Annotated in this window: 53 protein-coding genes and 3 tRNA genes (2 of these 56 cut by a window edge); 23 read left to right on the top strand and 33 right to left on the bottom strand. The window is 64.6% G+C overall.

What is annotated here, in order from left to right:
• Positions 1 to 360, top strand: the end of a protein-coding gene (asd, locus tag NMQ14_RS04165; protein WP_257093732.1) for an archaetidylserine decarboxylase. It extends 510 nt beyond the left edge of the window; only the last 360 of its 870 coding nucleotides appear in the window; its start codon lies off the left edge, out of view; the stop codon is at positions 358 to 360.
• On the opposite strand, the gene parC is transcribed toward asd, so the two are convergent.
• Together parC and NMQ14_RS04155 are read right to left on the bottom strand one after the other, a co-directional pair.
• Positions 361 to 2,610 carry a DNA topoisomerase IV subunit A gene (gene parC / locus NMQ14_RS04160; protein WP_257093730.1) on the bottom strand — a complete coding sequence of 750 codons (2,250 nt, stop codon included), beginning with the start codon at positions 2,608 to 2,610 and terminating at the stop codon, positions 361 to 363.
• Positions 2,611 to 2,880: 270 nt separating this feature from the next.
• Positions 2,881 to 4,842 carry a DNA topoisomerase IV subunit B gene (locus NMQ14_RS04155; RefSeq protein WP_257093728.1) on the bottom strand — a complete coding sequence of 654 codons (1,962 nt, stop codon included), beginning with the start codon at positions 4,840 to 4,842 and terminating at the stop codon, positions 2,881 to 2,883.
• Positions 4,843 to 5,035: 193 nt separating this feature from the next.
• On the opposite strand from NMQ14_RS04155, the gene NMQ14_RS04150 reads away from it, so the two are divergent.
• Complete coding sequence (locus tag NMQ14_RS04150; protein WP_257093726.1) at positions 5,036 to 5,932, top strand: recombination-associated protein RdgC; 897 nt, start codon at positions 5,036 to 5,038, stop codon at positions 5,930 to 5,932.
• An 18-nt stretch (positions 5,933 to 5,950) separates the two neighbouring features.
• Here the strand turns inward: NMQ14_RS04150 and NMQ14_RS04145 are convergent, their stop codons facing one another.
• The 19 genes from NMQ14_RS04145 to NMQ14_RS04055 all read right to left on the bottom strand — a co-directional run bounded on the left by NMQ14_RS04145 (position 5,951) and on the right by NMQ14_RS04055 (position 24,368).
• Complete coding sequence (locus tag NMQ14_RS04145) at positions 5,951 to 8,665, bottom strand: bifunctional diguanylate cyclase/phosphodiesterase (protein WP_257093724.1); 2,715 nt, start codon at positions 8,663 to 8,665, stop codon at positions 5,951 to 5,953.
• Complete coding sequence (locus tag NMQ14_RS04140) at positions 8,665 to 9,189, bottom strand: prepilin-type N-terminal cleavage/methylation domain-containing protein (protein ID WP_257093722.1); 525 nt, start codon at positions 9,187 to 9,189, stop codon at positions 8,665 to 8,667. Before NMQ14_RS04140 ends, NMQ14_RS04145 begins: the two co-directional genes overlap by 1 nt.
• Positions 9,190 to 9,323: 134 nt before the next feature.
• Positions 9,324 to 9,399: transfer RNA gene (locus NMQ14_RS04135), tRNA-His, on the bottom strand.
• 56 nt (positions 9,400 to 9,455) lie between these two features.
• A tRNA-Arg gene (locus NMQ14_RS04130) sits at positions 9,456 to 9,532 on the bottom strand.
• Positions 9,533 to 9,564: 32 nt separating this feature from the next.
• Positions 9,565 to 9,641: transfer RNA gene (locus NMQ14_RS04125), tRNA-Pro, on the bottom strand.
• An 88-nt stretch (positions 9,642 to 9,729) separates the two neighbouring features.
• Positions 9,730 to 11,817: a polyribonucleotide nucleotidyltransferase gene (pnp, locus tag NMQ14_RS04120; protein WP_257093893.1), complete on the bottom strand. Its 2,088-nt coding sequence runs from the start codon at positions 11,815 to 11,817 to the stop codon at positions 9,730 to 9,732.
• A gap of 158 nt (positions 11,818 to 11,975) precedes the next feature.
• Entirely contained in the window at positions 11,976 to 12,245 is a 270-nt protein-coding gene (gene rpsO, locus NMQ14_RS04115; RefSeq protein ID WP_069040295.1) for a 30S ribosomal protein S15, read from the bottom strand.
• Between the two features lie 56 nt (positions 12,246 to 12,301).
• Positions 12,302 to 13,231: a tRNA pseudouridine(55) synthase TruB gene (gene truB, locus NMQ14_RS04110; protein ID WP_257093719.1), complete on the bottom strand. Its 930-nt coding sequence runs from the start codon at positions 13,229 to 13,231 to the stop codon at positions 12,302 to 12,304.
• A 1-nt stretch (position 13,232) separates the two neighbouring features.
• The gene (gene rbfA / locus NMQ14_RS04105) at positions 13,233 to 13,607 is read right to left on the bottom strand and encodes a 30S ribosome-binding factor RbfA (protein ID WP_257078543.1); all 375 of its coding nucleotides are present in this window, start codon (positions 13,605 to 13,607) and stop codon (positions 13,233 to 13,235) included.
• Positions 13,608 to 13,625: 18 nt separating this feature from the next.
• Complete coding sequence (gene infB / locus NMQ14_RS04100; RefSeq protein WP_257093717.1) at positions 13,626 to 16,370, bottom strand: translation initiation factor IF-2; 2,745 nt, start codon at positions 16,368 to 16,370, stop codon at positions 13,626 to 13,628.
• Positions 16,371 to 16,382: 12 nt separating this feature from the next.
• Positions 16,383 to 17,855 (bottom strand): transcription termination factor NusA, encoded by a 1,473-nt coding sequence (gene nusA, locus NMQ14_RS04095; RefSeq protein ID WP_257078540.1) that lies wholly within the window; start codon positions 17,853 to 17,855, stop codon positions 16,383 to 16,385.
• Positions 17,852 to 18,304, bottom strand: coding sequence for a ribosome maturation factor RimP (gene rimP / locus NMQ14_RS04090; RefSeq protein WP_257078908.1), 453 nt, complete (start codon positions 18,302 to 18,304; stop codon positions 17,852 to 17,854). The genes nusA and rimP overlap by 4 nt, the downstream gene beginning before the upstream one ends.
• A gap of 161 nt (positions 18,305 to 18,465) precedes the next feature.
• The gene (gene rluB, locus NMQ14_RS04085) at positions 18,466 to 19,527 is read right to left on the bottom strand and encodes a 23S rRNA pseudouridine(2605) synthase RluB (protein WP_373457175.1); all 1,062 of its coding nucleotides are present in this window, start codon (positions 19,525 to 19,527) and stop codon (positions 18,466 to 18,468) included.
• Positions 19,514 to 20,083, bottom strand: a complete 570-nt coding sequence (gene scpB / locus NMQ14_RS04080; RefSeq protein WP_257093715.1) for an SMC-Scp complex subunit ScpB — start codon at positions 20,081 to 20,083, stop codon at positions 19,514 to 19,516. The genes rluB and scpB overlap by 14 nt, the downstream gene beginning before the upstream one ends.
• Complete coding sequence (locus NMQ14_RS04075; protein WP_257093713.1) at positions 20,043 to 20,867, bottom strand: ScpA family protein; 825 nt, start codon at positions 20,865 to 20,867, stop codon at positions 20,043 to 20,045. Before NMQ14_RS04075 ends, scpB begins: the two co-directional genes overlap by 41 nt.
• A complete protein-coding gene (locus NMQ14_RS04070) occupies positions 20,867 to 22,069 on the bottom strand; it encodes a tryptophan--tRNA ligase (RefSeq protein ID WP_257078536.1) in 1,203 nt (400 codons plus the stop codon). Before NMQ14_RS04070 ends, NMQ14_RS04075 begins: the two co-directional genes overlap by 1 nt.
• A gap of 18 nt (positions 22,070 to 22,087) precedes the next feature.
• Positions 22,088 to 22,744, bottom strand: a complete 657-nt coding sequence (locus tag NMQ14_RS04065; RefSeq protein ID WP_257093711.1) for a site-2 protease family protein — start codon at positions 22,742 to 22,744, stop codon at positions 22,088 to 22,090.
• A 25-nt stretch (positions 22,745 to 22,769) separates the two neighbouring features.
• On the bottom strand, positions 22,770 to 23,402 hold the full coding sequence (locus tag NMQ14_RS04060; RefSeq protein WP_257078534.1) for an L-threonylcarbamoyladenylate synthase: 633 nt from the start codon (positions 23,400 to 23,402) through the stop codon (positions 22,770 to 22,772).
• 108 nt (positions 23,403 to 23,510) lie between these two features.
• On the bottom strand, positions 23,511 to 24,368 hold the full coding sequence (locus tag NMQ14_RS04055) for a PHP domain-containing protein (RefSeq protein ID WP_257093709.1): 858 nt from the start codon (positions 24,366 to 24,368) through the stop codon (positions 23,511 to 23,513).
• Positions 24,369 to 24,448: 80 nt separating this feature from the next.
• Here NMQ14_RS04055 and gcvH point away from each other — a divergent pair, with 80 nt between their 5' ends.
• Entirely contained in the window at positions 24,449 to 24,826 is a 378-nt protein-coding gene (gcvH, locus tag NMQ14_RS04050) for a glycine cleavage system protein GcvH (RefSeq protein WP_257093707.1), read from the top strand.
• 19 nt (positions 24,827 to 24,845) lie between these two features.
• On the opposite strand, the gene NMQ14_RS04045 is transcribed toward gcvH, so the two are convergent.
• From NMQ14_RS04045 to ppx, 6 genes are read right to left on the bottom strand one after another with little or no spacing between them, the layout of a single operon-like run.
• On the bottom strand, positions 24,846 to 25,583 hold the full coding sequence (locus NMQ14_RS04045) for a GAF domain-containing protein (protein WP_257093705.1): 738 nt from the start codon (positions 25,581 to 25,583) through the stop codon (positions 24,846 to 24,848).
• A complete protein-coding gene (locus NMQ14_RS04040) occupies positions 25,573 to 26,184 on the bottom strand; it encodes a PqiC family protein (protein ID WP_257093703.1) in 612 nt (203 codons plus the stop codon). The genes NMQ14_RS04045 and NMQ14_RS04040 overlap by 11 nt, the downstream gene beginning before the upstream one ends.
• Entirely contained in the window at positions 26,181 to 27,158 is a 978-nt protein-coding gene (locus NMQ14_RS04035; protein ID WP_257093700.1) for an MlaD family protein, read from the bottom strand. Before NMQ14_RS04035 ends, NMQ14_RS04040 begins: the two co-directional genes overlap by 4 nt.
• Before the next feature lie 2 nt (positions 27,159 to 27,160).
• On the bottom strand, positions 27,161 to 27,931 hold the full coding sequence (locus NMQ14_RS04030) for an ABC transporter ATP-binding protein (protein WP_257093698.1): 771 nt from the start codon (positions 27,929 to 27,931) through the stop codon (positions 27,161 to 27,163).
• The gene (locus NMQ14_RS04025; RefSeq protein ID WP_257093696.1) at positions 27,928 to 29,052 is read right to left on the bottom strand and encodes an ABC transporter permease; all 1,125 of its coding nucleotides are present in this window, start codon (positions 29,050 to 29,052) and stop codon (positions 27,928 to 27,930) included. The genes NMQ14_RS04030 and NMQ14_RS04025 overlap by 4 nt, the downstream gene beginning before the upstream one ends.
• 7 nt (positions 29,053 to 29,059) lie before the next feature.
• Positions 29,060 to 30,574 (bottom strand): exopolyphosphatase, encoded by a 1,515-nt coding sequence (ppx, locus tag NMQ14_RS04020; protein WP_257093694.1) that lies wholly within the window; start codon positions 30,572 to 30,574, stop codon positions 29,060 to 29,062.
• A 153-nt stretch (positions 30,575 to 30,727) separates the two neighbouring features.
• On the opposite strand from ppx, the gene ppk1 reads away from it, so the two are divergent.
• Together ppk1 and NMQ14_RS04010 are read left to right on the top strand one after the other, a co-directional pair.
• Complete coding sequence (ppk1, locus tag NMQ14_RS04015; protein WP_257093691.1) at positions 30,728 to 32,824, top strand: polyphosphate kinase 1; 2,097 nt, start codon at positions 30,728 to 30,730, stop codon at positions 32,822 to 32,824.
• 113 nt (positions 32,825 to 32,937) lie between these two features.
• Positions 32,938 to 33,357, top strand: a complete 420-nt coding sequence (locus tag NMQ14_RS04010) for a hypothetical protein (protein ID WP_257093689.1) — start codon at positions 32,938 to 32,940, stop codon at positions 33,355 to 33,357.
• A gap of 37 nt (positions 33,358 to 33,394) precedes the next feature.
• Here the strand turns inward: NMQ14_RS04010 and NMQ14_RS04005 are convergent, their stop codons facing one another.
• Positions 33,395 to 33,979 (bottom strand): hypothetical protein, encoded by a 585-nt coding sequence (locus tag NMQ14_RS04005; RefSeq protein WP_257093687.1) that lies wholly within the window; start codon positions 33,977 to 33,979, stop codon positions 33,395 to 33,397.
• An 80-nt stretch (positions 33,980 to 34,059) separates the two neighbouring features.
• On the opposite strand from NMQ14_RS04005, the gene NMQ14_RS04000 reads away from it, so the two are divergent.
• The 6 genes from NMQ14_RS04000 (at position 34,060) to NMQ14_RS03975 (ending at position 38,018) form a co-directional block, all read left to right on the top strand.
• Complete coding sequence (locus tag NMQ14_RS04000) at positions 34,060 to 34,419, top strand: Spx/MgsR family RNA polymerase-binding regulatory protein (RefSeq protein WP_257093685.1); 360 nt, start codon at positions 34,060 to 34,062, stop codon at positions 34,417 to 34,419.
• Positions 34,412 to 35,284 carry an Hsp33 family molecular chaperone HslO gene (locus NMQ14_RS03995; protein ID WP_257093683.1) on the top strand — a complete coding sequence of 291 codons (873 nt, stop codon included), beginning with the start codon at positions 34,412 to 34,414 and terminating at the stop codon, positions 35,282 to 35,284. The genes NMQ14_RS04000 and NMQ14_RS03995 overlap by 8 nt, the downstream gene beginning before the upstream one ends.
• Before the next feature lie 82 nt (positions 35,285 to 35,366).
• Positions 35,367 to 36,146 (top strand): septum site-determining protein MinC, encoded by a 780-nt coding sequence (minC, locus tag NMQ14_RS03990; protein ID WP_257093681.1) that lies wholly within the window; start codon positions 35,367 to 35,369, stop codon positions 36,144 to 36,146.
• A gap of 21 nt (positions 36,147 to 36,167) precedes the next feature.
• On the top strand, positions 36,168 to 36,983 hold the full coding sequence (gene minD, locus NMQ14_RS03985) for a septum site-determining protein MinD (protein ID WP_257093679.1): 816 nt from the start codon (positions 36,168 to 36,170) through the stop codon (positions 36,981 to 36,983).
• A gap of 1 nt (position 36,984) precedes the next feature.
• A complete protein-coding gene (gene minE / locus NMQ14_RS03980) occupies positions 36,985 to 37,242 on the top strand; it encodes a cell division topological specificity factor MinE (protein WP_069040319.1) in 258 nt (85 codons plus the stop codon).
• Complete coding sequence (locus NMQ14_RS03975; protein ID WP_257093677.1) at positions 37,239 to 38,018, top strand: fused MFS/spermidine synthase; 780 nt, start codon at positions 37,239 to 37,241, stop codon at positions 38,016 to 38,018. Before minE ends, NMQ14_RS03975 begins: the two co-directional genes overlap by 4 nt.
• 79 nt (positions 38,019 to 38,097) lie before the next feature.
• Here NMQ14_RS03975 and NMQ14_RS03970 read toward each other — a convergent pair whose 3' ends face one another.
• The 3 genes from NMQ14_RS03970 to NMQ14_RS03960 all read right to left on the bottom strand — a co-directional run bounded on the left by NMQ14_RS03970 (position 38,098) and on the right by NMQ14_RS03960 (position 39,846).
• Complete coding sequence (locus NMQ14_RS03970) at positions 38,098 to 38,421, bottom strand: cytochrome c (RefSeq protein WP_257078518.1); 324 nt, start codon at positions 38,419 to 38,421, stop codon at positions 38,098 to 38,100.
• Positions 38,422 to 38,432: 11 nt separating this feature from the next.
• Entirely contained in the window at positions 38,433 to 38,750 is a 318-nt protein-coding gene (locus NMQ14_RS03965) for a cytochrome c (protein ID WP_257093675.1), read from the bottom strand.
• A 106-nt stretch (positions 38,751 to 38,856) separates the two neighbouring features.
• Positions 38,857 to 39,846 (bottom strand): MDR family oxidoreductase, encoded by a 990-nt coding sequence (locus NMQ14_RS03960; protein WP_257093673.1) that lies wholly within the window; start codon positions 39,844 to 39,846, stop codon positions 38,857 to 38,859.
• A 134-nt stretch (positions 39,847 to 39,980) separates the two neighbouring features.
• Here NMQ14_RS03960 and arsS point away from each other — a divergent pair, with 134 nt between their 5' ends.
• Genes arsS through NMQ14_RS03920 form a run of 8 tightly spaced genes read left to right on the top strand, consistent with a single transcriptional unit; the run spans position 39,981 to position 48,581 of the window.
• A complete protein-coding gene (gene arsS, locus NMQ14_RS03955; protein WP_257093671.1) occupies positions 39,981 to 40,943 on the top strand; it encodes an arsenosugar biosynthesis radical SAM (seleno)protein ArsS in 963 nt (320 codons plus the stop codon).
• Between the two features lie 10 nt (positions 40,944 to 40,953).
• Complete coding sequence (locus NMQ14_RS03950; protein WP_257093670.1) at positions 40,954 to 42,348, top strand: sodium:solute symporter; 1,395 nt, start codon at positions 40,954 to 40,956, stop codon at positions 42,346 to 42,348.
• Entirely contained in the window at positions 42,345 to 43,307 is a 963-nt protein-coding gene (locus NMQ14_RS03945; protein WP_257093668.1) for a metallophosphoesterase, read from the top strand. The genes NMQ14_RS03950 and NMQ14_RS03945 overlap by 4 nt, the downstream gene beginning before the upstream one ends.
• Complete coding sequence (locus NMQ14_RS03940) at positions 43,304 to 45,454, top strand: FAD-dependent oxidoreductase (RefSeq protein WP_257093666.1); 2,151 nt, start codon at positions 43,304 to 43,306, stop codon at positions 45,452 to 45,454. Before NMQ14_RS03945 ends, NMQ14_RS03940 begins: the two co-directional genes overlap by 4 nt.
• Positions 45,451 to 46,137: a TIGR04283 family arsenosugar biosynthesis glycosyltransferase gene (locus tag NMQ14_RS03935; RefSeq protein ID WP_257093664.1), complete on the top strand. Its 687-nt coding sequence runs from the start codon at positions 45,451 to 45,453 to the stop codon at positions 46,135 to 46,137. Before NMQ14_RS03940 ends, NMQ14_RS03935 begins: the two co-directional genes overlap by 4 nt.
• Positions 46,130 to 46,762 (top strand): TIGR04282 family arsenosugar biosynthesis glycosyltransferase, encoded by a 633-nt coding sequence (locus tag NMQ14_RS03930; protein WP_257093662.1) that lies wholly within the window; start codon positions 46,130 to 46,132, stop codon positions 46,760 to 46,762. The genes NMQ14_RS03935 and NMQ14_RS03930 overlap by 8 nt, the downstream gene beginning before the upstream one ends.
• Complete coding sequence (locus NMQ14_RS03925; RefSeq protein WP_257093660.1) at positions 46,756 to 47,511, top strand: DUF3047 domain-containing protein; 756 nt, start codon at positions 46,756 to 46,758, stop codon at positions 47,509 to 47,511. Before NMQ14_RS03930 ends, NMQ14_RS03925 begins: the two co-directional genes overlap by 7 nt.
• On the top strand, positions 47,508 to 48,581 hold the full coding sequence (locus tag NMQ14_RS03920) for an FAD-dependent oxidoreductase (RefSeq protein WP_257093658.1): 1,074 nt from the start codon (positions 47,508 to 47,510) through the stop codon (positions 48,579 to 48,581). The genes NMQ14_RS03925 and NMQ14_RS03920 overlap by 4 nt, the downstream gene beginning before the upstream one ends.
• A 73-nt stretch (positions 48,582 to 48,654) precedes the next feature.
• Here NMQ14_RS03920 and NMQ14_RS03915 read toward each other — a convergent pair whose 3' ends face one another.
• Positions 48,655 to 49,344, bottom strand: a complete 690-nt coding sequence (locus NMQ14_RS03915; RefSeq protein ID WP_257093656.1) for an ABC transporter ATP-binding protein — start codon at positions 49,342 to 49,344, stop codon at positions 48,655 to 48,657.
• Between NMQ14_RS03915 and NMQ14_RS03910 the strand changes: the two genes are divergently transcribed.
• Together NMQ14_RS03910 and mnmH are read left to right on the top strand one after the other, a co-directional pair.
• Positions 49,343 to 49,984, top strand: a complete 642-nt coding sequence (locus NMQ14_RS03910) for an arylesterase (protein ID WP_257093654.1) — start codon at positions 49,343 to 49,345, stop codon at positions 49,982 to 49,984. The two genes, NMQ14_RS03915 and NMQ14_RS03910, sit on opposite strands and share 2 nt — an antisense overlap.
• Before the next feature lie 147 nt (positions 49,985 to 50,131).
• Positions 50,132 to 51,250, top strand: coding sequence for a tRNA 2-selenouridine(34) synthase MnmH (gene mnmH / locus NMQ14_RS03905; protein WP_257093652.1), 1,119 nt, complete (start codon positions 50,132 to 50,134; stop codon positions 51,248 to 51,250).
• On the opposite strand, the gene NMQ14_RS03900 is transcribed toward mnmH, so the two are convergent.
• Complete coding sequence (locus NMQ14_RS03900) at positions 51,202 to 51,753, bottom strand: bifunctional 2-polyprenyl-6-hydroxyphenol methylase/3-demethylubiquinol 3-O-methyltransferase UbiG (RefSeq protein WP_257093650.1); 552 nt, start codon at positions 51,751 to 51,753, stop codon at positions 51,202 to 51,204. The genes mnmH and NMQ14_RS03900 overlap by 49 nt on opposite strands.
• A 103-nt stretch (positions 51,754 to 51,856) precedes the next feature.
• Here NMQ14_RS03900 and NMQ14_RS03895 point away from each other — a divergent pair, with 103 nt between their 5' ends.
• Together NMQ14_RS03895 and NMQ14_RS03890 are read left to right on the top strand one after the other, a co-directional pair.
• Positions 51,857 to 53,530: an ATP-binding protein gene (locus tag NMQ14_RS03895; protein WP_257093649.1), complete on the top strand. Its 1,674-nt coding sequence runs from the start codon at positions 51,857 to 51,859 to the stop codon at positions 53,528 to 53,530.
• Positions 53,531 to 53,785: 255 nt separating this feature from the next.
• Positions 53,786 to 56,100: the 5' portion of a GNAT family N-acetyltransferase gene (locus NMQ14_RS03890; RefSeq protein ID WP_257093647.1), read on the top strand. The gene runs 379 nt beyond the window's last position; 2,315 of the gene's 2,694 nt are visible here — the first part of the coding sequence; it begins with the start codon at positions 53,786 to 53,788; its stop codon lies beyond the right edge, outside the window.

Raw genomic sequence — 56,100 nt, 5'->3', positions numbered from 1 at the left:
ATCTGGAACGTCAATCCGCCGGCACTGGCGCGGGTGGACAAGCTGTACTGCCGCAACGAGCGGGCGGCGATCACGACTGCGCTGGCCGATGGCACGCCGGTGCTGCTGGTGCCGGTCGCGGCCATTCTGGTGGCCAGCCTGCGTCTGCACTGCCTCGACCTGCTGCTGCACGCCGGCTATCGCGGCCCGCACCGGCTGGCCTGCGACGCCATGCTGCGCAAGGGCGAGGAAATGGGCTGGTTCCAGCACGGTTCGACCATCATCGTGCTGGCGCCGTCGTCGATGGCGCTGCACCCGCTTACGGTCATCGGCCGGCGCATCCGGGCCGGCGAGGCGCTGATGCGCCTGCCCGGGGGGTGATCAGCCCAGCTTCTTTCCCTTGGTGGCGCGCACACCGCGCCACGCCATCAGCGCAGCTTCGTCCAGTGTGAGCGCCTTCGGGCGCCCGCGCGAGCCGGGCACGTTCAGCACGAGCCGGCCGCGGAACAGATCGAGCATGGCCAGCGATTCGCCATCCGGCAGCGTCATGATCTTCACGCCCTTGCCGCCGGACAGCGTCTTCATTTCGTCGAGCGGGAACACCAGCAGGCGGTCACCGGCCATCGCCACGACCCAGGCGTCGTCCGGCTGCAGCCGCAGCGGCGGCAATGCCAGCGTGCCGTCGGTATTCAGGAAGGCCTTGCCGGCGCGGTTGCGGCTCACCATGTCTTCGATGGTGCAGACGAATCCGTAGCCGCCATCCGACGCGACGAGGTAGCGGCTGCCGGGCTCGCCGGTCAGCACCGCGACCAGCTTCTTGCCGGCCAGATCCGCCAGCGACGACACCGGCACCCCGTCGCCCTTGCCACTGGGCAGATCGGTCGGCTTGATCGTGTAGCTGCGGCCGTCAGCATCGAGCAGGATGACTGGCCAGACGGTGCGGCACTTCAGCACCGCCAGCGGGCCGTCGCCCGCCTTCCAGGTTAGCGCCGCCTCATCAACGTCGTGACCGGAACGCAGGCGGCCAAAACCGCCGCGCGAGACGATGACGGTCACCGCCTCGTCGATCTGCGGCACTTCGCGCGCGCGCGTCGCCTGCACGTCCGCATTCACCCGGGTGCGCCGCTCGTCGCCGAAGCGCTCGACATCAGCTTTCACCTCGTCGCGCACGAAACGGCGCAGTGCGGTGTCGCTGCCCAGAATGCCCAGCAGGCCGGTGCGTTCGGCATCGAGTGCGTCGCGCTCCGCCTGCAGCTTGATCGCTTCGAGCTTTGCCAGCTGGCGCAGGCGGATTTCCAGTACGTCCTCGGCCTGTCGCTCGGTAATGCCGAAACCCGCCATCAGGTCGGCCTTCGGATCGTCGGCGGCGCGGATGATGGCGATCGCGCGGTCGATGTCGAGCAGGATGGCCAGACGACCATCGAGAATGTGCATGCGCTCGTCGATGTCGGCGATGCGCCGGGTCAGCCGGCGCGACACCGCGGCGAGCCGGTAGTCGCACCACTGGCGCAGCACCGCCGGCAGGCCGATCTGGCCCGGCCGGCGACGCGTGTCGAGCAGCGTCAGGTTCAGGCTGGTGTTGCATTCGAGGTCGGTATAGGCGAACAGGAAGGCCAGCAGGTCTTCCTGACTCACCGCGCGCGACTTCGGTTCGATCACCAGGCGCACCGGATGGCGCGCGTCGGATTCGTCGCGCACCGAGTCGATCAGCGAGGTGGCGAGTGTTTTCGTGCGTGCCTGATCATCGCTGATCTTCTTTTTGTCGCCCTTGGGCCTGGGATTCGCCAGATCGTCGATACGGGTCAGGATGGCCCCGGTGCTCACGCCTGGCGGCAGTGCCGTGACGACGATCTGCCACTGGCCGCGCGCCAGGGCCTCGACTTCGAAGTTGGCGCGCATGCGAAATGAGCCGCGCCCTTCCTTGTAGGCAGCGACCACGCTTTCGCGCGACGAAATGAGCGTCGCGCCATTCGGAAAGTCCGGCCCCTGAAAGCAGTCGATGAGGTCGTCGTCCGGCATGCGCGGATCGACCAGCAGACGGCAGGTCGCCTCGCCGATTTCGCGCAGGTTGTGCGGCGGAATCTCGCACGCCATGCCGACCGCAATGCCGGAGGCCCCATTGGCCAGCACCACCGGCAGGCGCGCCGGAAGCAGCGCCGGTTCCTGCTGCGTGCCGTCGTAATTCGGCTGGAAGTCGATGACGCCCGCGTTCAGTTCCGACAGCAGCACGTGGCGCGCAAAGGCGGTCAGCCGGCACTCGGTGTAACGCATCGCGGCGGCGTTGTCGCCGTCCATCGAACCGAAGTTGCCCTGACCATCGATCAGCGGATAGCGCAGCGTGAACGGCTGCGCCAGACGCACCATGGCCTCGTACACCGACGAGTCGCCGTGCGGGTGGTACTTGCCGATGACGTCGCCCACCACGCGCGCCGACTTCTTGTGCGCCGCATCGGGCCGCGCGAAGCCATCCATCGCGAACAGGATGCGCCGCTGCACCGGCTTCATGCCGTCTTCCAGCCCCGGCAGCGCGCGCGAGGTGACGACCGACATGGCATAGGTCAGATAGGCCTGCGACGCATGCGCGTCGATCGGCACGTCATCGATGTCGGGTTCGAACAGGGTATCGCTCAATTCAGGAACTCCAGTGACGGGTAACGCACTTCGTAGGTTGGGGTGAGCGAAGCGATGCCCAACATGCCAGCGTGGCCGTCGCGCGGAAACAGCTTGCCACCAGGCTGTCGCTCGATGCCCGAACTCCGGTGACGCGTAACGCACTTCGTAGGTTGGGGTGAGCGAAGCGATGCCCAACATGCCAGCGTGGCAGTCGAGCCAGTGAAGGTGAGTTGGCGTTGGCGGTGACGTTGGGCATCGCTGCGCTCACCCCAACCTACAGGGGTCCGATTACGCATCGGGCACCACGCTGTCGCCTTCCTGTTCCATCCAGCGGCGGCGACGCTCGGCTTCCTTCTTGCCCATGAGCATGGTGAAGGTGTTCATCACCACGTCGGCATCGGCGCCCGGCGTGATGCGGATCAGCCGTCGGGTTTCCGGATTCATCGCTGTTTCCTTCAATTCGTCCGGATTCATCTCACCCAGACCCTTGAAGCGGCTGACCGTCAGCGCGCTTTCGGCGATGCCGTCATTGATCAGGCCGTCCAGCATGCTGTCGCGCTCTGCTTCGTCGAGCGCGTACAGCCGGCGCGCCGGGCGCGCCCTCGTCGGGGCGATCTTGATGCAGTACAGCGGCGGTTGGCCGATGAACACATGGCCGCGCGCAATGAGGCGCGGGAAGTGGCGCAGGAACAGCGTGAGCTGCAGCGTCTGGATGTGCGCGCCATCGACGTCGGCGTCCGACAGGATGATCACCTTGTGGTATCGCAGGCCGTCGAGCACGGTGTCGGGTGCGTCCGGCTTGTGGGCGTCGATGCCCAGCGCCACCGCGATGTCGTGCACTTCGTTGTTGGCGAAGATTTCCGACGCGTCTATTTCGAAGGTATTCAGCACCTTGCCGCGCAGCGGCAGCACCGCCTGGAAGGTGCGGTCGCGCGCCTGCTTTGCGCTGCCGCCGGCCGAATCGCCCTCGACCAGGAAGATTTCGTTCTGCTCCGGCACCGTGCCGGTGGCGTCGGTCAGCTTGCCCGGCAGCAGGGTGACGCCGGAGCCGGTGCGCTTCTCCACCACCTTGCCGGCGCGCGCGCGCGACTGCGCGCTGCGGATGGCCAACCCGGCAATGCGCTGTGCTTCGGTCGCGTGATCATTGAGCCAGCGGTCGAGCGCATCCTTGATCGATTCATACACCAGCTTCACTGCCTCGCGGTTGTTCAGCTTGTCCTTGGTCTGACCCTGGAAGCGGGGTTCCAGCACGCGCGCGCTCAGCACATAGCTGGCGTGATGCGACACGTCTTCCGACTGCAGCGCCAGCTTGGCCGGCATCAGACCATGGTGCGTCGCGTAGTCCTTCACCGATTCGAACAGCGCCTGGCGCATGCCGGACTCGTGCATGCCGCCACCCGGCGTCGGAATCAGATTGACGAAGGATTCGCGCACCGAGGCGCCTTCGACGAAGCCGATCGCCCACTCGGCGCCCTCGCCCGCGTCGTAGCCCGGCAATGCGCTGCGCGCACCGGCGAACACTTCCGGACGCGGTGCGCCGGGAGCCGTGTCGCCGATCGCCTCGAACAGCTGTTCGCGCAGATAGTCTTCCAGCCCGTTCGCGTAGTGCCACTCGCGCGTGTCGCCGCTTTCCTCGTCCTGGAACACGATGCGCACACCCGGCAGCATGGCGCTGCGTGCGCGCAGCAGGTGTTCGACATCGGCGCGCTTGATCTTCGCCGTGGCGAAGTAGCGTGGGTCGGGCCAGGCACGCACCCGCGTGCCGTTGTGCGCTTTCGGGCAGCTGCCGACTTCGGTCAGCCCCTGCGATACACCGTGGTCGAAGGCAATCGCGTACTCGCGGCCGGCGCGCTTCACGGTGGCTTCAAGCCGCTTCGACAGCGCGTTGGTGACCGTGACGCCGACCCCGTGCAGGCCGCCCGCGATGCGGTAGGCCTTGCCTTCGAACTTGCCGCCCGAGTGCGGAATGGTGAAGATCACCTCGATCGCCGGCACGCCCTTGGTCGGATGGATATCGACCGGAATGCCGCGGCCGTTGTCCTCCACCGTCACCGATCCGTCGGTGTGCATGATCACGCCCAGCCGGTCGGCAAAACCGCCCTGCGCCTCGTCGCAGGCGTTGTCGATCATTTCCTGCACGATGTGGTTCGGACTTTCGGTCCGCGTGTACATGTCCGGCCGCTTCTGGATCGGCGCGATGCCTTCGAGGACCTGGATTTCGGCGGCGTTGTAACTGCTGGGTTTGTTCATGTCGCAGCGGGCTGAGGTCGGTGGAACAGAGATATTCGGTACAGCGCGCGCCGACGGGGCCGCGCGAAAAGTGCGCTAGTTTGCATGCAATGGCGCCCTGCCGTCGATACCGTCGTTGCGTGGCAGCCGATTGTCCGGCGAGGCGCGCCCTGGCGGATCGCTCGTGTAGACTGCGTCCCTTTTTGCCGACGCCATGTGGTTCAAGAACCTCCAGATCTACCGCCTCTCCACGCCGTTTACCGCCACCCCCGACCAGCTGGCTGAAAAACTCGCTGCGCAGGCCTTCCAGCCCGGCACCAGCATCGAAATGCAGCGCATGGGCTGGGTGTCGCCGCGCAACGATGAGTCGCTGGTGCATGCCGTTGCCGGACAGATGATGATTGCGCTGCGGGTTGAAAAGAAGCTGCTGCCGGCGTCGGTCATCAATCAGTTCGCCAAGGCGCGTGCGCAGGAAATCGAAGAACAGCAGGGTTTCAAACCCGGGCGCAGGGAAATGCGCGAAATCAAGGATGCGGTGACCAACGAACTGCTGCCGCGTGCGTTCGCCATTGCGCGCGACACCCGGGTGTGGATCGACCCGGTGCGCAATCAGATCGTCGTCGATGCCGCCGCCAGCGCAAAGAGCGACGAAGTGATGCAACTGCTGAACGAAAGCATCGAGAACCTCGGCGCTCGGCCCCTGCAGACCGCGTTGTCACCGGTGTCGGCGATGACCTCGTGGCTGGCGTCCGACGAGGCGCCAGCCGGCTTCACCGTCGATCAGGACACCGAGCTGCGGTCCAGCACCCAGTCCAAGGCCACGGTACGCTATACCCGCCATGCACTGGAAGCCGAAGACCTGCGCCGCCATATCGAAGCGGGCAAGCAATGCACGCGACTGGCGATGACCTGGGCCGAACGGGTGTCCTTCACGCTGACCGAAACCCTGACCCTGAAGCGCATCGCGCCACTCGACGTGCTGACCGAAAAAGAGGATGGCAGCGGCGACGAAGCCGAGCGCTTCGATACCGACTTTGCGCTGATGACGGGCGAACTGGGCAGATTGATCGATCAGCTGATCGAGACGCTGGGCGGCACGGACGCGCGTTGATGCGCAACGTGCGCGGGTTTACGCCGCGATGGGCAGCTTCCCGAGCAGTTTTGCCGCGAACTCCTCAGGCGGCAGCGGACGGGAATACAGGAAGCCCTGTATCAGATCGCACTCCATGTCGACCAGCAGGTCTCGCTGGTCGGCCTTTTCGACGCCCTCGGCGACGATGCTGAATCCAAGCGATCGGGCAAGCGAAATGACCTGCCGGACGATGGCCTGTTGACGCAGGTCGCCGACGAGGTTGCGGATGAAGGCGCGATCGAGTTTGAGGGTGTCGGCCGGCATTTCAGTCAAATAAACCAGTGAGGAATAACCGGTTCCGAAGTCGTCCAGCGCAATCTTCACGCCGACGTCGCGCAGGCGCTGCAAGGTCGTGCGAACCGTGCCGCCTGCCCCGACCTCCGAAGTTTCGAGAATCTCCAGTTCGAGCCGGGTGGACGAAAGGCTGTGCCGTTGCAGTGCCGCAGTAATCTTGTCGAAAAAGTCCGCAGTCCCCAGATCGGCGGGGCTCACGTTGATGGAGACTGGAATCGGGGGCAGCCCCGCCTTGTCCCACGCCGCCATCTGCGCGCACGCCGTGTCGAGCACGAAGTCGGTCAGCCAGCCATTCAGACCGATATCTTCGATCAATGGAAGAAAAGCGCCCGGCGACACCAGCCCGCGCGATGGCGATTGCCAGCGGATCAGCGCTTCGGCGCCCCTGATGGCGCCATCGCGCGCGCTCACCTTCGGCTGGAAGTGCAGCAGAAGCTCTCCGTTCTGAACGCCCCGACGCAGCGCCTGGGCGAGATCGAAGCGCTCGCTTACCGCCGCATTCATCGATTGCGAATAGAAGTTGAAGCCGCCACGGCTGGACTTCTTTGCTTCGTGAAGCGAGACTTCCGCCGTACTCATCAACGATTCGAATCCGTCTGAGTTGTCCGGGTAGAGCGAGATGCCTATGCTTGCCTGTGAAATGACATCCCGACCGTCGAGGTGTACCGGCGACGCCAGCAACTCGTGGATACGTTCAGCGATGCCATGCAGCACAAGCATGCGTTCCGCGTCATCCATACCCGTTACGAGCATCACGAATTTGTCCCCGGCGAGACGTGCGACGGTGTCCTCCGGTCGCATCAGGGATTCAAGGCGGCGCGACGCCTCGATGAGAAACATGTCGCCTGCAGTCTGTCCGAGCGCTTCGTTGATGGAATTGAAGTCGTCAAAATCGATGCACAGGGCGGCGACCGACGTCTTCTCCCGATCCGCTCGCGTGAGCGCCTGCGTCACACGATCGCGCAGCAGCGTGCGATTCGGAAGGCCGGTCAAGGCGTCGTAATGTGACTGACGGTAGAGCTTTTCCTCCCACGCGAAGCTGGATCCCGCAACCGACATCCGATCGGCAAGATTGCGTCCGGCGGTGATGATCTCCTCCTTGTCCTGCCGGCCATTGGTCGGCAGCGCGAGCACGAGCAGACCGTCGAGCCGCCCATGGCTGCGCACCGGGAACATCAGCGCACCCCGGCCCGACTGTTGCGGCTGGCCGCTCAGCAGCGACTCAACGTCGATCCGAACATCATTCCATTCGTCGACGCAGAGGCTGCAGATCTGCGTCAGGACATCGGCCGACACATCAAGGCGCGGAGAAAGCTGTCCGTCGCCGGTACGCGCACGTGCATAGGTGGCCGTTCCGTTCGCATCAATGAGTGCGATGCCTGCAGCGTCGCAGGGAATGGCGTCTAGCACGCCCGAAAGGATGGCTTCGGTCACCCGTGCCGGCTCGCCCGATCCGAGTACGGCGCGATCGAGCTCGGCAAGCAGTCGAAGCATGTCGAACTTGCGCTTCAGGCGATCGGACATCGTATTGAAGGTTGCGCCGAGCAGGGCGAATTCATCATCGCCCGGCACGTCGACACGGGTATCCATTTCGCCGCGGGCAAGACGCCTGACCCCCCGGGTCAGTGCATCAAGCGGTTGCGTCTGCCGGCCGATCTGGCTCGCCGCCATCGCCACGATCAAGCCCAGCGCGAGCGCGAAGATGGCGATGAACCCGTAACGAAGGTGGGCAAGCGGCAAGGTCAGCGATTGTGCTGGGACAGTCGTTACCACGTGAAAAACGCCGGCCCCGTAAAGACCTTCCAGGTAGGCACTCCAGTGACCCGCGAGGTGGGGCACGCCGTTGGACGATGCGGTGATCAGTGTCCGATCACTCGAAGACAGGTCGAGCACCGGGAGCTGCAGCCCCTGCGAGCACAGGATGGGACGCTGCAGCTTGTCGAGAATGCAGTAGGGTGTATCGACCGAATGTCTCTGCCACAAGGTTGCCGGGTCAAGGCGGCCGTAAAGTATGCGGTTGTCGGTGCTCCGACGGACGACAAGCAAAGGCGCATGCGCGCCGTAAAGGCGGACGGTTGCGCCGTGTGCGGCAAGCGCCCGCGCTTCGTCGTCATCGAGCGCCGGCACCTGCGGATCACGTTCGTCTCTGACCCAGACGAAACCACTTGGCCCCCCTGCGATTTCGCGTGCACCGCTCTCTTTGAGCAGGCCGACGCGCAGGCTGAGCTCGTTGATGAGTTCCATGCCAAGGCTTTTGCTGTCGTCACGCAGGCCGTGCTGGAGCTGATCCACCAGCTGCTCGCGCATTTCGCTGTAGGCGAAGGTCGCCAATACCACCATCGGCAGCAGGGCTGCGATCAGGAAGCGGCTGAATAGGCGGCGTCCGAAGCGGCTCCGCAGATGAAGACGGACAGACATCAGTGATCGACGGCTAGCCCAACAAACGCGCCATTCCCGGCGCGGACACTGTCATCGCGCGAGGCGGCCGCCGTGAGTGGCTTCTGGCTTCGGCCGTCCTTGCCCATGCTGTAGAGGTCGTAATCGCTGTTCAGCGGCACCAGATTCTTGTCCTTGCGCAGCTGGCCCCGATTCGGGCGTGGCGTGCCGGCGATGCGCAGGTATTGGAAAGCGTTGCCCCAGGGATCGAGTGCCTCGCCGAAGCCCACCTCGGCGAGCGTGGCCGGAAATTCGTTCGCCCTGATCACATGACGATCGATCGCCATCATGATGTTTGTCATGTCGCTCATCGCAGCAGTTTGCTTGCTGCGCTCGACATAGGCTTCATAGTTCGGAAGTGCGATCGCGACAAGCGCCCCGATGATCGCGACCACTGCAAGCAGTTCGACAAGCGTGAATCCCGAAGTCCGGTTTAGCCCCTGCACAGCCTGCCCCCCTCGATGAATCGAAAAAACATGGCCGGGTCTGACGACCGACCGACGCATGTCAGGGTTTAACGGCTGATCGGACTGATGGCTTGAGTACCCGGACTGCCGTTATCCGGAATTCGGCGACGCCGCACAAGGCGGATCAACCAGGAATCAAATCGCGGACACTGAGAGGGAAACGACTTGGGGAGTGGGGTGGCTGATGGGACTCGAACCCACGACAACCGGAATCACAATCCGGGACTCTACCAACTGAGCTACAGCCACCACTGGAACGCTGATCGAGCGATCAGCGCTTGAAACTCTCGGGCCACACGTACAACTGGCCTGCCCGGCAGGAATCGAACCCGCAACCTACGGCTTAGAAGGCCGTTGCTCTATCCAGTTGAGCTACGGGCAGGTACTAAGTTACCGCGTTGCGGACCGATGTTCTGGTCGGGGTGGAGGGATTCGAACCCCCGACATCTTGCTCCCAAAGCAAGCGCGCTACCGGGCTGCGCTACACCCCGAGAGCGCGCGATACTACCGGCGCAAAGCCGCGCGGTCAATGGCTGCAGGGCGGGTGGATCAAGAAAAATCCACCCTGCCCCGCAGTCATCACTCCTGCGGGTCGGCCGCTTCCGGCGCCGCGAGCAGCGCCTTCATCGACAGGCGGATGCGACCCTTCTCGTCGGTCTCCAGCACTTTCACCTTCACCTGCTGACCTTCCTTCAGGTGGTCGGCGACGTTGGCGATGCGCTCGTTCGCGATCTGGGAAATGTGCAGCAGACCGTCCTTGCCCGGCAGCACGCTGACGATGGCGCCGAAATCGAGCAGACGCAGCACCGTGCCGTCGTACACCTTGCCCACTTCGACTTCCGCCGTGATCGCCTCGATGCGGCGCTTGGCGTTTTCGGCGGCTTCGGCGCTGACCGATGCGATGGTGATCGTGCCGTCGTCGCCGATGTCGATCGTGGCGCCGGTTTCTTCGGTCAGCGCGCGGATGACGGCGCCGCCCTTGCCGATCACGTCGCGGATCTTTTCCGGATTGATCTTCATCGTCAGCAGGCGCGGTGCGTAGGTCGACACGCCTTCACGGGCGCCGCTCATCGATTCCTGCATGATGCCCAGGATGTGCTTGCGCGCCTCGTGCGCCTGCGCAAGCGCGACCTGCATGATTTCCTTGGTGATGCCCTGGATCTTGATGTCCATCTGCAGTGCGGTGATGCCGTTGTCGGTACCCGCCACCTTGAAGTCCATGTCGCCCAGATGATCTTCGTCGCCGAGGATGTCGGTCAGCACTGCGAAGCGGTTGCCGTCCTTGATCAGGCCCATGGCAATGCCGGCCACGTGCGCCTTCAGCGGTACGCCGGCGTCCATCAGGGCGAGCGAGCCGCCGCACACGGAAGCCATCGACGACGAACCATTCGATTCGGTGATTTCCGACACCACACGCATCGAGTAGCTGAATTCATCGGCCGGCGGCAGCACGGCGAGCAGCGCGCGCTTGGCCAGACGGCCGTGGCCGATTTCGCGACGCTTCGGCGTGCCGAAACGGCCGGCCTCGCCGGTGGCGAACGGCGGCATGTTGTAGTGGAGCATGAAGCGGTCGCGATATTCGCCGCCCAGCGCATCAATGATCTGCTCGTCACGACCGGTGCCCAGCGTGGCGATGACCAGCGCCTGCGTTTCGCCGCGCGTGAACAGCGCCGAACCGTGGGTACGCGGCAGCACGCTGTTGCGGATGTGGATCGGACGCACGGTGCGCGTATCGCGACCGTCGATGCGCGGCTCGCCGTTCAGGATGCGGCTGCGGACGATGCGCGCTTCGATGTCGAAGAAGTAATTCTTGATGGTGTTGACGTCCGGCGCATTGGCCGAGTCGGCGGTCAGTGCAGCCACGACTTCATTGCGGAGCTCGCTCACGCGCTGGCTGCGCGTCTGCTTCTGCGTGATGCGGTAGGCTTCCTGCAGCTTGGCTTCGGCCAGACCGACGATGCTGTTCCACAGCGCCTCGTCGCGCGCCGGCGCCTGCCAGTCCCACTCCGGCTTGCCGGCAACTTCGACCAGTTCGTTGATCGCATTGATCGCGGCCTGCATCTGTTCGTGACCGAACACGACGGCGCCGAGCATAACCTCTTCCGACAGCTGCATCGCTTCCGATTCCACCATCAGAACGGCCGCTTCGGTGCCAGCGACGACCAGATTCAGCTCGCTGGTCTTGAGCTCGGTGGCAGTCGGATTCAGGATGTACTGGCCATTGGCGTAACCCACGCGCGCAGCGCCGATCGGGCCGCTGAAAGGAATGCCGGAAATCGACAGCGCTGCCGACGTGCCGATGAGAGCGGGAATGTCGGAATCGACTTCCGGATTCAGCGACAGCACCTGCACGATGACCTGCACTTCGTTGTAGAAGCCTTCCGGGAACAGCGGACGGATCGGGCGATCGATCAGGCGCGACGTCAGCGTTTCCTTTTCGCTCGGACGACCTTCACGCTTGAAGAAGCCACCCGGAATGCGACCGGCTGCGTAGAACTTTTCAGCGTAATCGACGGTGAGCGGAAAGAAGTCCTGTCCCGGCTTGGCCGTCTTCGAGGCCACTACAGTGGCCAGCACCACGGTTTCGTCGATGCTCACCATGACGGCACCACCAGCCTGGCGGGCGACCTCACCGGTCTCCAGCACAACCTTCTGGTTGCCGAACATGAATTCCTTGCGGGTAGCGTTAAGCAAGTTGATTCCTTTCGTTTCGATTCACGGCGGACTTGCGCGCCCGCCAAAAAACAAACCGGCGGAGTCGCATGGACTCACGCCGGTGTGTTGTGTCAGGCCGATGAAGGCTTGACCGTAGTCTGCAGAAGCAATTACTTGCGCAGCCCGAGACGTCCGATCAGCGCACGATAGCTGTCTGCATCGGTGCGCTTGAGGTAATCAAGCAGCTTGCGACGCTGACTTACCATCTTGAGCAGACCACGGCGGGAGTGGTGGTCTTTCACGTGTTCCTTGAAATGGCCGGTGAGGCCATTGATGCGTGCGGTCAGCAGGGCAACCTGGACTTCGGGTGACCCCGTATCGCCGGCCACGCGCTGGAAGTCAGCCACAATGCGGGCTTTTTCGGCGGTAACGATAGCCATCTATCTAAACTCTCTCGTCTGGAAAACCCAAAATTATACGCCAGAACGGCGCAATCTCAAGCCTTTTGGCCACTTTCCTGAGGCAAAAGGCGTTTCACCTGCAATCGACCGGAACATGCACTGACCAGTCCGAGAAACACTTTGCCGTCATAGGCCCGGGTGACCTGTCCTTCGGCCATGGACCCGCCGTCCGCGAAGGCCTCAAGCGGCACGATCTGTCCCTGGATCAGCCGTCGTGCCGACTCGCCATCGAGCTGGCAGGCCGGCAGATCCTGTAAAAGACAGTCGGGCGGAAGCAGCCTATCCATGCGTTGCGCCTCGTCGAGTGCGGCGAGCGTTTCGAGCGTATGCGCGGTGTCGAGCGACAGGGGGCCGGTCAGCGTGCGCCGCAGGCCGCTCAGATGCGCACCGCAGTCAAGCATTTCGCCGATGTCTTCGGCCAGCGTGCGGATGTAGGTGCCCTTGCTGCAGCGCACCCGCATCGAAAACGCGGGCATTGCGCAGTCGAGCAATTCTATGTCGTGTATGCGTACATGGCGCACCGCGCGCTCGATGGTTTCGCCGGCACGTGCGTACTCGTATAGCGCCTTGCCCTGGTGCTTGAGTGCGGAATGCATCGGCGGGATCTGATCGATGTCGCCGCGGTGGGCTGCCAGTGCGCTCAGCAGGCGTTCGAGACTTACGTCGACCGGTCGGGTGTCGAGGATTTCGCCCTCGGCGTCGCCGGTGCTGGTGCGCACGCCCAGCCTGACCTGCGCGAGGTACTCCTTGTCGGCATCCAGCATCAGTCCGGCAAAGCGCGTTGCATCGCCGAAACAGACGGGAAGCAGCCCGCTGGCGAGTGGATCGAGGGTGCCGGTGTGACCCGCACGGGCAGCCTGGAACAGGCGGCGTGCTTTCTGCAGCGCGTCGTTCGAGCTCAGGCCGATGGGCTTGTCGAGCAGCAGCACGCCATGAACCGCTTTCCAGCGCGAACGGGGTTGCAACTCAGTCTTCGCCGCTCGAGGAAGGTCCGGAATGCAGCGCCTTGTCGATCAGGCGCGACAGGTGGTCGGCGCGTGCAAGCGTCTCGTCGTGCACGAAATGCAGCGCCGGCGTCGTGTGTATGCGCACCCGGCGTCCAAGCTCGCGGCGCAGGAAACCGGAGGCGCGTACCAAGCCTTCCTGGATGTGCTCCAGCGCCTCACCCTCCGCCATCGTGGTGTAGAAAATCTTGGCGTGCGCGTAGTCGGGCGTGATCTCGACCGCCGTCAGCGAAATCATGCCGACGCGCGGGTCCTTCAACTCGGTCGCGATCAATTGCGCAAGCTCGCGGCGGATCGCTTCCGACACCCGGTCGCTGCGTGAATAACGTTCGCTCATCTGATGGGCGGGCCGCTATCAGGCCAGCTTGCGGGCAATCTCTTCGATCTCGAACACTTCGAGCTGGTCGAGTTCTTCGATTTCGTTGTAGCCGCGCAGCGACAGGCCGCACTCGTAGCCTTCCTTCACTTCCTTCACGTCGTCCTTGAAGCGCTTGAGCGATTCGAGTTCGCCGGTCCAGACGACCACGTTGTTGCGCAGCAGTCGCGCACTGGCGCCACGCTTGACCAGACCCGAGGTGACCATGCAGCCGGCGATGGTGCCGATCTTGGTGCCGCGGAACACCTGGCGGATTTCCACGGTACCCAGGATGTTCTCGCGCTTCTCCGGCGACAGCATGCCGGACAGCGCCGCCTTCACCTCGTCGACAGCTTCGTAGATGATCGTGTAGTAGCGGATGTCGACACCGAAGTTCTCGGCCAGCTTGCGGGCGCCGACGTCGGCACGCACATTGAAGCCGATGATGACGCCCTTCGAAGCCTGTGCCAGATTGACGTCGGTTTCCGAAATGCCGCCGACCGCTGCGTGGATGACCTGCACCCGCACTTCCGGTGTCGACAGCTTGGTGAGCGACTGCACCAGCGCTTCCTGCGAACCCTGCACATCGGCCTTGATGATGAGCGGAAGGATCTTGACTTCGCCCTCGCCCATCTGCTCGAACATCGATTCCAGCTTGGCCGCCTGCTGCTTGGCCAGCTTCACGTCGCGGAACTTGCCCTGGCGGAACAGCGCGATTTCGCGCGCCTTGCGTTCGTCGCCCAGCACGAGTGCTTCGTCGCCTGCAGCCGGAACGTCGGACAGGCCCTGAATCTCGACCGGTATGGACGGGCCGGCTTCGCTGATCGACTTGCCCGCTTCGTCCAGCATGGCCCGTACGCGACCGAACACCTGCCCGCACAGAATGATGTCTCCGCGCTTGAGCGTGCCCTGCTGCACCAGCACGGACGCCACCGGGCCCTTGCCCTTGTCGAGGCGTGCTTCGATTACCAGACCGCGGGCCGGCGCGTCGCGCGGGGCGGTCAGTTCAAGCACTTCGGCCTGCAGCAGCACGTTTTCGAGAAGTTCATCGATGCCGGTACCGACCTTGGCGGATACCGAAATGAACGGCGAATCACCACCGTACTCTTCCGGCACGACGCCTTCGGCCACCAGTTCCTGCTTGACGCGATCCGGGCTGGCGCCCGGCTTGTCGATCTTGTTGATCGCCACGATCAGCGGCACATTGGCCGCCTTGGCGTGGTGGATGGCTTCGCGCGTCTGCGGCATCACGCCGTCGTCCGCAGCGACCACCAGAATCACGAGGTCGGTCGCCTTGGCACCGCGGGCACGCATGGCCGTGAAGGCCTCGTGACCCGGCGTGTCGAGGAAGGTGATCATGCCGCGCGGCGTATCGACGTGATAGGCGCCGATGTGCTGCGTGATGCCACCCGCTTCGCCTGCTGCCACCCGGGCACGCCGGATGTAGTCGAGCAGCGAGGTCTTGCCGTGGTCGACGTGACCCATGACGGTCACGACCGGTGCGCGCGGCAGCAGCTCGACGTCCTTGTGCTCTTCAGTGGATTCGCCGAGGAAGGCTTCCGGGTCGTCCAGCTTCGCCGGCTTGGCGATGTGACCCATTTCCTCGACCAGAATCATGGCCGTTTCCTGGTCAAGCACCTGATTGATCGTGACCATCTGGCCGAGCTTCATCAGCACCTTGATCAGTTCGGTGGCCTTGATCGCCATCTTGTGCGCCAGATCGGCCACCGAAATGGTTTCAGGCACCAGCACCTCACGAACCACGGCCTCGACCGGTGCCTGCTGCTGGCCTCCCTGGTCGTGGTCGCGGTGGTTGCGTCCCTTGGGACCGCCACGCCAGCCACCGGTGCCGGCGTCGCCGCGGGTCTTGATCTGGCGGCGCTTCGCTGCGTCGTCCTTCCATGCGGTTCCCGGCTTCGCCTTGGCGGCAGGCGCCGGCTTGGCCTTGGCACCCTTGTCATCGACCTTGGCCGGCTTGTGCAGCGTTCCCGGCGTCGCCTTCGGTGCAGCGGTTGCGACTTTTGCAGCCTCTACCGCAGCCTTCTCCTTGGCGGCCTCTTCTTCCTGGGCGCGAACCTGACGCGCCTCAAGGTCTATGCGCAGCTGGACCTCGCGTTCCTTCTTTGCCTTGAGCTCGCGTTCCTGGATCGCAAGCAATTCCGAGTGGCGCTTGGCTTCGCGCTCGCGGGCCGTCGGTGCGCGGAGGACAGGCGCATCGGGCACGACTTCCGCCGCCACTTCGCTCTCTGCGACCTCCGGTACCGGCTCGACAGCAATTTCTTCAACGACTGCTGCGACAGGTTCCGGCTCAGGCTCGGCAACCGGGATCACGACCGGTACTTCTACCGGCTCGGGAATCGCAACGGGCTCGGGCACGACGACTTCCTCGATGATCGGGACTTCGGCAACCGCCCTCTGTGCGGCCTCTTCAGCCAGAAGCTCGGCCGGATCCCGTTTGACCAGCACGCGCTTCTTGCGCACTTCAACCTGAACGGTTCGTGCCTGTCCGGATGAATTGGTCGCCTTGATTTCGGTCGTTTCGCGACGGGTCAGCGTGATTTTCGTCTTTCCCGCGGTGTCACCGTGCTGACGACGCAGGTAGTCGAGCAGACGGGACTTGTCCTGCTCGGTCAGCGAATCACGTTCGCTCTGCTTGTCGACACCCGCGTGCCGGAGCTGCTCGAGCAGCGCGGCAGCCGGCATTTTCAGCTCGGTCGCAAATTGGGAAACACTCATCAACGCCATACCTGTCCTCGATTATTCAAACCAGTGCGCGCGCGCAGTGGTAATCAGCGATGTCGCACGTGCGGAATCGATGCCGGCGATTTCAACCAGTTCATCGACCGCCAGATCTGCGAGATCGTCACGCGATCGCACATTGGCTCGCGCAAGCTGCGCAGCCAGCGGCTTGTCCATGCCGTCCAGCCCGAGCAGATCGTCATCGACCTGCTCCAGCTGCTCCTCGTCCACGATGGCTTCGGTCAGCAACACGTTGCGTGCGCGGTTGCGCAGTTCATTCACCGTGTCTTCGTCGAAAGCTTCGATTTCGAGCACTTCGGCAAGCGGCACATAGGCAACCTCTTCCAGCGTCGAGAAGCCTTCCTCGATCAGGATGTCGGCCACCTCTTCATCCACGTCGAGCTTCGCCATGAACAGCAGCCGGATGGCCGCGTTCTCGGCATCGGACTTGGCGGCCGACTGCTCGATGGTCATCAGGTTGATCTTCCAGCCTGTCAGCTCGGACGCGAGGCGCACGTTCTGGCCGCTGCGCCCGATGGCGATCGCCAGATTGTCCTCGCTGACGACGACATCCATGCTGTGGGCGTCCTCGTCGACGACGATACTCGCAACTTCGGCCGGCGCCAGCGCACCGATGACGAATTGGGCCGGATCGGGCGACCAGAGAATGATATCCACCCGCTCGCCGCCCAGTTCGTTGGTGACCGCCTGCACGCGCGACCCACGCATGCCGATGCAGGTGCCCTGCGGATCGACGCGCGGGTCGTTTGATTTCACTGCGATCTTGGCGCGAATGCCGGGGTCGCGAGCCGCGCCCTTGATTTCGATCAGGCCGTCTTCGATCTCCGGCACTTCGAGCTCGAACAGCTTCATGATGAACTCCGGCACCGTGCGCGACAGGATGATCTGCGGGCCGCGCGCCTGGCGATCAACACGCAGCAGAATGGCCTTGACGCGATCGCCGACACGCAGGTTTTCCCGCGCAATGATGTGTTCCCGCGGCAGCAGAGCTTCCAGACGACCGCATTCGATGATGGCGTTGCCGCGTTCGATGCGCTTGATGGTGCCGGTGACCAGATGGTCCTTGCGTTCGAGGAAATCGCTCAGGATCTGTTCGCGCTCGGCATCGCGGATGCGCTGCAGGATGACCTGCTTGGCTGCCTGTGCACCGATGCGACCGAAATCGATCGGCTCGAGGGCTTCTTCGATGTATTCATCGAGCTGGACGTCGGCAATCTGTTCCTGCGCATCGGTCAGACCGATCTGCGCCTCTTCGTTCTCGAACTCACTGTCAGGTACCACCAGCCAGCGCCGAAAGGATTCGTACTCGCCGGTTTCGCGGTCGATGGTCACGCGCACGTCGGCGTCGTCATGGGTACGCTTCTTCGTGGCCGAAGCCAGTGCAGATTCAAGTGCGCCAAACACCACTTCGCGGGCGACATTCTTTTCGCGCGCCAGCGCATCAACCAGCAACAGAATCTCGCGACTCATCGTTTCAACTCCTGCTTGCGTTCAAAGTCCGGCACCAGACGGGCGCGCTCGATCTGCGACAACTCGAACTCGTGTGCCACACCCTTGATTTCCATGGTCAGTCGGCCGTCGCTGACGCCCGCCAGGCGCCCGCTGAAACTTCTCTGGTTGTTCAACGGGATGCGTAACCGAAGCTGCGCTTCCTGCCCGGTGAAACGGATGAAGTCGGCCGCTTTCTTGAGCGGTCTGTCGAGACCCGGCGACGACACTTCGAGCCGGTCGTAATCGACGTTTTCAACGGTGAAAAGTCGCGAGAGGTGATTACTCACCGTCACGCAATCATCCACAGTGATGCCCTGTTCCGCATCGATGAAGATGCGCAGCAGGCGTCCGCGCGGGGACGTTTCCACATCGACCAGTTCGTATCCGAGCCCGCTAACAGCCTGCTCGATGAGCTCTGCAACATTCATCCTTGCAACACAATTCCGGACGCACAAATAAAAAATGGGCTGACCGCCCATCAAACAAACGCCGGCACCGCCAGCGCGACAAGTCCGTTAGTGTATCAGAGCGCGACAATCCACTTCAATATGAATGGCCAGATTGCCCGCGCACAAGGATGTTTTGGATGTCAGGATTCACCGGCCGGGGCGGCCGACGGACGACGCCGGCGTCGTGGTGCGCGCTTGCGCGGCGGTGTTTCGCCGTCGGCACGCTGTGCCTGGGCCGGCACCTGACCGGACGGTGCGCCATTGCCCGGCTCGCGCGGCTTGCGCGGGCCGCGCCGGCGGCCATTGCCCTGTCCCGGTTTGGATGCCGGAGCGGCCTCCGCAGATTTCGCACGCGGCTTGCCGGAAGCGGGTACGGCAGTCAGCAGTCGGGATACTTCTTCCGGCTTGAGTTCCTCAGCTTCGCCGCGGTGCAGGCGGCGCGGCAATTCGAACGGTCCATAGCGCACGCGCATCAGTCGGCTCACCGCCAGGCCGACGGCCTCGAACATGCGCCTGACTTCGCGATTGCGTCCTTCCGAAATGGTGACGCGATACCAGTGATTGGATCCTTCGCCGCCACCGTCGGACAGTGCATTGAACTTCGCAATGCCGTCGTCGAGCTCTATGCCGGTGGTCAGGCGGGTGGCCTGTTCGTCGGTCAGTTCGCCGATCAGGCGCACGGCGTACTCGCGTTCGAGCTCGTAGCTCGGGTGCATCATCTTGTTGGCCAGCTCGCCACTGGTCGTGAATACCAGCAGACCGGACGTGTTGAAGTCGAGCCGTCCGACCGCGATCCAGCGCCCGCCACCGACGCGCGGAAGCTTGTCGAATACCGACGGCCGACCTTCCGGGTCGTCGCGCGACACGATTTCACCTTCCGGCTTGTGGTAGATCAGAACGCGCGGCGCGCGCGGCGCGAAATGGATGTGGATGAGCTTGCCATTGACGCGAACCTTGTCTTCCGGCCCGACGCGCTGGCCGACGTGCGCCGGCAGCGCGTTCACGCTGATGCGCCCGGCCACGATCCAGTCTTCGAGCTCGCGGCGCGATCCGAGTCCCATGTCGGCCAGCATCTTGTGCAGCTTCTGCGGCTCTGAAAACACGACCGGACCGCGCTTCTTCGGTCGGCTGTCCTGCGATCTGTAGTTGGCCACGTTGCCATTGACCTGGGGCCCGCCCGGTCTGCGCTTACCTTGCATCATCGAAATTCATCACCTTCTGTAATTCGGCCAGGGGTGGCAGCTCGGCAAGCGTGCGCAGCCCCAGATCGTCGAGGAATCGTCGAGTCGTGGCGTACAGCGCCGGCCGCCCGGGGACTTCCCGGTAACCGACGCTGTCGATCCAGCCGCGACCTTCAAGTGCCTTTATGATGCCCGGAGACACCGACACCCCGCGGATGTCTTCGATGTCGCCTCGTGTCACCGGCTGGCGATACGCAATGATCGCCAGCGTTTCCAGAACCGCGCGCGAGTAGCGCGGCGGCTTTTCGTTCTTCAGTTTTTCCAGATACGGCTGCAGATCCGTACGGGTGCGAAAGCGCCACCCGGACGCGACCTGTATCAGTTCGACGCCACGCCCCGACCAGTCGTCGCGCAATTCGTCGAGCAGTCGACGGAGCACCGACGCATCCAGTTCCTCATCGAACATCCGTCTGAGTTCGGCGATCGAAAGTGCGTCCTGCGCTGCGAGCAGCGCCGCTTCGAGTATCCGCTTGATATCAGACGGATTCGGCGACAGCAGGTGTGGCGTGTCGGACATAAATCGGCGCAAAAGCTTCAATCTGAAGCAGTTCAATCAGGTTCTCGCGGGCCAGTTCAAGTACCGCAAGGAAATTCACCACCATCTGCGCTGCCGGCGCACCGGCTTCGAACAACTGGTCGAAGCGCAGCGAACCTTCGTCTGTCAGGCGTCGCAGGATGCCGGACATGAATTCACGTACCGACAGGGCCTCGCGACTGACCTTGTGATGACGGGTGACGTCTGCGTGTCGCATCAGCGCCAGCCACGCAAGCTGGAGATCCGCCGCGCTGACTGCTGGCTGGATCTCGGCAATTCGCTCGGCGACCTGCACGCCCACCCATTCATGCTCGCGCTGCGCACGCGGAATGGCGTCGAGCGCCAGCGATGCCGCCTTCATCTGTTCGTATTCGATCAGCCGCCGAACGAGTTCGGCACGCGGATCATCGCCTTCGTCCGTCGATTCTCGCGGCGGACGCGGCAGCAACATCCGGGATTTGATCTCCAGGAGCATCGCGGCCATCAGCAGATATTCGGCTGCAAGTTCAAGGCGATGTGTGCGCATGGCCTCGACATAGACCAGATACTGCGCGGTCAGCGGCGCCATCGGAATATCGAGGATGTCGACATTCGCCTTGCGGATCAGGTAGAGCAGCAGATCGAGCGGGCCCTGGAACGCATCCAGGAACACTTCGAGCGCGTCGGGCGGAATGTACAGGTCGAGCGGAAGTTTTTCCAGCGTCTCGCCATACAACCGCACCGGTGTCGGTACAGCGGCTTCAATCAGGAGCGCGTCGCCCGACATCAGGCGTAGTTCAGACCCATGGCTTCGCGCACGTCGCGCATCGTTTCCGATGCCAGCTTGCGCGCGCGTTCGCAGCCGTCGGCGACGATGTTGCGCAGCAGCATGGGGTCTTCCTCATACTGCCGCGCACGTTCATGGATCGGCGCCTGTTCCTTCAGCACGGCATCGATCACCGGCTGCTTGCAATCGAGGCAGCCGATGCCGGCCGAACGACAGCCCTCCTGCACCCACTGCTTCGTGCTGTCGTCGGAATAGATGACATGGAACTGCCAGACCGGGCAGCGATCCGGGTCACCCGGGTCGGTACGCCGCACGCGCTGCGTGTCGGTCTTCATGCCGCGGATCTTCTTGGTCACCAGATCCGGCTCTTCGCGCAGCATCAGCGTGTTGTTGTACGACTTCGACATCTTCTGCCCATCGAGACCCGGCATGCGCGCGGCTTCGGTCAGCAGCGCGCCGGGCTCGGCCAGGATCATCTTGCCGCCGCCTTCAAGATAGCCGTACAGCCGTTCGCGGTCACCCAGACTCAGGCTCTGTGCCTCGTCGAGCAGCGCATGCGCCTGTTCCAGTGCCTCGTCGCGACCTTCCTGCTGGTACAGCGTGCGCAGTTCCTCGTACAGCTTGCCGCGCTTGCCGCCGAGCTTCTTCACCGCCTCGCGCGCCTTTTCCTCGAACCCGGGCTCGCGCCCGTAAAGATGGTTGAAGCGGCGTGCGACTTCACGGGTAAGTTCGACGTGCGGCACCTGATCCTCACCCACCGGCACCAGATTGGCGCGGTAGATCAGGATATCGGCCGACTGCAGCAGCGGATAGCCGAGAAAGCCGTAGGTCGCCAGATCCCTGTCGGAGAGCTTGTCCTGCTGATCCTTGTAGGTCGGCACGCGCTCCAGCCAGCCGAGCGGGCACATCATCGACAGCAGCAGGTGCAGTTCGGCATGCTCGGGCACCCTCGACTGGATGAACAGCGTCGCCTGCGACGGATCGACGCCAGCCGCCAGCCAGTCGACCAGCATGTCCCACACGCTGCGTTCGATGACCTGCGTGTCTTCATAGTTGGTGGTCAGCGCGTGCCAGTCGGCGACGAAGAACAGACAGGGGTATTCGTGTTGCAGACGCACCCAGTTCTTCAGCACCCCGTGGTAATGGCCGAGGTGCAGGCGCCCGGTCGGGCGCATGCCGGAAAGAACACGTTCAGCGTACATGGTGTGGAATCATCCAGTTCAGAAAAGCAGCGCAATCAAGGCCAGTCTGGCCAGCGTCAGCAGCGGGCGCAGGATACTGTCCAGCACGCCGGTCAGCAAAAGTGCAAGCAGCAGGAACAGGCCGTAGGGCTCAAGCCGGGCAAAGGCCATCGACGGTCCGCGCGGCAGCAGACTCACCATGATGCGGCCGCCGTCCAGCGGTGGAACCGGCAGCAGGTTGAGCACCATCAGCAGCAGGTTGATCAGGATGCCCACCTCCGCCATGAGCGTCAGCGGCTCGCCAAAATACTGGGGAGAAGCGTCCAATGCAAATTTGTAGACCAGCCCCCAGGCGACAGCCATGACCAGATTGGCCCCCGGCCCGGCGGCAGCTACCCACAGCATGTCCTGTTTGGGGCGGCGCAACAGCGAGAAATTGACCGGTACCGGCTTGGCCCAGCCGAACAGCAAGCCTGGCTGGCCGAGCATTGCGGCGCCGAAGTACATGACCAGCGGCACGAGTATCGTGCCCACCGGATCGATGTGCTTCAGCGGGTTGGCCGTGATGCGCCCGGCCAGATGTGCAGTCGGATCTCCCTTGAGCAGCGCGGCGTAGCCGTGCGCGGCTTCATGCAGGGTGATCGCCAGCACCACCGGAATGATGATGATGGCCAGTCGCGCGATCATGTCATCCATGTGCGCTCCCTGCTGCAGGCTGCACTCACGATTCCTCGAGCCCGAAACGCGACACGTCACCGGCACCAGCGCGTATCAGCACCGGCTCGCCCGACGACAGATCGATCACCGAAGTCGGCCGGGTGCCGCAGGAACCGGCTTCGATCACCAGATCCAGTTCGTGCTGCAGGCGCTCCCGGATGTCGTCTGCATCGGTCAGCGGCAGTTCTTCTCCGGGCAGCAGCAGCGTCGAGCCGAGCAGCGGCTCGCCCAGTTCGGCCAGCAGGCTGGACACGACGGGATGGTCGGGCACGCGCAGCCCGATGGTCTTGCGCTTCGGATGCAGCATGCGGCGGGGCAGTTCGCGTGTCGCTTCCAGGATGAAGGTGTAGGCGCCGGGCGTGGCGCTCTTCAACAGCCGGAACTGTGTGTTGTCGACCCGCGCAAGGCTGGCGATTTCCGACAGATCACGGCACATCAGCGTGAAGTGATGCTGGGCGTCCACGCCACGGATGCGCCGGATGCGTTCCAGCACCTGCGCATCGCCCATGTGGCCGACCAGCGAATAGGCGCAGTCGGTCGGGATGGCAGCCAGCCCGCCGGATCGCAGGATGTCGGCCGCCTGACGTATCAGTCTCGGTTGCGGATTGTCGGGGTGAAGATTGAAAAGTTGGGCCAATTGGGATCGAAGGGAAAATCGGGGAGGAAAATCTGTATCAGATCGTCAGTGCAAGTCGTTTCGGGCGCGTCGCCTGTCGCAGGCAGTTTCGGGCCGCCATGCGCAGGCTCAGGTCATGCAGATCACGCGTTCGTTCAGTTCCGGTGCCAGCCAAATCGGCTTCAGATCATCAGGCAGTGGTGCGCTGCACCCCAGATCCACGGCGCTTTCGTCCGGCGCGTGAAAATCCGAAGCGCGCGATGCGTAGAAGCCGAATCGGCGTGCGAGGCGGGCAAAGGTTCGCACTTCAGCGTCGCCGTGCGAGCCGGACACCACCTCGATGCCGCGGCCGCCAAGCGCATGGAATTCTTCGAACAGCTGTTCGACCTGCCCTCCGGAAACGCGGTAGCGCCCTGGATGCGCAATCACCGCTACGCCACCGGCGCCATGTATCCAGACCAATGCCTGCGACAGTGTGCTCCACCGGTGATCGACGTAGCCCGGCCGCCCGGGCACCAGAAAGTTGCGGAACACCGCATGGACATCAGCGGCATAACCCTGCTCCACCAGCACGCGTGCAAAGTGCGAGCGCCCGACGAGTGTCGGATTGCCTGCGTGGCGCATCGCGTTCTCGTACGGTGCATCCACGCCCAGCAGTGACAGCTCATCGGCAATGCGCAGGGCTCGGGCATCGCGCCCGCTGCGCACCCGGGTCAGACCGGCAGCCAGATCCGCATTCGAGGGATCGATGCCCAGCCCGACGACATGTACCGTGATGCCACCCCAACTCACCGATACTTCGACGCCATCGATGAAGGACAGGCCGCACTGCATCGCAGCGTTGCGTGCTTCGTCGAGCCCGTTCAGCGTGTCGTGATCGGTCAGCGACCAGAGCTCGACGCCGTTGGCCGCTGCGCGGGCAGCCAGTGCCGAAGGCACAAGCACACCGTCGGAGTGGCAGGAATGGCAGTGCAGGTCAGCGTTCATATCCTCTCGATTCTATCAGGCCATCGTCCCCCGCCCGGCGCAGCTACAATTCGTACTGGTCATTTCAACCTGGAACTGCAATGAATCACCCGGACACTCTTCGCTACACAGACACGCATGAATGGGTCAGGATCGAACAGGATGGCAGCGTGACGGTCGGCATCACTGACCATGCCCAGGACGCACTCGGCGACGTGGTTTTCCTGCAATTGCCCGAGGTGGGCCAGCAGGTCGCCCGCAACGATTCGATGGCCGTCATCGAATCGGTCAAGTCGGCGTCGGATATCCATGCACCGGTGTCGGGCACGGTGACGGCGGTCAATCCGCCGGTCGCAGATGCGCCCGAACAGGTCAACAAGGATCCGTACGGGGCGTGGATGTTCGTCATCAAGCCGGATGACGCCGGCGAGCTCGATGTCCTGATGGACGCCGCCCGCTACGCCGCTTCCATCGCCTGATCGTCCGGCTGCAGCCTGCTCACGTCTTGCCGCGGCCGATGCGCTGGCCGTGCTTGCGCAGGCTGCCTGAAAGCTGATCGATGATTTCGCCGGCGGCCGCGACGATCTGGTTCGGCCCGAAGCCGGCCGACTTCATTTCCCGATAGAAGGATTTGGCCAACAGCTTGGCCATCTGGGCAGGCTGTGCCGCACCTTGTGTGAAGGCCTCCATGGCCGGCAGCGGCACATTACCGCCGCTTTCCAGCGCGCGCTGCGCAAAACCCGAATTCAGCAGGTAAGCCAGCTGAGCGACCTGGATCGCCTTGCCAGCGTAAAGCGCCAGCGCTGCGAGCAACTGCTGGTCGATTGCGGTGAACGGTGCTTCGCCACGTGGTCGGCGCACATTGATGACGCCCAGCACGCGGCCATCGAGCGAAAGCGGCTGGCAGATGAAACTGCCGCCCTCGCCCCGCACACTGACATCGGGCGCGGCGGCATCGACGTCATCGATACGCTGCGCGACACCGCTCGCGAATACGCTTCCGGATGTCGACATGCCGACACCGACGCGCACCTGCAGGGCGTCTTCGGCCAGTTCGCCGCGCCACGCCGCAAGTCCGAGCAATGCCTGCTCACCCTCGCCGTCGGCCAGCATGATGGACGCACGTGCGCAGCGCACGCCCGTCCACACGGCATCGATCACCTGATCGAGTGCCGCCTGCAACAGACCGCGGCCGGCATCCGGCTCGGGCGACGACATCGGCTTTTCAGCAGCCATCGAGCGCGCCTTTCATCGGCGAAGATGCGACCCACCCGGCAATCTGGACACCCAGGGCATCGACGGCACGCGCCGATGCCGCCACGCCAGCGGCCGCATCGGCACCGGCCGCCGGTTCGCTGATCGCGAACGGCAGGCTGGCCAGGACCCGCTGACCACGCATGTCGGTCAGTACGGCACGGCCGGACAGCAATGCCCGCGCACTGTCGGGCCGGTCGAAGTGCTGGATGAATTCATCGATGTCGACCCGCAGGCGGCAACCCGGGCCGGTGCCCGCGTCGTCGGTCTGCAGCATCTGGCGCAAAGCGACCGTCAGCATTTCCGGTGGCGAAGCAGCCCAGCGGCTGAAGGCGTAGATGTCGCGCCGCGTTGCACTTTCGTAGGCAAGGCGGTAATGCATCGCGCTGCCATCGAGCCAGCTCGGCGAACGGACCTCTATGGCGCGCAGCCCCGCGATGCGCTGCAAGGTGGCACGCGCGCTGCCCAAATCGTGCAGCGCCGGTGGCGGCGGGCGACTGACCAGCGGCCCGCAGCCTGCCAGCGCCACCAGAACAAGCGACAGCACCGTCGTCCGGACCCACCGCCTTGATCCAGCCTTCATCGAGTCGCTCCTTCGGTGGCTGGCGCGAAACCGGGTTCCCCTGGTCCGGCACGCGACGTTTCGCGCCCCAGCAGCAGCGTCTGCGGCGATGATTCAAGTTCGCCCAGCACCCTGTTGAGCTGGCGCGAATTGCGTTGCACTTCGTCGATCAGGGATTGCAGCCGGGGCAAGGTGTCGTCGGTTACCTGCTTCCCGGCAACAGCGGCCAGCGTATCGACGCGATCCGCAAGCTGTTTCATCGAACCCAGCAGGGCACGCAGATCTTCCGCGGCGCGGCGACCTTCGCCGCTGGTCTGTTCGATGCTGGCCAGAATGTCGCTCAAGCGTTCGACATTCTGCGGTGACAGGACGGCCTGCGTACGTTCGAAAGTCTTTCGGGCCTCGGCGAGTACGGCTGGCAGCCCGGCCAGCGACGCATCCAGATGCGCGGTGGCCGACTTCATATTGGCGAGTACGCCGGAAATCCGCTCGATGTTGCCATCGTCGAACAGCACATTCACGCGCAGCAGCACCTGCCGCAGCACGGCCATGGTGTCCGTTGCCTGCGAACCGAGCGCGTCAAACTGCGAACCACCGAGCGGTATGCGCGCAGGGCCCGTTTCGCTGGCCGGCAGCGGCGCCGGATCTGAACCGTCGTCGTCGAGATCGATCAGCGCGAGTCCGGTCACGCCAAGATAGGACAAGCGCGCACGCGTGGCAGCGGTGACTGGAAAACGCTCCGGAATGTCGATGCGGACATGGATTTCACGCGGTACGTCGGGATTGATCGAAATCTCCTTCACCTTGCCCACCCGTATGCCGCGGTAGCGGACCTGCGCCTGCGGACTGAGTCCGCTGACATTCGACGTCGTCACCAGCAGATATTCGCGCCCCACCTCGCTGTCGCTGGACAGGTACCAGGTCGCGAGCCCGACGCATGCGCTCATCAGCAGAAGGAACAATCCGGCGGCAAGGGCGTGGGCGCGATTCTCCATCTTCAGCGCACCGTGGCGTCCGGCGTGCGCTGCAGGCGACCGGAGGCGAAGAAGTTCTGGATGAATGGATGGTCGACGTTCATGACGTGATCAAGCGGGCCGTAAGCCAGTATACGTCGCTCGCCCAGCACGGCGACCTGTGTTGCCAGCGCTGTCAGCGTATCGATGTCATGGGTGACCAGAACGACGGTGAGGCCGAGTTGCCCGCGCAGTGTGCGGATCAGGCTGACGAATGCGGCCGAGCGGTCCGGATCGAGGCCGGCGGTAGGTTCGTCGAGCAGCAGAAGTTCGGGTTCGAGTGACAGCGCCCGCGCCAGCGCCACCCGCTTGATCATGCCGCCGGACAGTTCGGACGGCATCAGCCAGGCATGCCGGGGTTCGAGTTCGACCATGGCCAGTTTCATCATGACCAGATCGCGGATGGTGGCGCGATCCAGCCAGCGCAGCTCGCGCAGCGGGAAGGCAATGTTTTCGAACACATTGAGCGCCGAGAACAGCGCACCTTGCTGGAACAGCACGCCGAAGCGCTGGCGCAGCCGGCGCTCGGCCAGCGCGTCGCCGGAGAACAGCGGCTGGCCGAAGACGCGAATCTGTCCGGAGTCAGGCTGCAGCAAGCCGATCACCTGGCGCAGCAAGGTCGTCTTGCCGCTGCCCGAGCCGCCGACCAGCGCCACCACTTCGCCAGCCGCGACGGACAGGTCGATGTCCTGATGCACCACGTTCGTGCCGAAGCGCGTCACCAGCCCGCGAATGTCGATGACCGGCGCGCTCATCCGCCGGGCAGCCCGATGTGACGCGTGGCAATGGCAAACAGTGCGTCCACCAGGATGACGCAGGTGATGGCGCTGACCACCGATTTGGTCGTGTTCGTCGACAGGCTTTCGGTGTTGGGTTTCACCGACAGCCCGAAATGGCAGGCCACCAGCGCAATCACCAGCCCGAATGCAACGCCTTTCGCCAGTCCGATGTACAGATTGGTGATCGGCACCACGCGCGGCAGCGTGTCGAGAAAGAAGCCGTAGCTCATATCGAGCTGTATCGATGCGGCCACCATGCCGCCGAACAGTGCGGCCGACGATGTCCACAGCACCAGCAATGGCAGTGCCGTCACCAGCGCCAGCACCTTGGGCAATACGAGGCGCAGGCTGCGCGGCACGCCCATCGTCGCCAGCGCATCGATCTCTTCGGTCACACGCATCACGCCGAGCTGCGCCGTCATCGCCGAGCCGGAACGTCCTGCCACCAGCACGGCGACCAGCACCGGCCCGAGTTCGCGCACGATGCCGATGCCCAGGATGTTGATGATGAATACGTCTGCGCCGAAGGTCTTCAGCTGCAGCGCCGACAGATATGACAGCACGACGCCGATCAGGAAGCCGACCAGCGCGGTGATCGGCAGCGCACTGACGCCGGTCTTGTATAGATTGGCGGAAATCTCGCGCAGCGGCGATTCCTGCGGCCGGCGCGCGATGTGCAGCAGGTCGAGCAGCAACTGACCGATCAGTGCGACCAGATCGCCGATCCGCCGTGCGAACGACAGGCCCGCACGGCCCAGTGCAGCCAGCGAGTCGGACGGCGACGCCCGTGGTGGCGCCACACGACTGCGTGCGCCAAGCACCGAAGCGGATTCCAGCATCGCAAGCGTGTGCTCGCCGGCGTCAAGTGTTGCCGGCAGACGGTCGCCCCAGATGCGCCACAGCAGGCAGGCGCCGAGGCTGTCGATGCGTGCAATACCGGTCAGATTCCAATGAGTGGCTGCCCGTGCCTCACTCGTGTCGAGCGCAGCGCGCAATGCATCGATACGGCCTTCCAGCTCTTGCAGCGTCCAGTCGCCCTGCAGCGACGCGACCGGCGCAGCGCCCTCCCGATCGAACGATACGGTCGGCGCGCTCATGCAGATGTCAGCGCGTCACGCCGGCTGCAAGGCGGGTGGTGCGCAGCTTCAGTTCGATTCCGATCACGCTCCACAGCCTCAGCTCGTCATGCAGGCTGGCATTGGTCAGTGGCGAGGCCGACAGCCACTCCGCCCGCGCGCCAAGTTGATAGCCACTGCCGGTGCGCTCGATGGTCAGCGGCAATTCGTTGAAATCTTCACGGCTGCGATGCAGCAGCACCGCAAGACGCAGACAGAGGATCAGCGACCAGTCGCGCGCGTCGGCTGAAGCCGAGTTCACCTTTTCAAGCTTGCCGCGATGCGCCAATACGATGCGCGCCAGACGCGATTGGTCCATGCGCGAAAACCCCGGCATGTCGGCGTTGCCGACGATGTAGGCGCTGTGCTTGTGATAGCCGGCGTGCGCGACCGAGATACCCAGTTCATGCAGGGAGGCTGCCCAGCTCAGCATCTGCAGGTCGGGGTGATCATCGGGGTGCTCACCCGTTGCCGCCGGATTGAGCGCGCGGAAAAGGCGCACCGCCGTACCCCGCACGCGCTCGGCCTGCTTCTGGTCGACCTGATAGCGCCGCATGAACTGCAGTACCGTCGCATCGCGCAGATCCTGGTGGTGATAGCGGCCGAGGAGGTCGTACAGCACGCCCAGCCTCAGCGCCCCTTCCGAGAAATTCATGCGTTCCAGCCCGAACGCATCGAACACCGCCGACATGATGGCGAATCCGCCCGCAAGCACAGGCAGGCGATCGGGACGCAGGCCGGCGATGCTGAGCCGGTTTACGTCGCCGACGCGCAGCAGCAGCGCGCGCAGCTTTTCCATGGCCTCGCGGGTCAGCGCACCCTGCGACCAGCCGTTCAGTTCCATGATGTCGAGCAACGCCCTTGCCGTACCGCTCGACCCGACGGCTTCGTCCCAGCCAAGCGAGCGGTAGCCGTATTCGATGGTTTCCAGCTCGCGCCGCGCCGCCAGTTCGGCTTCGCGCAGTGAGCGCTTGTCCATCCGGCCATCCGGAAAGTAGCGCAGGCTGAACGCCACGCAACCGATGTACAGCGACTCCAGGGCCAGCGGCTCGAAGCTGCGACCGATGATGAATTCGGTCGAGCCACCGCCGATGTCGACCACCAGTTGCTGGCTCGACGGGTTGGGCAGCGTATGCGCGACGCCGACATAGATCAGCCGGGCCTCTTCGCGCCCGGCGATTACCTCGATCGGAAAACCCAGCGCCGCCTCGGCCTGTGGCAGAAGTTGCGGTGCATTCTTGGCCACGCGCAGGGTGTTGGTGGCCACTGCGCGCACCTGGTCCGGCGCGAAGCCGCGCAGACGCTCATTGAATCGCGACAGGGCTTCCACGGCCCGAAGCTGCGACGGGCCGTCAAGCAACTTGCCCTGTCCAAGTCCCGCCGCCAGCCGGACAGTTTCCTTCAGGCCGTCCAGCGGATAGATCTGATCGTCGACAACCCGGGCAACCTGGAGACGGAAGCTGTTCGAGCCCAGGTCAACCGCAGCAAGTAGTTCGTAGCTCATGCATCCGTGACTGAAAGTGATCAGCAGCGGAGTTTAACAGCCGGGTGCACACGTGCCTTCAGCGCGTTTGCGTCACACGGCTGTAATAATCGAACATGTTTCATGTCACACAATAGCGAGTTGCCTAACGATGTCGAATCCGGACTTTTGCCCATGAACCCAACGCTTCTGGTGCCACGCTTCGCGCCTGACCACTTCATCAACCGCGAACTGTCGCTGATCGCCTTCAACCGACGCGTGCTCGCGCAGGCTGCCGACGAGCGTGTGCCGTTGCTCGAACGGCTGAAGTTCCTGTGCATCGTATCGAGCAATCTGGATGAGTTTTTCGAGGTGCGGATCGGCGGCCTGCGCGAGCAGATCAAGCTTGGCGCGCGCAGTGTCACGTCGGATGGGCGTTCCGCGCAGGAGGCCTTGCGCCTGATCGCGAACGAATGCCATCAGCTGATCGCCGAGCAGTACTCACTGCTGAACGACGTCATCCTGCCCGCGCTGGAAACCGAAGGCATCGTTTTCCTGCGCCGAGGCGCCTGGACGGATGAACAACGGGAGTGGATTCGCGACTTCTTCATGCGCGAGCTGATGCCTGTGCTCACGCCGATCGGGCTGGATCCGTCGCACCCTTTCCCGCGCGTGCTCAACAAGAGCCTGAACTTTGCGGTGGAACTGGACGGCCGCGACGCGTTCGGTCGCAGTTCGCGGTTTGCCATCGTGCAGGCGCCACGGGCGCTGCCGCGCGTGATCAAGCTGCCGAAGGAACTGACCGGCGTCGACCACGGCTTCGTGTTCCTGTCGTCAGCGATGCACATGAATGTCGGCGATCTGTTCGAAGGCATGAATGTGCTCGGGTGCTATCAGTTCCGGGTGACCCGCAATTCCGACCTCTTCCTCGACGAGGAAGAGGTGAAGAACCTGCGTCTGGCGCTGCAGGGCGAACTGCCGCAGCGCCACTACGGTGATGCGGTGCGCCTTGAGGTGGCCGACAACTGCTCCGAGCACATGGCGGACTTTCTGCTGCAGCAATTCAATCTGACCCGCGACGACCTTTACCGCGCGCCCGGCATCGTCAATCTGGTTCGGCTCATGCAGGTACCGAACTGGGTGGATAGGCCGGACCTGAAGTACCCGCCGTTCACGCCGACGCTGCCGCGTGCCATGGAGAAGCGCTACGACATCTTCTCGATGCTGCGCCGACAGGACATCCTGCTGCATCACCCGTGGGAGGCCTTCACGCCGGTGATCGATCTGGTGCAGCAGGCGGTGGATGACCCGGAAGTGGTTGCGATCAAGATGACCGTGTATCGCACCGGCATCGATTCGGTGCTGATGGAGGCACTGGTGCGCGCGGCGCACAAAGGGAAGGAAGTGACCGTCGTGGTCGAACTGATGGCGCGTTTCGACGAGGAAGCCAACATAAACTGGGCGTCGCGGCTGGAAGATGCCGGCGCCCACGTGGTGTATGGCGTGTTCGGCTACAAGACGCACGCCAAGCTGCTGATGGTTGTACGGCGCGAGGAGATCGACGGTGTGCGCAGCTTCCGGCGCTTCGTTCATCTGGGAACCGGCAATTACCACCCCAGTACGGCACGCTTCTACACCGATTTTGGTTTGATGACGGCAGATGAGCTGATTGGCGAAGACGTGAACGAGGTGTTCAAGCAGCTGACCGGGCTCGGCCACGCTGGCACGCTGACCCACTTGTGGCAGGCGCCGTTCACGCTGCACAGCAATGTCATCGCCGCGATCAACCGCGAAGCGGACAACGCACGCGCCGGCCGCAAGGCGCGCATCATCGCGAAGATGAATTCGCTGGTCGAAGACGAAACGATCGAAGCGCTCTACCACGCCAGCCAGGCGGGTGTCGACATCGATCTGATCGTGCGCGGTGTATGCGCCTTGCGCCCCGGTGTGCCGGGCCTGTCCGACAAGATCACAGTGCGCTCCATCGTCGGCCGCTTCCTCGAACATTCGCGCATCTATCACTTCCATGCCGACGGTGAGGAAAAGCTCTATCTGGCCAGCGCGGACTGGATGGAACGCAATTTCTTCCGCCGCATCGAGGTGGCATTTCCGATACTCGATCCGAAACTCAAGCGGCGCGTGATGAAGGAGGGATTGCGCCCTTACCTGCTCGATAACAGCCAGTCGTGGGAGATGGAGCCCGATGGCCGGTATCGCAGGCGGGTGTCTCGCGCTGCACGCCACTGTGCGCAGGAAACCCTGCTGGCCGAGTATTCGCGCGGCGGCAAGTAATGCGCCGCCGGCCGGTGAACCGACTCAAGCGCTGGCGGGAATTGCCGTAAACCGGATGTGTTCAATCCATCCGGACAAACGTCAAGGTGAAGGTCGCCCAGTCCATCCTGCTCGTGTCGCTCGCCGCCACCCTCATGGCGTGCGACAAGTTGCCCATTCCGGATCCGAATCGCGCAGCGATGAAAAAGGAGCTCGACAGCAAGGCTGTCGGCGGAGCCTGTCGTCATGCCGGCCGGGCGCTGGAAGACTGCTACCGGCTCAATCCGAAGGCATCGAAGGCCGCCGTCTTTGCCGGTTGGCGCGAAATGAACGACTACATGACGGAAAACAAGCTCGACGTCGTGCTGCCCACCCTGCCGCCGCGGGGCACCCGTATGGTGAGTGAAACCGCACACGCCGGGACGCCACCCGCAGATTCGCCCAAAGACACCGACAAGGCCAGCGCCGATCACGCAGCCGACGACAAGAAGAAACCGGACAGCAGCAGCGCGACACCGTCGGGCGAAAAAAACCCCGCACTCACGGCGGGGTGATTCCCGTTCCGGTCGCGCTTGCGACCGGGCCGCGGACCTAGCGCATCGCGGCCAGTTCGCTCAGATCCTTCCCGTCGATCTTTACCCGCGCGAGCGTCACGTCACCGTCGTCCATATCCAGCGGTTCGATGCTCACCCGACCCGAATCGAGCAGTTGCTGCAATTTCTGTTTGCCGATGCTCGAAGCGGTCGTGGTTTCGAGCGCTTCAAGGCCTGCCGCCTTCACACGCACACCATCAGCGTAGAACGTACTGCCATCCACCGCATAGTGCCGCTGAGCCGGCGCCTTCGGCGGACGGAATACCGGTGCAGCGGCAGCAACCGCCACCGTGCGTCGTGGCGCCGTGGCCGTCACCGATATGCGCTTCTTTGCCGCAACATTGACCGCAGGGCGGATCTTTTTCTTGACTTGCTGGCTGCTCGCCACCGTCCGCGCCGCGTAGGCGTCGTCCATCGTACCGAACAGCGAAAATCCAAACAGGGCAGACAGGGCGATTGCGCCCAGGGTTTTACCGATCATGCACGTCTCCCGAAGTTGCCCGCAGCGCCAACCGATCTGAAAACTTCGATCAACGATGTGAGCCAATTTATTGTTTAGGATGATTTTTCCAATATTAACCATTGCAGCCGCGCAGCGCCAGTACCGCCGAAGCATGTCGGCACGACTTACAATGGCGGCGATTCCCTCTCCGTACTCCGCACATGCTTCGCGTTTTCGGTATCCGGCGCTGTGACACGATGTCCCGCGCCATGGCCTGGCTGAACGAACATCAGCTCGAATTCCATCTGCACGACTACAAGAAGGACGGTGTGCCGGCGGACCGGCTTGCCGGCTGGATCGAACGTGCCGGCTGGCGAGCCATCGTCAATACGAAAGGCACGACCTTTCGCAAACTGCCACCCGAATTGACCGCCGATCTGGACGATGCGAGCGCCCAGCCTCTGCTGACCGAGCATCCGTCAGCTATCCGCCGGCCCATCATCGAGCATGGCGCACACTTGCTTATCGGCTTCGATCCGGCGCACTGGAGCGAAATCCTCAAGCGCAAGTCCGATGAGTGAGCGCGATTTCATCCAGCGCTTCATGTTCGAGGCGCTGGACATCCGCGGCGCGTTGGTCCGTTTCGACGAAGGCTGGCAGGCCATGCAGCACGGGCGAGGCTATGGCGCCGTCGCCACACGGCTGCTCGGCGAAGTGGCCGTCGTCACGCTGCTGATCGGCGGGCAGCTCAAGCAGCCGGCCCGCCTGACGGTTCAGGTACGCGGCCGCGGACCGGTCGAGACCCTGGTCGTGGATTGCGACCAGCAGCTGCGCCTGCGCGGCATGGCCAGCGCCCCGCCAGACTTGGCCGATGCACCGGTTCCGACGCTGCTCGGTGAAGGTCATCTGGTGATGACCTTGCAGACGGATGAGGCGGAAACGCCCTATCAGAGCCTGGTACCGCTGGACGGCGACTCGGTGGCGGCGGTGTTCGAGCACTACCTTGCGCTGTCGGAACAGCAACCGGCGGCGCTGTGGCTGCACGCAGATGCCGAATGCGCGACCGGCCTGTTCCTGCAGAAGCTGCCGGATGCTGACCGCAAGGATGCCGATGGCTGGAACCGCCTGTGCCACCTCGCCGCGACCGTGACGTCGGACGAACTGAAGACGCTGGCGCCCGAGGCACTGCTCGGCCGCCTGTTTGCCGAAGAGGCGGCGCGCGACGGCATCCGCCTGTTCGCACCGGCGATTCCGCACCATCACTGCCCGCGCGACGAACAGAAGTTGCGCCGGCTGGTGCTGTCGCTCGGTCGCGAAGAGGTCGAATCCATCCTGCGCGAACAGGGAGAGGTGCATATCCACGACGACATGTGCAACCACGACTACCGCTTCAGCGCGCTCGACATCCAGCTGCTGTTCGGTGAAGCTCCGCCCGCCGTGCATTGATGCAGCGTCCTGTTGCCCCGCAACGGCAGTTGCCGGTGCTCCGGTCACTATGTAGACTTTCGAAATTTCCCGCGGACACCCCATGGCGCGCAAGCCCGCTCCCCCGGCAGTAGAACTCAAAAGCGCCACGCTCGAAGCCATGCGCGCACTGCTGCACGCGGCAGATGCGTCATCGGTCGCGGCAGCGCTGGACGCGCGGCTGGGTGCAACCCCCGGTTTTTTCTCGGGCGAACCGGTGGTCATCGACGCAAGCGCGCTGGCGCCGGATGCTGCGCCCGACTGGGCAGGCATCCGGAACGCGTTGGCCCGCCATGCACTGACTGCCGTCGCGGTTCAGGGGGCCGATGACGCCGCTGCCGAGGCCGCGCGCGCACTGGGCTTTGCGGTCGTGGTCGGCGATGCTCAGCCTGACCGGGCGCCAGTGCCCGAACCGGTCGTCGAGCCAGTCATCGAAGTCGACACCGTCATCGCCGAGGCGCCCGAGCCGGTGGTCGCACCGCCCGCGGCGGCCCGGCGTGCCGAAATCATCGACAAGCCGCTGCGTTCCGGTCAGCGCGTGTATGCCCGCGGCTGCGACCTGATCGTGCTGGCCATGGTCAGCGCCGGCGCCGAGGTGATCGCCGACGGCAACATCCACATCTACGCGCCGCTGCGCGGACGTGCACTGGCGGGTGCGTCGGGCGACGTGCAGGCGCGCATCTTCACCACCTGCTTCGAAGCCGAACTGGTGTCGATCGCCGGCGTTTACCGCACCTTCGAACATACCGCGCACAGCGAGCTGCTGCGCAAGCCGGCGCATGTGCGGCTGCAGGAACATGAAGATAAACAGGTACTTGATGTCGCTGCACTGGCGACCACCTGAAACACCAGAGGGAGAACAAGAGTGACCCGTATCGTAGTCGTCACATCCGGCAAGGGCGGCGTGGGCAAGACCACCACCAGCGCCGCTTTTTCGTCCGGCCTTGCCATGAGCGGCAAGAAGACAGCCGTCATCGACTTCGACGTCGGCCTGCGCAACCTCGACCTCATCATGGGCTGCGAGCGGCGCGTCGTGTATGACTTCGTGAATGTGCTGCACGGCGAAGCCAACCTGACGCAGGCGCTGATCAAGGACAAGCATTGCGACAACCTGTTCGTGCTGCCCGCTTCGCAGACCCGCGACAAGGATGCGCTGACCGAGGACGGCGTCGAGAAGATCCTGAACGATCTGGTCGGCATGGGCTTCGACTTCATCGTGTGCGACTCGCCGGCAGGCATCGAACACGGCGCGGTCATGGCGCTCACCTTTGCCGACGAAGCCATCATCGTCACCAATCCGGAAGTCAGTTCGGTGCGCGACTCGGACCGCATCCTCGGCATCCTGCAGTCGAAATCGCGTCGTGCCAAGGAAAGCCGCGAGCCGGTGAAGGAGCATCTGGTCATCACCCGCTATTCGCCCAAGCGCGCCAACGACGGTGAAATGCTCAGCTACGGCGACGTTCAGGAAATCCTGCGCATTCCGGTTCTGGGCGTCATCCCGGAGTCTGAAATCGTGCTGCAGGCGTCGAATCAGGGTACGCCGGCGATTCACATGGAAGGCAGCGATGTCGCGCAGGCGTACGCCGACGTGGTGGCCCGCTTCCTCGGCGAAGAGCGCCCGCTGCGCTTCGTCGATTACGAAAAGCCCGGCCTGCTCAAGCGCCTGTTCGGAGGGAAGTGACATGTCGCTGCTGTCACTGATTTTCGGCCAGAAGCCGAAAACTGCATCGATCGCTAAGGAAAGGCTGCAACTGATCATTGCGCGCGAACGCGGCGCGAATTCGTCGGCTGACTTCCTGCCGGCGCTGCAGCAGGAACTGGTGGCGGTCATCTCGAAATACGTGCGCGTCAATCCGGAAGACATCAAGGTCCAGCTCGAAAAGCAGGACAACTACGAGGTACTTGAAGTCAACATCGTGCTGCCCGATCAGCGCAATTGAACGTCTCCGTGCCGCGCGCGCCGCGTCATTCGATCGACGTGTCCGAGGGGGCCGGCGTTCGTTACCTGCACTTCGGTTCGGAGTGGATACAGGGTGCGATGCGCGTCGCGCGCCCTTTCGCGCTGGAACTGGAGTACACGCGTGAAATGATGCTGCCGCTGCTGCTGGCGGCCGACGAAAGCTGGCCGGCGCAGGTGCTGGTCATCGGCCTGGGCGCCGCATCGGTCACCAAATTCCTGCACCGCTACTGCGCGCGGTCGGCGTTGACCGTGGTCGAGATCGATCCGCGCATGCCGGCGGCGGCGGCCAGCTACTTCCGCCTGCCGCCGGAAGACGGGCGACTGCGCATCGTGATCGACGACGGCGCGAAATTCGTCGCTTCCAGCGAGCAGCAGTGGGACCTGATCCTGGTCGATGGCTACGATCACCGTGCGCGGGCCAACTCGCTCGATACCGAAGCCTTCCATCGTGCCTGTCGGGCGAAGTTGTCGCCGGAGGGTCGGGTCTGTCTGAACCTGTTCGGTCGCACGCGCGGTTTTCGCGCCAGCGCACAGCGGGTGATGGACGCCTACAATGGGCACGCGCTGGTGCTGCCCTCGCTCAACGAAGGCAACGCGATCTGCATCGCGTCGACTGGCCATGGAACGGGCGTGTCGATGGACGTGCTGCGCGCGCGGGCGCAACGTCTGCGTGCCGACACCGGGCTGAATCTGGCACCCAGCCTGAGCCGGATCGAACAGGCGGGGTATTGTGCGGGGGGCAGCCTGGTGATCTGAACGAGCGCGCCGGCTGCGCACCTCAGGACGCACAAAAAAAGCCGGCATTGCCGGCTTTTTCCGTTGCCGGAGCGGATGTTCAGCGACGCGACACCAACGGACCGGCTTGCGATGCGAAGTACGCCGCCAGATCCGCCATGTCCTGCTTGCTCAGCGCACCGACCTGGGCAGCCATGATGGCATTCTTGCGCGCACCGCTCTTGTACGACAGCAGCGACTGCAGCAGATAGTCCTCGTGCTGCCCGCCGATGCGCGGGAAAGCCGGCGCCGGACTGTTTCCGTCGGCACCGTGACAGGCCGCGCACGCAGCCGATTTTTCCTTGCCGCGCGCTACGTCACCTGCGAACGCGAAGCTGCTGCCCAGCAGCACAGCGGCTGCAACCACCATCGTTTTCTTGATCATCACGACCTTCCTCATTTCTGCGCGGAGTAGTACGCGGCGATGTCGGCCATGTCCTGCTCGGTCAGGCTGGCGGCAATGCCATTCATCGACGGGTGCTTGCGGTCACCGCTCTTGTAGGCCTGCAGCGCGGCGACGATGTAGTCGGGGTACTGGCCACCGATCCGCGGCACCTTGTAGGTTTTCGGAAACACGGTCTGGTAACCCGGAATGCCGTGGCAGCCGATGCACATGGCGACCTTGTCCTTGGCGGCTTCTGCATTGCCTTCGACGGCGAGGGCAAGCGGGCTGACACAGAGGGCTGCGACAGCGAGAACGGTTCTGGCGCTCATCGATGATCTCTTTTTGAAGGTTGAACTTATTTCGGAAAATCGCCGCGCAGTGTAGCGAAGGACGGGGTGACCGTCAAAACCGCTGCGCGCTGCGCGGCCTGCAGATTCAGGCTGCAGCGGTATCGACCACCAGGCGACCGCGTACCTTCCCTTCGAGGAAGCGCGGCGCGACGTCGAGCACCTCATCAAGCCGCACCACCTGCGTCATCGCGTCGAGCCTGGCCATCGGCATGTCGCGCACGATGCGCGCCCAGGCTTCTTCACGCGGTCCGTGTGCCACGGTGACGCTGTTGATGCCGTACAGCGTGACGCCACGCAGGATGAACGGCGCGACGCTGGCCGGAAAGTCCATGCCCTGGGCCAGCCCGCAGGCGGCGACCGCGCCGTTCTCGCGCGTGGCGGCGCAGGCGTTTGCCAGCGTGTGCGACCCGACGCTGTCCACGACACCGGCCCAGCGCTCGCGCGCCAGCGGTTTGCCCGGTGCCGAAAGCGTCGCGCGATCGATGACCGACTCGGCGCCGAGCGACTTCAGGTAGTCGGTTTCGTCGAGACGGCCGGTGCTCGCCACCACGCGATAGCCCAGACCGGCCAGCAGTGCCACGGCCACCGAACCCACGCCGCCGCTGGCGCCGGTCACCAGCACCTCGCCGTCGCCCGGCGCCAGGCCGTGACGTTCCAGCGCCAGCAGGCACAGCATGGCGGTGAAGCCGGCCGTGCCGACGGCCATCGCATGCTTCGCGTCGAAGCCGGCCGGCAGCGCGACCAGCCAGTCACCCTTGACCGCAGCGCGCTGGGCCAGACCGCCCCAGTGACCCTCGCCCACGCCGAAGCCGGTCAGCACGACCTTGTCGCCGACCTTCCAGCACGGATGGTCGCTGTGTTCGATCACGCCCGCGAAATCGATGCCGGGCACCATCGGCCACTTGCGCACGATGGGGCTGCGCCCGGTGATCGCCAGCGCATCCTTGTAGTTGAGGCTGGACCACTGAACGGCAACGCGCACATCGGCTTCGGGCAGTGCCGCGTCATCGATATCGCTCAGGCGGGCAATCGTCTTGCCGTCCGCGCCCTGCTCCAGCAATATGGCCTTGAACATCTTCGGTTTCCTCCGGTCATTGACGGTCTGCATCGCGCAGGATACTTGTTGACCCGCGAAGCAGTAAGGTTGCGGCGGCGACAACGGTCTTACTCCGACATCCTCCATCGCATTGCCACAGGGCTCAATCACGCATGCACGCCACACTGCCGCTCCTGCGAACGACCGACTTCCCGCCGCTTGCCCGTCGCCACACCGAAATCCTGCAACTGAATCTGGGCTACACCTGCAACCAGAGCTGCCTGCATTGCCATGTCAACGCAGGGCCCGGCCGCACCGAACAGATGAGTCTGGCCACATTGCAGGTCGTACTCGACTTCATCCGCGCGTCCGACGTGCGCCTGATCGATCTGACCGGCGGCGCGCCGGAAATGAATCCGCATTTCCGCTGGCTGGTCGGCGAGGCGCGGAAGCTGGACATCGCCGTGATCGACCGCTGCAACCTGACCATCCTGTCCGAACCCGGCTACCAGGACATGGCGCGGTTTCTGGCCGACCATCAGGTGCAGGTCACTGCGTCGCTGCCCTGCTATCTCGAGGACAACGTCGACCGCCAGCGCGGCAATGGCGTGTTCGCGCGCAGCATCGCCGCGCTGCAGCAACTCAACGCGCTCGGCTATGGACAGCCCGATTCCGGGCTCGAACTGAATCTGGTGTTCAACCCGCAGGGGCCGTCGCTGCCACCGCCGCAGGCCGCACTGGAGCAGTCGTATCGCGATCACCTCGGCAGCGCATTCGGCATCGTGTTCACCCGCCTTTACACACTGGCCAACATGCCGATCCAGCGTTTCGGGTCGACGCTGGTATCGAAGGGGCAGTTCAACAGCTACATGCAGACGCTGCGCACCGCCCACCGCGACGACAACCTGGACAGCGTGATGTGCCGCAACCTGCTGAGCGTCGATTGGGAAGGTCACGTGTATGACTGTGACTTCAACCAGATGCTGGGCCTGCCGCTGCGCATCGATGGCCGGCCGCGTGTGCACCTGTCGGAATTGATCGGCCGCAACGTGTCGGGCACGTCCATTGTCGTGATGGATCACTGCTACGGATGCACCGCGGGACAGGGCTCGTCCTGCGCCGGCGCGCTCGTCTGAAGGGCTCAGCATGAATGATCCGGTGGTGTTCGGTGTCGCCTTCTGGGGCTTTCTGGTGCTGTACGGCGTCGGCATGTATGCGCTGTCCCCGCGTGCCGTCGGGCGGGCAGGCTTCTTTGACGGCCACGATGAAGCGGGTCGCCCGGCCGGCACGTGGGCGCTCGGCGCCAGCATCTTCATCTCATGGATCTTCGCGAAGTCGATCACCAACGCGGCCAATCTTGGCGCGACCTACGGCATCGTCGGCGGTCTGGCCTACGCGACCTACTGGCTGTCGATTCCGCTGGCCGGCTGGGCCATCCTGAGACTGCGCCGACGCTACGGCGCCACCAGTCTGATGTCGTTCCTGACCGGCCGCCACGGCAGACTGGCGGCGCTGGCCTTCTCGATCGCCATCCTGGTGCGCTTGTTTAACGAGGTGTGGAGCAATACGGCCGTCGTCGGCGGCTACTACGGCCCGGCCGGATCGACCGAATTCATCGGTGCCGCGCTGCTGTTCACCGCCGCAACGCTGTTCTACAGCCTGAAGGGAGGGCTGCGCTCGTCGATCTACACCGATGTGCTGCAGACCGGCCTGTTCGTGCTGTTCTTTGCCGTCGTGCTGCTGTGGGTGCTGCCGACGCACGGCCCGGTTGTGCTCATGGGTACCGGCGATTTCCGGCTCGATGCCGGCGTCGACCTGCTGCTGGTCGCTGCGCTGCAGGTGTTGTCCTATCCCTTCCATGACCCTGTGCTGACCGACCGCGGCTTCATCACCGAAGAAAAGCGCATGCTGCGCGCCTTCGTCTGGGCCGGCGCGCTCGGCTTCGTGTGCATCCTGCTTTTTTCGCTGGTCGGCGTGCACGCCCGGCTGGAAGGGCTGGCCGGCGGCGACAACGTGCCGGCGGCACTCGCCCGCAGCATGGGTCCGGCGGCGCTTTTCATGATGACCATCGTCATGGTGGCTGCCGCAGGTTCCACGCTCGATTCGACTTTCTCGTCCCTGGCCCGGCATGTGGCACAGGAACTGCCGCAACTGGCCGGGCGCCCCGAGCCGAGGCGCGCCATCGCGCTCGGCATGGGGGCCATGGCGCTGTTCGCGATCATCGGCAATCTGCCGATGATCGCCGGCACCGATATCCTGAAGGCGACGACCATCAGCGGCACCATGGTGATCGGGCTGGCGCCGATCTTCCTGCTGGCCGGCTTCACGCATCCGGGCACGCGCGCCGCGAAGTGGTCCTTCCACCTGGCGTTCTGGACCGGGCTCGCGCTGGGCGTGCTGCTGGCGATAGGAAGCGTCCCGGACAGCTGGGCCATCGGCACCGGCAAATATGCCAAACTGCTCGGCGTGAATCTTTACGGACTGCTGCTATGCACCTCGGGCTATCTGCTGCCGCCGCTGATTGCTGGGCGGATGCGATGAACCCCGATCTCGTCGATAGCACGGCCGACGACAGTCTCGCCGACCCCGGCCGCAGCTGCCCGCTGCATTACCGCTACGGTGCGGCCGCGCTGGCAGACACCCGCGCCGACCTGGTGACGGATGCCCTGTATGTCGTCGGCGGCCTGTATGGCAACCGGCCGGCGCTTGATGCGGTAGAGCACCTGTTCAACGGTGAGCATGGCGACGCACGCCTGCTCTTCAACGGTGACTTCCACTGGTTCGACATCGACCCGGCCCGCTTTGGCGACGTGCAGCGGCGTGTGCTCGCGCATGACGTGATCGCCGGCAACGTCGAAGCCGAACTGGCCGATGGATCCGGGGATGCCGGTTGCGGCTGCAGCTACCCGGACGACGTGCCGCAGGCGCTGGTCGAACGCTCCAACCTCATCCACGCACAGCTGTCGCGCACCGCCTGTCACGACCCGCACTGGCGCGGCGAACTGGCGGCGCTCGATTTCTGGCGCGGCGTGCGCATCGGCGACGCCCGCGTCGGCGTGGTCCATGGCGACGCAGATTCGCTGGCTGGCTGGTCCTTTGACGCGCGAGCGTTGCGACAGCCGGCGTCGGGCGCCCGCTACGCGGATCTGTTCGCCCGTGCGCGCTGCGACGTGTTCGCCAGCAGCCATACCTGCCTGCCGGCGCTGAAGCGATTCGACGGTCATGCGGTCATCAACAACGGCGCCGCAGGCATGCCCAATTTCCGCGGCCGTCTGTGCGGTGTCATCAGCAGGATCGCACTGACGCCGTCGCCGCATCCGGTGCTGTATGGCGCGCGCGTAGGCGCGCTGCATGTCGATGCGCTCGCGCTCGACTACGATCCGGCGGCCTGGCGGACCGAATTCGCCGCGCAGTGGCCCGACGGCTCGGCGGCCGCACTGAACTACCGCGATCGCATTGATCACGGCCCTGACTGGACACCTGAAGAGGCGGCACCATGAACGCACGCAAGCTCGCCCTGCTCGGGGTGGTCGTGGCGCTGGTCGCCGCCTTCTTCATTCTCGATCTCGGCCGCTTCTTCGATCTGGCCTGGTTCAAGGCGCAGCAGCGCATGCTGACCGACCAGGTCGATGCCGCGCCCTGGGGTTCGGCCGCGGTGTTCTTCGCGATCTACGTCGTCGTGACGGCGCTGTCGCTGCCCGGTGCGGCGATCATGACGCTGGCCGGCGGCGCCCTGTTCGGTTTCGCCAAGGCACTGGTCATCGTGTCCTTCGCATCCAGTCTGGGCGCCCTGCTCGCCTTTCTGATCGCGCGCTTCCTGTTGCGCGACTGGGTGCAGGCGCGCTTCGGCACGGCGCTCGAGTCGATCAACCGCGGGGTCGAGAAGGACGGTGCCTTCTATCTGTTCACGCTGCGTCTGGTGCCCGCGTTCCCGTTCTTCGCGGTCAATCTGGCGATGGCACTGACCGCGCTGCCGGCACGCACCTTCTACTGGGTGAGCCAGCTCGGCATGCTGGCCGGCACCATCGTGTTCGTGAATGCGGGCACCCAGATCGGCCGCATCGAATCGCTGTCCGGCATCCTGTCGCCCGGGCTGATCGGGGCCTTCGTGCTGCTGGGCGTGTTTCCGCTGATCGCCCGCAAGGTGATCGATGCGGTGCGCAGTCGTGCCGTGTTCAGCCGCTGGCCGAAGCCGGCGCACTTCGACTACAACCTGCTGGTGATCGGCGGCGGCAGTGCCGGTCTGGTCACCGCTTACATCGGCGCCGCGGTGAAGGCGAAGGTGGCGCTGGTCGAACAGCACAGCATGGGCGGTGACTGCCTGAACACCGGATGCGTGCCGTCGAAGGCGCTGATCCGCTCGGCGCGGCTGCTGTCGCAGATCGCGCATGCGAAGTCGCTCGGCGTGCGCGAAGCGAGCGCGCAGTTCGATTTTGCCGATGTGATGGAGCGCGTCGCGCGCGTGGTGCGCGCCATCGAACCGCATGATTCGGTGGACCGCTACACCGCTCTGGGTGTCGATTGCTTCGACGCGCGGGCGCGCATCACCTCGCCGTGGACGGTCGAGGTGACGCAGCACGACGGCAGCACGCGCACGCTGAGCACGCGCAACATCGTCATCGCCGCCGGCGCCCGCCCCTTCGTGCCACCGATACCCGGCATCGAGGCGATGGATCTGCTCACCTCGGACACGCTGTGGTCGCTGCGCACCCTGCCCGGCCGTCTGCTGGTGCTCGGTGGCGGCCCGATCGGCTGCGAACTGTCGCAGTCCTTCGCACGCTTCGGCGCCGACGTGACCCAGGTCGAAATGGCGCCGCGCCTGATGGGGCGTGAAGACCCTGATGTGTCGGCGCTGGTCGAAACACGTTTCGCGGAAGAAGGCGTGCGCGTGCTGACCGGCCACAAGGCGGTTCGCTTTGCGCGGGAAGGCGATGCGAAAGTGCTGTACGCCGAAGGCCCGGAAGGTGAAGTGCGCATCGAATTCGACACCCTGCTGTGCGCAGTCGGACGCACGCCCAACGTCAGCGGCTATGGTCTGGAAGAGCTGGGCATCACGCTGCGGGCCAACCGGACGGTCGATACCAACGACTACCTCGAAACGCTCTACCCCAACATCTTCGCCTGCGGCGACGTGACCGGCCCGTTCCAGTTCACGCACACCGCGGCGCACCAGGCCTGGTACGCCGCGGTCAACGCCCTGTTCGGCCGCTTCAGGCGCTTTGCGGTCGACTACTCGGTCATTCCGTGGGCCACCTTCACCGAACCCGAGGTGGCGCGGGTCGGTCTGAACGAGACCGACGCGAAGGCGCGCAACATTCCGCACGAAGTGACGATCTACGAACTCGATGACCTCGACCGCGCGATCACCGACGAGGTGGCGCACGGCTTCGTCAAGGTGCTCACCGTACCCGGGCGCGACCGCATCCTGGGCGTGACCATCGTCGGCGAACACGCGGGCGAACTGATTGCCGAATACGTGCTGGCGATGAAGCACGGCCTCGGGCTCAACAAGTTGCTGGGCACCATCCACATCTACCCGACGATGAACGAGGCGAACAAGTTCGCTGCCGGCGTCTGGAAGAAGGCGCATGCGCCGCAGACGCTGCTCGCATGGGTCGCGCGCTATCACGCCTGGGTGCGCGGATGAGGCGTCTGTCCGTCGTGCTGCCGGCGCTGAACGAAGCCGCGACCATCGGGGAAGCGCTGTCGCGCATGCCGGCACCCGACGTCTGCGGCCTGGAACTCATTGTCGCCGACGGCGGCAGTCTCGACGACACCGCATCGATCGCCGCCGCGCAGGGCGCGCGCGTCGTACGCGCGCCGCGCGGTCGTGCGCTGCAGATGAACGCCGGTGCGCAGGTGGCGACCGGCGACGTGCTGCTGTTCCTGCACGCCGATACGCAGCTGCCGCCCGACGCGTTCGCACGGATCGATCGAGCGATCGCAGCCGGTGCGCAGTGGGGGCGCTTCGATGTGCGCATCGAAGGTCGCCACCTGCTGCTCGCGGTCGTCGCCGCCATGATGAACCTGCGTTCCCGTCTGACCGGCATCGCCACAGGCGATCAGGCGATCTTCTGCACGCGCGCGCTGTTCGACACACTGGATGGCTACGCACCGATCGCGCTGATGGAAGACATCGACTTTTCCACCCGTGCGCGGGCGCGGTCGCGACCGGCCTGTCTGCGCGCGCGCGTCATCACGTCAGGCCGCCGCTGGGAGCGCCAGGGGGTGCTGCGCACCATCGTGCTGATGTGGCGCCTGCGCCTGCGCTACTTCTTCGGTGCCGATCCGGGTGATCTGGCGCGCGACTATCGGCCGCATCATGAGTGAATCCGGAACGGCGGTACTGGTGTTCGCGCGCGCCCCCGAGGCCGGCCGCAGCAAGACGCGGCTGATGCCGCTGCTGGGCGCTGACGGCGCGGCGCGGATCGGTGCGCAACTGACCGAACGTGCGCTGCAGGTGGCCGCCGACGCGGCCATCGGCCCGGTCGAGCTGTGGTGCGCACCGGACTGCTGCCACGATTTCTTCGAACGCTGTCGCGACCGCTACGGCGTGTCGCTGCATGCCCAGACCGGCGGCGACATCGGCATGCGCATGGCGCATGCCTTCGATGACAGCCTCCGTCGCCATGCGGGCGCGCTGCTGATCGGCGCCGACGCCGTGTCGCTGCAGTCGGCCGACCTGCGCGCTGCGGGTGTTGCGTTGCGCCGCCACGATGCGGTGTTTGCCCCGGCAGAGGATGGCGGCTATCTGCTGGTGGGGCTGCGCGTACGGCAAGCCGCGCTGTTCGAAGGCATCGCATGGGGCAGCGCCGGGGTGTGGTCGCAAACCCGTGCGGTGTTCAGGCGGCTCGGTCTGCTCACGCATGTGCTCGCGACCGGTTACGACCTTGACCGGCCGGATGACTACCGACGCGCCGTGGCCGAAGGTCTGCTGGTGCCCGAACCGTGCTGACCCGCCTGCGCGCGCTGCTGCTGGCCATCGCGCTGGCGCTGACCTGCGAAGTGTCGGCAGCCGCGGCAGATGCGGTGTCGCTGCCCGCCTTTTCGACCCAGCCAGCCGGACCGAACGTCAGCGGATGGACGGCCTACACGCTGGGCGGCAAGGCCGCGCCCGCCGATTTCCGGCTGGCCGAGCTGGATGGCCTGACCGTGCTTCGTGTCGAGGCGTCGAATGCCGCCTCGGCGCTGATCCACACCCGCCGCTTCGATCCGCTCGCCACGCCCTGGCTGAACTGGCGCTGGCGCGCCGATGTGCTGCCGGCCGCCGGGCGCTTCGCGACACGGGAGGGCGACGACTACGCGCTGCGCGTCTATGTGCTGTTCGATCTCGATCTGTCGAAGCTGTCTTTCGGCACGCGCACGAAAATCCGTCTGGCGCGCACCTTCTACGGCGAGCAGATCCCTACGGCCGTGCTGTGCTACGTGTGGGACACGCGCGCCGCGCCGGGCTCGCGCGCATGGAGCGCCTACACCGACCGGGTGCGCATGATCGCCGTCGATGGTGCCGGTTCGCCGACCGGCAGCTGGCGCGACGTGAGCCGCAACCTGGTCGAGGATTTCCGGGAAGCCTTCGGCGAAGACCCTCCAGCCGTCACTGGCATCGTCGTGGCGAGCGACAGCGACAACACCGGCGGACAGACCCTCGGTTATTTCGGCGACCTGTCGGTCACCGCCCGGTCACCGCTGAAGCCACCCCCATGAAACGTCTTGTCCTGCTCGGTGGCGGTCACGCCCACCTGTTCGTACTGGAAGCCTTTGCGCGCGAACAACCCGATGCGGTGGTCAGCCTGGTTACGCCCGATGCGCTGACGCCCTACTCCGGCATGATGCCGGGCGTCATCGCCGGCCACTACGACTACCGGCAGGCCTGCATCGATCTCGCGCCGCTGGCTGCGCGGGCGGGTTGCGCGCTCAGGCTGGATGCCGCGGTGTCACTGGATGCCGGGCAGCGGCAGATCCGGCTGGCCAGCGGCGAGGTGATCGACTACGACATGCTGTCGATCGACACCGGTTCGACGCCGCGCATCCCCGATCTTCCGGGTGCCGACACCTGTGCGCATCCGGTGAAGCCGATCGGCCAACTGCTCGAAAGCTGGCACACCGCGCGCGCCGCACGCGCTGCCGCAGTCGTCGGCGCCGGGGCGGCCGGCGTCGAAATCATCATGGCGCTGCATCACCGGCAACCGCGGATGCGCTGCACCCTGATCGACCGCGCGCCCCTGATACTCGACGGGCTGCCAAGGCGCCTGCAGCGGCGGGTGATGATGGAACTGGCGCGTCAGCAGATAGACGTGGTGACCAATGCGCGCGTGTCCGGAGTCGATGGCGACGCGCTGAATCTCGAAGACGGTCGCAGCATTCCGAGTCAGTTCTCGGTGTGGGCCACCGGCGCTGCCCCGCCGGCCTGGCTGCGCGGCAGCGGACTGACGGTCGACGAACGCGGTTTCATCGCGACCGGACCGACACTGGAGTCACTGTCACACCCTGAGGTGTTCGCGGCCGGCGACGTGGCGACGATGATCGATTCGCCGCGCCCGAAGTCCGGTGTGTTTGCCGTGCGCGCCGGTCCGCCGCTGGCCGCCAACCTGCTGCGCGCCGCGCGCGGCCACACGCTGCAGCCCTGGACACCGCAGACACAGGCCCTGCTGCTGCTCGCCTGCGGCCGCCGCCACGCCATCGCCTCACGCGGCGGCTGGTCGCTTCAGGGAGACTGGGTGTGGCGCTGGAAGGACCGCATTGACCGCGCCTTCATGCGCCGTTTCGATCTGTGAAGGCAGATGCAAGATTCAAGATGCAAGATTCAAGGAACGACCTCCTTGCATCTTTATTCTTGAATCTTGCATCTCAGGTCATCCTGCCGGCGGCCAGGCGGATGCGGCGCGTGCAGCGCGACGCGAGCGCTTCGTCGTGCGTCACCAGGATGAGCGTGGTGCCTTGTTCGGCATTCATGTCGAACATCAGGTCGATGACCGACGCGCCGGTCGCGGCATCGAGATTACCGGTCGGCTCATCGGCCAGCAGCAGTCCGGGCTCGGGCGCGAAGGCGCGCGCCAGCGCGACCCGCTGCTGCTCGCCGCCCGACAGCTGGCGCGGGTAGTGCGTCATCCGCCCACCCAGGCCGACCCGTTCCAGCAGTGCCACCGAGCGCTCGCGCACCCGGTCGACGCCTGCCAGTTCCAGCGGCAGCATGACGTTTTCGAGCGCGGTCAGAGCCGGCAGAAGCTGGAAGGACTGGAACACGAAGCCGACCTTTTCGCCGCGCAGCTGGGCCCGGGCATCTTCGTCGAGCGCAAAGATGTCCCGTCCGGCGATGCTGACCGAGCCGGCAGATGGCAGGTCAAGCCCGGCCAGAAGACCGAGCAAGGTCGATTTTCCTGAACCGCTGGCGCCGACGATGGCCAAAGCTTCACCGGCACGAACCGTGAAGGCGATATCCTGAAGAATCTGCAGCGGCGCGTTTCCGCTGCTCACCTGCTTGCCCAGCCCGCTGACTTCAAGGACGGTCGGGCGTGTTTCCGGAGTGTCTGTAGGCATGAAAAAAGTGTTGTTCTCAATGTTGTGCATGGTGTTCATTGCGCTGCCGTTGCAGGCGCAGACACTGCTGGTGGTCGGCGACAGTCTGTCAGCCGGATACGGTCTGCGCCAGCATGAGGCCTGGCCGGTGTTGCTCGGGCAGAAACTGGCGCAGTCGGGTTACGCCCATTCGGTCGTCAATGCGAGCACCAGCGGTGACACCACGGCCAACGGCCTGTCGCGCATCGACGCGGCGCTCGCGGCGCACAAGCCAGCCGTCGTCATTCTCGCGCTCGGCGCCAACGACGGCCTGCGCGGCCTGCCCGTCAAGAGCATGCGCGACAATATCGAATCCATGACACGCAAGGCGCAGGCGGCAGGCGCCCGGGTGCTGATCGCCGGCATGCAGCTGCCGCCGAACTACGGCCCCGACTACACGCAAAAGTTCTCCGCTGCCTTCAGCGAGGTGGCCACAACGACCCGCTCGGCGCTGCTGCCCTTCCTGCTCGATGGTTTCGCTACCGATCCGCGCAGCTTCCTGCCGGACGGCATTCATCCGGTTGCCAGCGCACAGTCGCGCATCGTCGACAACATCTGGACGCCGCTCAAGCCTCTGCTCGGCAAGGTGGTCGACACTGCTTCGGCCACGCGCCAGCGGTGATTGCGGTCCGGCCTGCGGGTCGAAAGCAGGCGCTGCATGTGTGTATGTCGTAACGCGGCAACCCATCACTCGACCATCGTCCGGCACGCTACCATCGCCGGCCGCAGTTCTCCCCGACAAGGCTGTCATGCACAGGAACACCCGGCAATGAGCGACGCTCCCATCCTGCGGCGACCGGCGGGAATGGCGTCGATCGGTCAATTGCACGATTTCGACGCCTTCATCGATACCCGTTCGCCAGCTGAATTCGCGCTCGACCATGTGCCGGGCGCGATCAACTGCCCGGCACTCGACGACGCGCAGCGCGCCGAAATAGGCACGTTGTACAAACAGGTGTCGCCCTTCGTCGCCAAGCGGCGCGGTGCGGCGCTGGTTGCCCTGAACATCGGCCGCCACCTGCTGGAAACCTTCCACGACAAGGGGCCGGACTGGCGTCCGCTGATCTATTGCTGGCGGGGCGGCAAGCGCAGCGGTGCCTTCGTCACCGTGCTTCGCCAGATCGGCTGGGACGCGCACCAGCTCGAAGGTGGCTACAAGCGCTATCGTCGCGATGTGCTCGACCGGCTCGCCGCAGCCCCCGCCCAGCTTGATTTCCGCGTGCTGAGCGGACCGACCGGCAGCGCCAAGAGCCGGGTGCTCGAAAGACTGGCGGCACGTGGCGAACAGGTGCTCGATCTGGAGGCGCTGGCCGCGCACAAGGGTTCGGTACTGGGCCGACAGCCCGGCCAGCCACAACCTCCGCAGCGCTGGTTCGAGTCGCAGCTGCATGCGGTGCTGGCGAGCTTCGATCCGGCGCGTCCGGTGTTCACCGAAGCGGAAAGCAGGCGCATCGGTCTGGTTTCGCTGCCGAACGAACTGATCGAGCGCATGCGGGCGGCACCCTGTCTGCGCATCGATGCCTCGGTGGCCGCCCGTACCGACTTCCTGCTGCGCGACTACGACTACCTCACAAGCGATGCCGAGGCGCTGATTGCCGAGCTCGAACGGCTGTCCGATCTGCGCGGACACGAAACGATAGATGCCTGGTCGGCGCTGGCGCGCGCCGGCGACTGGCGCACCCTGGTCGCGGCACTGCTGGAACAGCACTACGACCCGCTGTACCGACGATCGCAGCAGTACAACTTTGCACGCCACCCGGATGCGCCCACCTTCGAGGCCGACCGGCTCGACGCAGCAGGTATCGATGCGCTGGCGGCACGGATCATCCGGACCACCGCTCAGGGCACTCTGGACGACGTGTCGGCGCGCACCGCACAGATGCGCTGAATCATCGCCGGCGCCGGCGCGGTCAGTTCGCCCTGTTCGAAGGCCAGAACGCGTCCCCAGCTGCGCGCCCAGTCGAACAGTTCGTCCGGCCGCAGCAGGAAATCCGGGTTCGACGGCTTGCCGAAGCGCTCGTTGCCCAGCATGAAAGTTTCGTAGATCAGCACGCCGCCAGGTCGCAGCAGCGCGGCCAGCTCCGCCAGTCGCGGCCGGAACAGGTAGCGCGTCACCACCACCGCATCGAAGCTGTCTGCGACCCAGGGCCACGGACCCTTTTCGAGATCGGTGCACAGTGTGTGAACGCCTTGCGCATCGGCCAGTTCGGCCAGCGCTGCCTGATCACGATCGGCCGCCAGCACGCTGAATCCGTGGCCGGCGAGCCAACGGGCATGCCGACCGGCGCCGCTGGCGAAATCGAGGATTTCCGCGCCTGGCGCACAGAGCGCAGAGAAACGGGTGACCCATTGCGATGGCGTCTGACCGGAAAAGTGGGAATGAGAGGGCATCGGCAGGCCTTTATTCGGGGATGCGAGCAGTCAGGGCGGCATTATCATCCTAGGCACTTCAAGGAAAACAATGTTTCGCACTGCCGATATGCCGGCCTCCCCCATGACCGCCAGCGGTTTCTTCCTTTGGCGGGCGCTGCCACTGGCCATTCTTGCCGGCGTTGTTGCGGCCAGCGTGTCCGTACCGATCGGTCTTGCCGTTTTCCTCATTGCCAGCGGCATCGGGGCGGCGGCTGCACGGCAGCTCACCCTTTCCGCCGAGCGCCTGTCCGTCCAGGACAACGAAAACCTGCGCCAGCAGGACTTTGCCGACCTCGCGGCAGACTGGCACTGGGAAACCGACTCCGGCATGAGGCTTCGCGTTTCGCAGACCCGTCCGGTGCTCGGCAATGCGCTGGACATCGTTGCGGTCAATGGCCTTCAATTCTGGAAGATCGACGCGCTGTCCCCGGTGCACGGCGACTGGGAGGAGTGCCATCGCATGATCCAGGCGCGTCAGCCCATGCAACTGCATCTGGTGCTGCGGCTCCCTGACAGCAGCGTACGCCACATCGACCTGCGCGGCAGACCGGTGACCGATGCGCAAGGCGAGTTCTGCGGCTATCGCGGCACCGGGCGCGACGAAAGTGCCTTCGTGCAGTCGACGCGCGCGCTGCGTGAGCTGGAGACGCGCCACCGCGAAATGGTGAATCACCTGCGCGAAGTCATTTTCCGCATCGATGCGCGGGGCCGCTTCACTTACCTGAACCGCGCCTGGGAAGACCTGACCGGTCAGCCGGTGTCGCAGGCCATCGGCCAGCGTGTGCTGCGCTGGCTGTCGAAGGACGAAGCGCGCTATCTGCTGGCGCGCCTGGAACCGCTGCTCGACGGTCGGCGAGACTCGATGCAGGTGGAGGTGCGCACCCACACTGCCGGTCAGCCGGCGCGCTGGCTCGAAATCGCGATCAGTGCCCGCTTCGACGGCAGCGGCGGTCTGGAGAGCCTGTCCGGAAGCATCGAGGACATCACGCAGCGCAAGCAGGCGGAATCGACGCTGTACGACATGAATGCCGAACTCGAACGGCGCGTGAAGCGGCGTACCGCTGAACTTGAAGCGTCGAATCGCGAACTGGAGGCCTTTTCCTACTCGGTGTCGCATGACCTGCGCAACCCGCTGCGCGCGATCGACGGCTTTTCGCAGATCATCATCGAGGACTACGGCGATCAGCTCGACAAGATGGCGCACAGCCACCTCGGACGCATCCGTGCGGCGTCGCAGAAGCTGTCGACGCTGATCGACGACCTGATCGAACTGGGTCGGCTGACGCGGGCGCCGATCAGCCGGGTGGTGGTCGACCTGTCGGCGATTGCACGCACCATCGCGCGCGAGCTGCATGCGGAGGCGCCCGAACGCGAAGCCCGCGTGTCGATCGGCTTGCACCTGATGGCGCGCGTCGACCCGATACTCGCGCGCGTCATGCTCGAACACCTGCTGCGCAATGCGTGGGCCTTCACTGCCGCCTGCGCAACGGCCGAGATCGAATTCGATGCCCGGCTGCGCAATCGCGAAGTCGTGTTCCACGTACGCGACAACGGCGCCGGCTTCGACATGGCCCACGTGTCACAGCTGTTCCGCCCGTTCAACCGGCTGCACGATCAGGCCGACAACAGCGGCACCGGTATCGGACTGGCGACCGTGCAGCGTATCGTGCACCGCCATGGCGGTCGCATCTGGGCCGAAGGCGCCCCCGGCAAAGGCGCGAGCTTCTACTTCACGTTGCCCGATCCGGCTGGTTGAGTTCCGTTTTGATGTGTTTATATTGCGATTGCACATTTATAAGTTTGTAGATTCAACTTTAGAAATCCTGCTCAAGAATATAATTAAATTAGTTTAATTTATTCTTTACGAAGATTATGGATTTCCACGGGCGGAACTTGTGTTGCGATGCAATATACTGAGGTCAAGGTGCCGGGTATCACCGCGTACGGCAGCAGCAAGGCTGGCAATCACCGCCACCACCGCTGACGACATCGCAGCGCCAAGGGAGTCCCCATGCAGTACGAGCACTATCTGAAGTCCATGTTCGAGCCGCAGTCGGTCGCCATCGTCGGTGCCAGCGAGCGGCACGACTCGATCGGTGCGGTCCTGATCCGCAATATGCTCGACGCGCGCTACAGCGGTGCGCTGCATGCGATCAATCCCAAACATGATTCGGTTCACGGTGTGCCGTGTGTGGCGCGCCTCGATGACCTGCGCAAGCGGCCCGATCTGGCGGTGATCTGCACCCCGGCGGCCACGGTGCCCGGACTTATCGAGGAATGCGGCCGGGCCGGCATCAAGTCGGCGGTCGTCATCAGTTCCGGCTTCGCCGAATGCGGCCCGGCAGGTGCCGAACTGGAACGGCGCACCCGCATCGCGGCCAAGCGCAGTGGCGTACGCATCATCGGCCCCAACTGCCTCGGCCTCATGCGACCGGCGATCGGCCTGAATGCCACCTTCGCACGCGCTGCAGGCATCCCGGGCAGCATCGGTCTCATTTCGCAGTCCGGCGCGATCTGCACCGCCCTGCTCGATTGGGCGCAGACGAATGGCGTCGGCTTTTCGACCGTGGTGTCGCTGGGTGCGTCGATCGATGTCGATTTCGGGGAAATCCTCGACTACATGATTGCCGACCCGCGTACCGAAAGCATCTTCATGTACATCGAAGGCATCCGCGATGCGCGCCGCTTCATGAGTGCGGTGCGTGCGGCGGCGCGGGTCAAGCCGGTGCTGGCGATCAAGGTCGGCCGGCATCCGGCCGGTTCGAAGGCGGTGGCGTCGCACACCGGTGCCATGGTGGGCTCGGACGACGTGTTCGACGCTGCGCTGCGCCGCGCCGGCGTGGTGCGCCTGTCGAACATGGGCCAGATGTTCTCTGCGGCCAACGCGCTGTTCACTGGTTTCAAGCCTTCGGGCAAGCGGCTCGCCGTGGTGACCAACGGTGGCGGACCGGGCGTCATGGCGGCCGACCGGGCGGCCGATCTGGGCATTGAACTGGCGGCGCTGTCGCCGGAAACGATGGCAGCGCTCAATGTCGCGCTGCCGCCCACCTGGTCGCACGCCAACCCGATCGACCTGATCGGCGATGCCGATGCCGCACGATACGGCGCTGCACTGAAGGCTGTGCTGGCCGATCCGGGTGTCGACGGCGTGCTGACGCTGCTGACACCGCAAGCCATGACGCAACCGACTGCCGTGGCTGAGACTGTCATCGCCATCGCTGCCACCGCGCACAAGCCGCTCATGACCTGCTGGATGGGGGGCGAACAGGTGCGCGCCGCGCGTGCGCTGTTCGAGGCGGCGCATTTGCCGACCTTCCGCTCGCCCGAGCCGGCGGTCGAACTGTTCCATCACATCTCGTCCTATTACCAGAACCAGCAGCTGCTGCGCCACGCACCGGCTTCGCTGGCGCAGGACCTCGATCCGCCATCGGTTGAATCGGCCCGCCTGGTGATCGAGACGGCGCTGTCCGAGCGGCGCACCGTGCTCACCGAAATGGAATCGAAGGCGCTGCTGGCCGCTTTCCGCATTCCGATCGCACAGACCGTGGTCGCGCGCAGCGCGACCGAAGCCATGGTGTACGCCGAAGAAATGGGCTTGCCGGTCGCCATGAAGATCGATTCGCCCGACATCACGCACAAGAGCGATGTCGGCGGCGTGCGGCTGCATGTCGACAACCTGCGCGCAGTGCGCGACTGCTGGCAGGAACTGATGGCGGAAGTCGGCCGGCGCAAACCCGATGCCCGGCTGACCGGTGTGTCGATCGAACCCATGGTGACCAAGCCCAATGCACGCGAGCTTTTCGTCGGCGTGGTGCACGACGATGTGTTCGGGCCGGTCATCAGTTTCGGCCACGGCGGCACCCGCATCGAGGTGCTGCGCGACCGTGCTGTCACGCTGCCGCCGATCAATGTCGAACTGGCGCGCGATGTCGTCCAGCGTACCCGGGTGTCGGCTATGCTGGGCGAGTTCCGCGGCATGCCGGCGATCGACATGGACGCACTCGAACGGGTGCTGATCCGCGTGTCCGAAATGGTGTGCGAGCTGCCCTGGATACGCGAGATGGACATCAACCCGCTGCTGGTCGACGAGAGCGGCTGCGTGGCGGTGGATGCGCGCATCATTCTCGCCGACGTGTTGCCGACCGCGACGCCCTACTCGCACATGGCGATCCACCCGTATCCGGCGCGGCTCGAACACGTGGTGAATATGCCCAATGGCGCACGCGCTATCATCCGTCCGATCCGACCGGAAGATTCCGACCGCGAAGCCGACTTCGTGCGCGCCCTGTCGCCGGAAACACGCTATCTCAGATTCATGAGCACGAT

Source organism: Methyloversatilis sp. XJ19-13 (assembly GCF_024580155.1).
Taxonomy (GTDB): domain Bacteria; phylum Pseudomonadota; class Gammaproteobacteria; order Burkholderiales; family Rhodocyclaceae; genus Methyloversatilis.
Note: the sequence above shows the minus strand (reverse complement) of the source record. Positions and strands in the feature narration are given on the sequence as shown.

What these genes read in the sequence shown, in the direction of transcription:
- rimP (WP_257078908.1), bottom strand. Translation starts at nt 18,304, where the DNA reads ATGAATGTTGCAGAGCTCATCGAGCAGGCTGTTAGCGGGCTCGGATAC.
- NMQ14_RS04075 (WP_257093713.1), bottom strand. Translation starts at nt 20,867, where the DNA reads ATGTCGGGCGACGCGCTCCTGATTGAAGCCGCTGTACCGACACCGGTG.
- NMQ14_RS03995 (WP_257093683.1), top strand. Translation starts at nt 34,412, where the DNA reads ATGAGTGAGCGCGATTTCATCCAGCGCTTCATGTTCGAGGCGCTGGAC.
- NMQ14_RS03910 (WP_257093654.1), top strand. Translation starts at nt 49,343, where the DNA reads ATGAAAAAAGTGTTGTTCTCAATGTTGTGCATGGTGTTCATTGCGCTG.
- ppk1 (WP_257093691.1), top strand. Translation starts at nt 30,728, where the DNA reads ATGAACCCAACGCTTCTGGTGCCACGCTTCGCGCCTGACCACTTCATC.
- NMQ14_RS03970 (WP_257078518.1), bottom strand. Translation starts at nt 38,421, where the DNA reads ATGATCAAGAAAACGATGGTGGTTGCAGCCGCTGTGCTGCTGGGCAGC.
- NMQ14_RS03895 (WP_257093649.1), top strand. Translation starts at nt 51,857, where the DNA reads ATGACCGCCAGCGGTTTCTTCCTTTGGCGGGCGCTGCCACTGGCCATT.
- NMQ14_RS03945 (WP_257093668.1), top strand. Translation starts at nt 42,345, where the DNA reads ATGAACCCCGATCTCGTCGATAGCACGGCCGACGACAGTCTCGCCGAC.
- NMQ14_RS04150 (WP_257093726.1), top strand. Translation starts at nt 5,036, where the DNA reads ATGTGGTTCAAGAACCTCCAGATCTACCGCCTCTCCACGCCGTTTACC.
- ppx (WP_257093694.1), bottom strand. Translation starts at nt 30,574, where the DNA reads ATGAGCTACGAACTACTTGCTGCGGTTGACCTGGGCTCGAACAGCTTC.
- mnmH (WP_257093652.1), top strand. Translation starts at nt 50,132, where the DNA reads ATGAGCGACGCTCCCATCCTGCGGCGACCGGCGGGAATGGCGTCGATC.
- pnp (WP_257093893.1), bottom strand. Translation starts at nt 11,817, where the DNA reads ATGTTCGGCAACCAGAAGGTTGTGCTGGAGACCGGTGAGGTCGCCCGC.
- NMQ14_RS03935 (WP_257093664.1), top strand. Translation starts at nt 45,451, where the DNA reads ATGAGGCGTCTGTCCGTCGTGCTGCCGGCGCTGAACGAAGCCGCGACC.
- infB (WP_257093717.1), bottom strand. Translation starts at nt 16,370, where the DNA reads ATGGCGTTGATGAGTGTTTCCCAATTTGCGACCGAGCTGAAAATGCCG.
- NMQ14_RS04140 (WP_257093722.1), bottom strand. Translation starts at nt 9,189, where the DNA reads ATGCGTCGGTCGGTCGTCAGACCCGGCCATGTTTTTTCGATTCATCGA.
- NMQ14_RS04145 (WP_257093724.1), bottom strand. Translation starts at nt 8,665, where the DNA reads ATGTCTGTCCGTCTTCATCTGCGGAGCCGCTTCGGACGCCGCCTATTC.
- NMQ14_RS04045 (WP_257093705.1), bottom strand. Translation starts at nt 25,583, where the DNA reads ATGGCTGCTGAAAAGCCGATGTCGTCGCCCGAGCCGGATGCCGGCCGC.
- NMQ14_RS03900 (WP_257093650.1), bottom strand. Translation starts at nt 51,753, where the DNA reads ATGCCCTCTCATTCCCACTTTTCCGGTCAGACGCCATCGCAATGGGTC.
- NMQ14_RS04040 (WP_257093703.1), bottom strand. Translation starts at nt 26,184, where the DNA reads ATGAAGGCTGGATCAAGGCGGTGGGTCCGGACGACGGTGCTGTCGCTT.
- arsS (WP_257093671.1), top strand. Translation starts at nt 39,981, where the DNA reads ATGCACGCCACACTGCCGCTCCTGCGAACGACCGACTTCCCGCCGCTT.
- rbfA (WP_257078543.1), bottom strand. Translation starts at nt 13,607, where the DNA reads ATGAGCGAACGTTATTCACGCAGCGACCGGGTGTCGGAAGCGATCCGC.
- NMQ14_RS03915 (WP_257093656.1), bottom strand. Translation starts at nt 49,344, where the DNA reads ATGCCTACAGACACTCCGGAAACACGCCCGACCGTCCTTGAAGTCAGC.
- minC (WP_257093681.1), top strand. Translation starts at nt 35,367, where the DNA reads ATGGCGCGCAAGCCCGCTCCCCCGGCAGTAGAACTCAAAAGCGCCACG.
- NMQ14_RS04155 (WP_257093728.1), bottom strand. Translation starts at nt 4,842, where the DNA reads ATGAACAAACCCAGCAGTTACAACGCCGCCGAAATCCAGGTCCTCGAA.
- NMQ14_RS03920 (WP_257093658.1), top strand. Translation starts at nt 47,508, where the DNA reads ATGAAACGTCTTGTCCTGCTCGGTGGCGGTCACGCCCACCTGTTCGTA.
- NMQ14_RS04035 (WP_257093700.1), bottom strand. Translation starts at nt 27,158, where the DNA reads ATGGAGAATCGCGCCCACGCCCTTGCCGCCGGATTGTTCCTTCTGCTG.
- NMQ14_RS03965 (WP_257093675.1), bottom strand. Translation starts at nt 38,750, where the DNA reads ATGAGCGCCAGAACCGTTCTCGCTGTCGCAGCCCTCTGTGTCAGCCCG.
- NMQ14_RS04005 (WP_257093687.1), bottom strand. Translation starts at nt 33,979, where the DNA reads ATGGTTAATATTGGAAAAATCATCCTAAACAATAAATTGGCTCACATC.
- NMQ14_RS04030 (WP_257093698.1), bottom strand. Translation starts at nt 27,931, where the DNA reads ATGAGCGCGCCGGTCATCGACATTCGCGGGCTGGTGACGCGCTTCGGC.
- scpB (WP_257093715.1), bottom strand. Translation starts at nt 20,083, where the DNA reads ATGTCCGACACGCCACACCTGCTGTCGCCGAATCCGTCTGATATCAAG.
- NMQ14_RS03940 (WP_257093666.1), top strand. Translation starts at nt 43,304, where the DNA reads ATGAACGCACGCAAGCTCGCCCTGCTCGGGGTGGTCGTGGCGCTGGTC.
- NMQ14_RS04070 (WP_257078536.1), bottom strand. Translation starts at nt 22,069, where the DNA reads ATGTACGCTGAACGTGTTCTTTCCGGCATGCGCCCGACCGGGCGCCTG.
- nusA (WP_257078540.1), bottom strand. Translation starts at nt 17,855, where the DNA reads ATGAGTCGCGAGATTCTGTTGCTGGTTGATGCGCTGGCGCGCGAAAAG.
- NMQ14_RS04055 (WP_257093709.1), bottom strand. Translation starts at nt 24,368, where the DNA reads ATGAACGCTGACCTGCACTGCCATTCCTGCCACTCCGACGGTGTGCTT.
- NMQ14_RS03960 (WP_257093673.1), bottom strand. Translation starts at nt 39,846, where the DNA reads ATGTTCAAGGCCATATTGCTGGAGCAGGGCGCGGACGGCAAGACGATT.
- NMQ14_RS04065 (WP_257093711.1), bottom strand. Translation starts at nt 22,744, where the DNA reads ATGGATGACATGATCGCGCGACTGGCCATCATCATCATTCCGGTGGTG.
- rpsO (WP_069040295.1), bottom strand. Translation starts at nt 12,245, where the DNA reads ATGGCTATCGTTACCGCCGAAAAAGCCCGCATTGTGGCTGACTTCCAG.
- minE (WP_069040319.1), top strand. Translation starts at nt 36,985, where the DNA reads ATGTCGCTGCTGTCACTGATTTTCGGCCAGAAGCCGAAAACTGCATCG.
- NMQ14_RS04000 (WP_257093685.1), top strand. Translation starts at nt 34,060, where the DNA reads ATGCTTCGCGTTTTCGGTATCCGGCGCTGTGACACGATGTCCCGCGCC.
- NMQ14_RS03950 (WP_257093670.1), top strand. Translation starts at nt 40,954, where the DNA reads ATGAATGATCCGGTGGTGTTCGGTGTCGCCTTCTGGGGCTTTCTGGTG.
- NMQ14_RS04025 (WP_257093696.1), bottom strand. Translation starts at nt 29,052, where the DNA reads ATGAGCGCGCCGACCGTATCGTTCGATCGGGAGGGCGCTGCGCCGGTC.
- NMQ14_RS03930 (WP_257093662.1), top strand. Translation starts at nt 46,130, where the DNA reads ATGAGTGAATCCGGAACGGCGGTACTGGTGTTCGCGCGCGCCCCCGAG.
- rluB (WP_373457175.1), bottom strand. Translation starts at nt 19,527, where the DNA reads ATGATGCAAGGTAAGCGCAGACCGGGCGGGCCCCAGGTCAATGGCAAC.
- gcvH (WP_257093707.1), top strand. Translation starts at nt 24,449, where the DNA reads ATGAATCACCCGGACACTCTTCGCTACACAGACACGCATGAATGGGTC.